39 protein-coding genes, 1 pseudogene and 1 riboswitch (1 of these 41 running past the window's edge) are annotated in these 57,671 nt (G+C 72.5%); of the genes and pseudogenes, 28 read left to right on the top strand and 12 right to left on the bottom strand.

Going from position 1 to position 57,671, the window contains the following annotated elements:
• The 6 genes from pglW to BUE45_RS09170 form a co-directional block, all read left to right on the top strand.
• A protein-coding gene (pglW, locus tag BUE45_RS09195; RefSeq protein ID WP_073377662.1) for a BREX system serine/threonine kinase PglW crosses the window boundary here: on the top strand, window positions 1-1,330 show its 3' end. 3,284 nt of this gene lie to the left of the window's left edge; only the last 1,330 of its 4,614 coding nucleotides appear in the window; the start codon falls outside the window, past its left edge; the stop codon is at window positions 1,328-1,330.
• A gap of 76 nt (window positions 1,331-1,406) precedes the next feature.
• Entirely contained in the window at window positions 1,407-5,012 is a 3,606-nt protein-coding gene (gene pglX / locus BUE45_RS09190; RefSeq protein WP_073377658.1) for a BREX-2 system adenine-specific DNA-methyltransferase PglX, read from the top strand.
• Window positions 5,013-5,065: 53 nt separating this feature from the next.
• The gene (gene pglY / locus BUE45_RS09185) at window positions 5,066-8,983 is read left to right on the top strand and encodes a BREX-2 system ATPase PglY (protein ID WP_073377653.1); all 3,918 of its coding nucleotides are present in this window, start codon (window positions 5,066-5,068) and stop codon (window positions 8,981-8,983) included.
• On the top strand, window positions 8,980-11,850 hold the full coding sequence (gene pglZ / locus BUE45_RS09180; protein WP_073377649.1) for a BREX-2 system phosphatase PglZ: 2,871 nt from the start codon (window positions 8,980-8,982) through the stop codon (window positions 11,848-11,850). Before pglY ends, pglZ begins: the two co-directional genes overlap by 4 nt.
• A gap of 22 nt (window positions 11,851-11,872) precedes the next feature.
• Window positions 11,873-13,195: a BREX system ATP-binding protein BrxD gene (brxD, locus tag BUE45_RS09175; protein WP_073378260.1), complete on the top strand. Its 1,323-nt coding sequence runs from the start codon at window positions 11,873-11,875 to the stop codon at window positions 13,193-13,195.
• Entirely contained in the window at window positions 13,196-15,325 is a 2,130-nt protein-coding gene (locus BUE45_RS09170) for a DEAD/DEAH box helicase (RefSeq protein WP_073377645.1), read from the top strand. It abuts the gene before it with no gap.
• 42 nt (window positions 15,326-15,367) lie between these two features.
• Here BUE45_RS09170 and BUE45_RS09165 read toward each other — a convergent pair whose 3' ends face one another.
• Window positions 15,368-16,570 carry an McrC family protein gene (locus BUE45_RS09165; RefSeq protein WP_073377641.1) on the bottom strand — a complete coding sequence of 401 codons (1,203 nt, stop codon included), beginning with the start codon at window positions 16,568-16,570 and terminating at the stop codon, window positions 15,368-15,370.
• On the bottom strand, window positions 16,567-18,651 hold the full coding sequence (locus BUE45_RS09160) for an McrB family protein (protein ID WP_143173308.1): 2,085 nt from the start codon (window positions 18,649-18,651) through the stop codon (window positions 16,567-16,569). Before BUE45_RS09160 ends, BUE45_RS09165 begins: the two co-directional genes overlap by 4 nt.
• Window positions 18,652-19,648: 997 nt before the next feature.
• Here BUE45_RS09160 and BUE45_RS34065 point away from each other — a divergent pair.
• A complete protein-coding gene (locus BUE45_RS34065; RefSeq protein ID WP_073377629.1) occupies window positions 19,649-20,074 on the top strand; it encodes a DUF4259 domain-containing protein in 426 nt (141 codons plus the stop codon).
• Here BUE45_RS34065 and BUE45_RS33780 read toward each other — a convergent pair.
• Entirely contained in the window at window positions 19,986-20,666 is a 681-nt protein-coding gene (locus tag BUE45_RS33780) for an SWIM zinc finger family protein (protein ID WP_073377626.1), read from the bottom strand. The genes BUE45_RS34065 and BUE45_RS33780 overlap by 89 nt on opposite strands.
• Window positions 20,667-20,856: 190 nt before the next feature.
• On the opposite strand from BUE45_RS33780, the gene BUE45_RS09140 reads away from it, so the two are divergent.
• From BUE45_RS09140 to BUE45_RS09125, 4 genes are all read left to right on the top strand, one after another.
• The gene (locus BUE45_RS09140) at window positions 20,857-21,252 is read left to right on the top strand and encodes a hypothetical protein (RefSeq protein WP_073377622.1); all 396 of its coding nucleotides are present in this window, start codon (window positions 20,857-20,859) and stop codon (window positions 21,250-21,252) included.
• Between the two features lie 198 nt (window positions 21,253-21,450).
• Window positions 21,451-21,903, top strand: a complete 453-nt coding sequence (locus tag BUE45_RS09135; RefSeq protein ID WP_073377619.1) for a movement TGBp3 family protein — start codon at window positions 21,451-21,453, stop codon at window positions 21,901-21,903.
• Window positions 21,900-25,628, top strand: a complete 3,729-nt coding sequence (locus tag BUE45_RS09130) for a caspase, EACC1-associated type (protein WP_073377616.1) — start codon at window positions 21,900-21,902, stop codon at window positions 25,626-25,628. Before BUE45_RS09135 ends, BUE45_RS09130 begins: the two co-directional genes overlap by 4 nt.
• Before the next feature lie 157 nt (window positions 25,629-25,785).
• Entirely contained in the window at window positions 25,786-26,166 is a 381-nt protein-coding gene (locus tag BUE45_RS09125; RefSeq protein ID WP_073377612.1) for an ankyrin repeat domain-containing protein, read from the top strand.
• 67 nt (window positions 26,167-26,233) lie between these two features.
• Here BUE45_RS09125 and BUE45_RS09120 read toward each other — a convergent pair whose 3' ends face one another.
• A complete protein-coding gene (locus BUE45_RS09120) occupies window positions 26,234-27,706 on the bottom strand; it encodes a catalase (RefSeq protein WP_073377608.1) in 1,473 nt (490 codons plus the stop codon).
• 41 nt (window positions 27,707-27,747) lie between these two features.
• A complete protein-coding gene (locus tag BUE45_RS09115; protein ID WP_073377604.1) occupies window positions 27,748-28,167 on the bottom strand; it encodes a Fur family transcriptional regulator in 420 nt (139 codons plus the stop codon).
• Between the two features lie 234 nt (window positions 28,168-28,401).
• Between BUE45_RS09115 and BUE45_RS09110 the strand changes: the two genes are divergently transcribed.
• The 5 genes from BUE45_RS09110 to idi all read left to right on the top strand — a co-directional run bounded on the left by BUE45_RS09110 (window position 28,402) and on the right by idi (window position 34,205).
• Window positions 28,402-29,244: a hypothetical protein gene (locus tag BUE45_RS09110; protein ID WP_245832924.1), complete on the top strand. Its 843-nt coding sequence runs from the start codon at window positions 28,402-28,404 to the stop codon at window positions 29,242-29,244.
• A 457-nt stretch (window positions 29,245-29,701) separates the two neighbouring features.
• The gene (locus BUE45_RS09105; RefSeq protein ID WP_073377600.1) at window positions 29,702-31,102 is read left to right on the top strand and encodes a family 2B encapsulin nanocompartment shell protein; all 1,401 of its coding nucleotides are present in this window, start codon (window positions 29,702-29,704) and stop codon (window positions 31,100-31,102) included.
• Window positions 31,103-31,194: 92 nt separating this feature from the next.
• Window positions 31,195-32,400, top strand: coding sequence for a family 2 encapsulin nanocompartment cargo protein terpene cyclase (locus BUE45_RS09100; protein WP_143173307.1), 1,206 nt, complete (start codon window positions 31,195-31,197; stop codon window positions 32,398-32,400).
• A 150-nt stretch (window positions 32,401-32,550) separates the two neighbouring features.
• Window positions 32,551-33,432 (top strand): geranyl diphosphate 2-C-methyltransferase, encoded by an 882-nt coding sequence (locus BUE45_RS09095; RefSeq protein WP_073377597.1) that lies wholly within the window; start codon window positions 32,551-32,553, stop codon window positions 33,430-33,432.
• 161 nt (window positions 33,433-33,593) lie between these two features.
• Window positions 33,594-34,205 (top strand): isopentenyl-diphosphate Delta-isomerase, encoded by a 612-nt coding sequence (idi, locus tag BUE45_RS09090; protein WP_073377593.1) that lies wholly within the window; start codon window positions 33,594-33,596, stop codon window positions 34,203-34,205.
• A gap of 169 nt (window positions 34,206-34,374) precedes the next feature.
• On the opposite strand, the gene BUE45_RS09085 is transcribed toward idi, so the two are convergent.
• From BUE45_RS09085 to BUE45_RS09060, 5 genes are all read right to left on the bottom strand, one after another.
• The gene (locus tag BUE45_RS09085; protein ID WP_073377589.1) at window positions 34,375-35,268 is read right to left on the bottom strand and encodes a GntR family transcriptional regulator; all 894 of its coding nucleotides are present in this window, start codon (window positions 35,266-35,268) and stop codon (window positions 34,375-34,377) included.
• A 208-nt stretch (window positions 35,269-35,476) separates the two neighbouring features.
• A complete protein-coding gene (pdxA, locus tag BUE45_RS09075; RefSeq protein WP_073377582.1) occupies window positions 35,477-36,508 on the bottom strand; it encodes a 4-hydroxythreonine-4-phosphate dehydrogenase PdxA in 1,032 nt (343 codons plus the stop codon).
• Window positions 36,505-37,716: a four-carbon acid sugar kinase family protein gene (locus BUE45_RS09070; RefSeq protein ID WP_073377579.1), complete on the bottom strand. Its 1,212-nt coding sequence runs from the start codon at window positions 37,714-37,716 to the stop codon at window positions 36,505-36,507. The genes pdxA and BUE45_RS09070 overlap by 4 nt, the downstream gene beginning before the upstream one ends.
• The gene (locus BUE45_RS09065) at window positions 37,713-38,768 is read right to left on the bottom strand and encodes a 2-keto-3-deoxygluconate permease (RefSeq protein WP_073377576.1); all 1,056 of its coding nucleotides are present in this window, start codon (window positions 38,766-38,768) and stop codon (window positions 37,713-37,715) included. Before BUE45_RS09065 ends, BUE45_RS09070 begins: the two co-directional genes overlap by 4 nt.
• Window positions 38,769-38,968: 200 nt before the next feature.
• Window positions 38,969-41,239, bottom strand: a complete 2,271-nt coding sequence (locus BUE45_RS09060) for a HelD family protein (RefSeq protein ID WP_245832922.1) — start codon at window positions 41,237-41,239, stop codon at window positions 38,969-38,971.
• 342 nt (window positions 41,240-41,581) lie between these two features.
• Here BUE45_RS09060 and BUE45_RS09055 point away from each other — a divergent pair, with 342 nt between their 5' ends.
• The 5 genes from BUE45_RS09055 to BUE45_RS09040 all read left to right on the top strand — a co-directional run bounded on the left by BUE45_RS09055 (window position 41,582) and on the right by BUE45_RS09040 (window position 47,204).
• Entirely contained in the window at window positions 41,582-43,783 is a 2,202-nt protein-coding gene (locus BUE45_RS09055; protein ID WP_073377568.1) for an anthranilate synthase component I, read from the top strand.
• Between the two features lie 141 nt (window positions 43,784-43,924).
• Complete coding sequence (locus tag BUE45_RS32455) at window positions 43,925-44,065, top strand: GPGG-motif small membrane protein (protein ID WP_178378493.1); 141 nt, start codon at window positions 43,925-43,927, stop codon at window positions 44,063-44,065.
• 342 nt (window positions 44,066-44,407) lie between these two features.
• Entirely contained in the window at window positions 44,408-45,205 is a 798-nt protein-coding gene (gene thyX / locus BUE45_RS09050) for an FAD-dependent thymidylate synthase (protein WP_073377565.1), read from the top strand.
• A 365-nt stretch (window positions 45,206-45,570) separates the two neighbouring features.
• Complete coding sequence (locus BUE45_RS09045) at window positions 45,571-46,476, top strand: DUF2382 domain-containing protein (protein ID WP_073378254.1); 906 nt, start codon at window positions 45,571-45,573, stop codon at window positions 46,474-46,476.
• Between the two features lie 227 nt (window positions 46,477-46,703).
• On the top strand, window positions 46,704-47,204 hold the full coding sequence (locus BUE45_RS09040; protein ID WP_245832964.1) for a DUF6309 family protein: 501 nt from the start codon (window positions 46,704-46,706) through the stop codon (window positions 47,202-47,204).
• Here the strand turns inward: BUE45_RS09040 and aroQ are convergent.
• On the bottom strand, window positions 47,189-47,767 hold the full coding sequence (gene aroQ, locus BUE45_RS09035) for a gamma subclass chorismate mutase AroQ (RefSeq protein WP_073377558.1): 579 nt from the start codon (window positions 47,765-47,767) through the stop codon (window positions 47,189-47,191). The genes BUE45_RS09040 and aroQ overlap by 16 nt on opposite strands.
• 191 nt (window positions 47,768-47,958) lie before the next feature.
• Between aroQ and BUE45_RS09030 the strand changes: the two genes are divergently transcribed.
• The gene (locus BUE45_RS09030) at window positions 47,959-49,347 is read left to right on the top strand and encodes a flavin monoamine oxidase family protein (protein WP_073377554.1); all 1,389 of its coding nucleotides are present in this window, start codon (window positions 47,959-47,961) and stop codon (window positions 49,345-49,347) included.
• A gap of 12 nt (window positions 49,348-49,359) precedes the next feature.
• Here BUE45_RS09030 and BUE45_RS09025 read toward each other — a convergent pair whose 3' ends face one another.
• Window positions 49,360-49,656 (bottom strand): MTH1187 family thiamine-binding protein, encoded by a 297-nt coding sequence (locus BUE45_RS09025; protein WP_073377551.1) that lies wholly within the window; start codon window positions 49,654-49,656, stop codon window positions 49,360-49,362.
• A gap of 305 nt (window positions 49,657-49,961) precedes the next feature.
• On the opposite strand from BUE45_RS09025, the gene BUE45_RS09020 reads away from it, so the two are divergent.
• From BUE45_RS09020 to BUE45_RS08995, 6 genes and pseudogenes are all read left to right on the top strand, one after another.
• On the top strand, window positions 49,962-50,714 hold the full coding sequence (locus BUE45_RS09020; RefSeq protein WP_073377548.1) for a cardiolipin synthase ClsA: 753 nt from the start codon (window positions 49,962-49,964) through the stop codon (window positions 50,712-50,714).
• 195 nt (window positions 50,715-50,909) lie between these two features.
• Entirely contained in the window at window positions 50,910-53,411 is a 2,502-nt protein-coding gene (locus BUE45_RS09015; RefSeq protein WP_073377544.1) for a mannose-1-phosphate guanyltransferase, read from the top strand.
• Between the two features lie 614 nt (window positions 53,412-54,025).
• On the top strand, window positions 54,026-54,568 hold the full coding sequence (locus BUE45_RS09010; protein ID WP_073377540.1) for an FHA domain-containing protein: 543 nt from the start codon (window positions 54,026-54,028) through the stop codon (window positions 54,566-54,568).
• A 186-nt stretch (window positions 54,569-54,754) separates the two neighbouring features.
• Window positions 54,755-55,228 (top strand): bifunctional nuclease family protein, encoded by a 474-nt coding sequence (locus BUE45_RS09005; RefSeq protein ID WP_073377538.1) that lies wholly within the window; start codon window positions 54,755-54,757, stop codon window positions 55,226-55,228.
• 416 nt (window positions 55,229-55,644) lie between these two features.
• Window positions 55,645-56,133, top strand: a complete 489-nt coding sequence (locus BUE45_RS09000; RefSeq protein WP_073377536.1) for a MerR family transcriptional regulator — start codon at window positions 55,645-55,647, stop codon at window positions 56,131-56,133.
• Between the two features lie 452 nt (window positions 56,134-56,585).
• Window positions 56,586-56,677: riboswitch (glycine riboswitch) on the top strand.
• A gap of 98 nt (window positions 56,678-56,775) precedes the next feature.
• Window positions 56,776-57,671, top strand: a pseudogene (locus tag BUE45_RS08995) (glycine dehydrogenase (aminomethyl-transferring)); the annotation flags it as partial.

Raw genomic sequence — 57,671 nt, 5'->3', positions numbered from 1 at the left:
GCTGGCACTCGCCGCCGTGCGTGCCGTGGTCGAGGTGGAACAGCTCGTACCGGAGGAGGCGGCCTTCCAGCACCAGGCCAACCGCAAGGCCGAGGACGCGGACATGAGCGCGGGCCTGCTGGCCCTGGAAGTCGGGGAGGACGAGGCCCCCGATACCCCGTCCGCGCCGGGGTTGCTCGACTACGCGATGCGTCTGGGACGGGCCGCCGACCGGCTGGGCAAACAGGACACCCTGCCCACCACGGCCACCGTGCTTGCGGAACTGGGCGCGGTGGAACCGCCCCCGGGCAGGGTGGAGTGGAACGAGCGACGCCTGGTGGAGATGGCCGCCGCCGCCTCCACCAACGCGGCGGTGACCCCGCGCCTGGAGATCTACCCGCGCGACCTGTCGCTGGTGAGGGCTCTGCGCCTGTCCCAGGCCGGTCTGGTGCGGGAGATCCACGGCCTGCCGTGGGCGGACCAGCCCGGCCTGCCCCCGGGCGAGATCCACGAGCGGGTGCGGGCCCGGTTCCCGGACCTGGTGGACGCCCGCGGGCACCGGGAGCTGCCCTTCGACGGGCCGCTCACCAAGGCGTTGAAGGACGCCGGGTTCGATCTGGTGCTGGCCACGCGCGAGAACACCGGAACCCGGCGCTACCTTCCGCCGAAGGAGTCGGCGGAGTCCAGCTACAGGAGCATGGGCGGTCGGCGCCGCAGCACGCGCGTCGGCGCGTTCACCCGCTACGCCGACGACCCGCAGATCGCGGACGCCGCCGCCGCGGAGGAACACCTGGCCGCCTCCGCACGGCGCGACGGGTTCCGGGTGCTGACCGTGCGCACCGGGCTGAGTCCGCTGGCGGTGGCGGAGCTGTCGGAGGCCGGCGGCCGGTTCGCGGCCGAGGAGGTCTCCGTCACGGGTCTGTTCCTTGAGGCTTTGCACGCGCTGGTGGACCCCAAGCCCAAGCCGAGCTGGGAGACGATCCTCAAGGCGGACGCCGCTCCGGCGGGCTCCAACGCGGCGCGCAGGTTCGCCGAGTACGCGACCACCGCGTGGGGCCGGGTCGAGCCGAGGCTGCGCGAGCTGTTGGATTCGGGGACGGGTGCGGCTGTGCCCCCGGTGTTGATGACCGACACCGGGGTGTTCGCCCGTTACGACGCGATGGACGCCCTGCACCGGTTGGCCGAGGTGTCCCGGCAGGGCGGACGAGGGCTGTGGATGCTCTGCCCGCAGGACGACCCCGCGCGCGAACCCCGCCTGGGCGGGGTCGCCGTGCCCTACCAGGCGGCGCTGGGCGAGTGGGTCCGGCTGTCGGACGCATGGGTGAACAACCTGCACCGCTCCGGCACATGATGACGGATGACGACTTCGGCCCCGGGGACCAGCGGACCCCGGGGCCTGGCGAAGCACACGATGGGGGAGAGGCCGCGTGGTCGACCACAAGGCGTTGCTGAACGATCTGAAGCGCCAGGTCAAAGAAGCCGAGGCCGACCTCGCAGCGCAGGTGAAGGCGTTGCCCAAGGTGAAGGACCGCTTGGACGAGGAGTACCGGCGGGCGTTCCGGCTCAAGCGGACTGCGGCCACCTGGAACTCCTGGTTGGACGAGCGCGTCACCCAGGCCGCGGCGGCGTGGGTGCTGGCCACGGTGTTCGTGCGGTTCGCCGAGGACAACCGGCTGATCCCGGAGCCGTACCTGGCGGCGCCCGACATCGAGCGCCGTGACCTGGCCGAGGCCCGGTACGGGGCCTATGTGGAGACCGACGACGACCCCACGTACCGGGGGTGGCTGGAGCGCGCCTTTGCGGAGTTGGGGGCGGGGCAGGTCGGCGGGCTGCTGTTCCACCCGGCTCACAATCCGCTGTACCAGATCCCCTTGTCACACGACGGTGCACGTGCCCTGGTGGAGTTCTGGCGTGAGCGGGACGCGGAGGGCGTGCTCGTCCACGACTTCACGGACCCGCTGAACGAGGACGGGACGAAGGGGTGGGACACCCGGTTCCTGGGAGACCTATACCAGGACCTGTCGGAGAACGCGCGCAAGACGTACGCCCTGCTCCAGACGCCGGAGTTCGTGGAGGAGTTCATCCTCGACCGGACGATGGACCCGGCGGTCCGGGAGTTCGGGTACCGGGAACTGAAGATGATCGACCCGACGTGCGGGTCGGGGCACTTCGTGCTGGGGGCTTTCCGGCGGCTGGTGAGGCTGTGGGCTGAGGGACAGCCGGGCATGGACGCGCACGAGCGGGTGCGGGCGGCGTTGGACTCGGTACACGGGGTGGACATCAATCCGTTCGCGGTGGCGATTGCTCGATTCCGGTTGCTGGTGGCGGCGATGGCTGCGGCGAATATCCGAACTTTCGCTGATGCGGGTAGGTACGACTGGCCGATTCATCTGGCGGTGGGTGACTCATTGATCCAGGATCGGCAACTCGAACTTGACCTGGAAACCGAAAAGTCGGGGGAATCGCTGGCATCGTTCGCGTATGCCACGGAGGACGTGCATGAGCACAAGGACATTTTGAAGCCAGGTCGCTACCACGTGGTAGTGGGAAACCCGCCGTACATTACTGTTAAGGACAAGGATCTTAATGCACTGTATCGAGAACTGTACAAGGCATGCTCGGGTAAATATGCTCTATCGGTTCCTTTTGCGCAGAGGTTCTTTGAGCTGGCCAAAAATGGAGAAGATGGCGGTCGTGGATACGGACTGGTCGGCCAGATCACCTCGAACTCATTCATGAAGCGTGAATTCGGTGCTAAATTGATTGAGGACTTCTTCGGCCGAAAGGTGGAGCTGACTGAGGTCATCGACACCTCTGGTGCCTACATTCCTGGCCATGGGACGCCGACGGTCATTCTTGTAGGCACACGCCGTAGCGGCAAGGGGCGCTCGGCAACGACTAGGACTGTTCGTAGTGTTCAGGGTGAGCCCTCCGCTCCGGAGGATGCGCAAGACGGGCTGGTGTGGACCGAGCTGGCAGCTCAGATTGACAATCCCGGGTTCGTTGGAAAATGGGTCTCGGTGGATGATCTTGACCGCGAACGTTACTTCAGCAAGCAGCCATGGATGCTAGAAGATGGTGGCTTGGAGGTGATTGATAAAATAAATGAAAGCGTAAGCATGAAGCTCGATTACCTTATTTCTAGAGAAATAGGATTTGCCAGTTTTCCTGGCCAGGACGATGCTTTTGTAGGGGCCAAGGAGGTTTTTGTTCGTCGGGGTGTTGAAGCTGAAGTCGTGAAGGCTCTGGTTTTTGGTGAGGTGGTGCGAGATTGGGAGTCTCGGTGCGTTGACTATGCGATTAGCCCATACGATGCATTCCATGATCTGCTGCCATTTGATGGCGAACTTGGATGGGCTCGATTCCTATGGCAATCGAAAAGTCATCTAAGGTCCACCATGGGATTCAATGGGAAAAATCAACAAGACCTAGGGAAAGCGTGGTGGGCCTGGTACCGATGGGTGCCGCAGCGATACCTAACGCCCTTGTCGATTTCTTTTGCGGAAGTAGCGACTCATAATAATTTTGCTTTGGATCGTGGTGGGAAAGTTTTCAAGCAGACTGCTCCAGTGATTAAGCTGCGAGAGGATGTGGGCGTAGGGGAACATCTGCGGCTTCTCGGTGTTCTCAATAGTTCTACCGCTGCCTTTTGGCTGAAGATGAATTGTCATAATAAGGGGGGGAGTGGACTTGGGCGAGGTTTTCAAGACGAAGAATGGGAAAACCGATATCAGTTCAATGGAAGTAATATTGAACGTTTCCCCTTGCCATCTGTATACCCCACCGAACTTGTAGCAGCCCTCGACTCCCTCGCGCAGGAGCTTTCCGCTACCTCTCCCTCTGCACTGGCCGCCGAGGCTGTCCCCACCGCCGCCGCACTTCGTGAGGCGCGAGTCCGTTGGGAGTCCCTTCGCAGGCAGATGATCTTCCTCCAGGAAGAACTTGACTGGCAGGTCTACTCTCTTTACAACCTCCATGACGAGGACCTGCGCATCCCCACTTCCGTCGACATCAATGAGATTTCCCTTGGTGAGCGCGCCTTCGAGATTGTGCTCGCCCGCAAGATCGAGGCTGGCGAAGTAACCAGTGAATGGTTCGCCCGCCACGGATCCACCCCCATCACCGAGATCCCCTCCTCCTGGCCCGAGGAGTACCGGCAGGTCGTCCAGAAGCGCATCGACGCCATGACCTCCTCCCGGGCCATCGGCATGGTCGAGCGCCCCGAGTACAAGCGCCGTTGGGCCACCGAGGGCTGGGACTCCCTTCAGGACAAGGCGCTGCGCTCCTGGCTCCTGGACCGCATGGAGGCCCGCGAACTCTGGTTCGACGACAACGACCTGCCCTCCCTCAGCACGCTCTCCCAGCTCGCCGACGTGCTCTCCCGCGACGAGGACTTCTCCTCCGTCGCCCGCATCTACGCCCCCCGCCAGGAGCTGGCCGATCTCGTCGCCGACCTCATCACCGACGAGCACGTCCCCTTCATCCCCGCACTGCGCTACAAGCCCTCCGGCCTGAAGAAGCGCGAGGACTGGGAACGGACCTGGGCGCAGCAGCGCGAGGAGGACGCCGCACCCGACGAGCCCGCCAAGCGCAGAATCCGGGACAAGATCAAGGTCCCGCCCAAGTACACCTCCGCCGACTTCCTGCGTCCTACCTACTGGAGGGCGCGGGGCAAGCTCGACGTGCCCAAGGAGCGGTTCATCTCCTACGGCTCGGCCAACACCGCCACCCCCCGCCTCTACGGCTGGGCGGGCTGGGACCACCGCGAGCAGGCCCACGCGCTGACCGCGTACATCGCCGCCCAGCCCCTGTCAGATGAGGAGATCGCGCCCTTCCTGGCAGGACTGCTGGAGCTCCAGCCCTGGCTGGAGCAGTGGCATGGCGAGTTCGAGCCGATGTTCAGCGGTTCCCCCGCCGGATACTTCGCCGCCTACCGGCAGCAGAAGCAGGGCGAGCACGGACTGACCGACGACGACCTGAGGGCATGGCGACCGGCCGCGGCCACCCGCGGCCGCCGAACGACGAAGAAGTAGCCGCGGCGGGCACGGCGGGTCCGGCGGAAGCGAAGGAGAGGTAGTACACCCCCATGGCACAGCAGCAGCCCCTGCTCCGGGATGTCATCGACATCAAGGAGTCCATCTCCACCTCGGACTTCGTCCTGAGCCTGGCCGAGGCCGTCACCTCCGAGGGCACCGAGGCCGCCCTCCGCGACTACGTGGTCACCGACAAGCTCCTGGACAACTTCGACGAGGCCCTGGGCCTGGTCCGGGCCGCGCTGGACGGGCGGACGTCGAAGGCCGCCTACCTGCACGGCTCCTTCGGTTCCGGTAAGTCGCACTTCATGGCGGTGCTGCACGCGCTGCTCACCAACCACGCCGCGGTCCGGTCCCGGGGCGACTTCGACCCGGTGCTGGGCAAGCACGAGTGGCTCGCCACCGACGGGCGCAAATTCCTGCTGGTGCCTTACCACATGCTCGGCGCCAAGGCGCTGGAGCAGCGGGTCCTGGGCGGCTACGTCGAGCACGTCCGCAAGCTGCACCCCGACGCCCCGACCCCGCAGGTGTACCGGACCGACGCCCTGTTCGACACCATCCGCTCCATGCGCAAGAGGATGGGGGACGCCGCTGTCATCGAGGGGCTCGGCGCCGCGGCCCCGGACGGAGCCGACGCAGCGGCCGACGACGATGACGACTGGGACACCTTCGCCTGGACGCCCGAACTGCTCGACACCGCCCTGAGCACCCCGGAGGCGGCCGAGGGCGTCGAGCTGAACCTGGTGGACCCCACCACCCCGGCCGAGCTGCGGGCCAAGCTCGTCAACGACGCCGGAACGAACCTGCTCACCGGGTTCACCAGCGGTGCGGCCGAGGACGAGCACGGGTTCATCTCCCTGGACGCCGGACTGTCCGTCATCGCCGAGCACGCCCGCGCGCTCGGCTACGACGGGCTGGTCCTGTTCCTGGACGAGCTGATCCTGTGGCTGGCCACCCTCATCCATGACCAGCGGTTCGTGGCCCGCGAGGCCAGCAAGATCACCAACTTCGTGGAGGGCGGCGACGCCCGGCGCGCCATCCCGATCGTCTCCTTCATCGCCCGCCAGCGTGACCTGCGCGAGCTGGTGGGCGAGGAGGTGTCCGGGGCCGCCGAGTCCTCCATCCAGGACACGCTCAACCTCGCCTCGGGTCGGTTCGACAAGATCACCCTGGAGGACCGCAACCTCCCGCAGATCGCGCACGCGCGCCTGCTCAAGCCCAAGGAGGGCAAGGCCCCGGACATCGACGCGGCCTTCGCGCACACCAAGCGCTCGGGCGGCCCGCAGGTGTGGGACGCCCTGCTCGGCTCGGACCACGGCGCCACCGGCGCCGACGAGGAGTCGTTCCGGCTCACCTACCCCTTCTCCCCGGCGTTCATGGACACGCTGGTGCACATCTCCTCCGCGCTCCAGCGCTCCCGCACCGGCCTGAAGCTCATGGGCCAGCTCCTTGCCGACCACCGCGACGACCTGAAGCTTGGGGACCTGGTACCGGTCGGCGACCTGTACCCGGTGATCGCCCAGGGCGGCGACAAGCCGTTCGTGGACAGCCTCAAGGTGGTCTTCGATGCCGCCGACAAGCTGTACCGCAACAAGCTGCGCCCCTACCTGCTCAACACCTACAACCTCTCCGAGGACGAGGTCGACCGGTACCTGCACCACCGCGACCGGGTCCAAGACCCGGGCCTGAAGGGGCGCTGCGCGGCCTTCGTCGGCGAGAACCGCCTGGTGTGCACCCTGCTGCTGTCGGCGCTGGCCCCGAGCACCCCCGCGCTCAGCGACCTGACCATCCGGCAACTGGGCGCGCTCAACCACGGTTCGGTGCAGGCGCCCATCCCGGGCACCGAGGTCGACATCATCAGGAACAAGGTCGCCGAGTGGGCGGCCCGGTTCCCCGAGATCAAGGAGACCGGCACCCCCGCCGCCCCCGGCGTCCGGCTGGAGCTCACCGGGATCGACGTCGACTCGGTCGTGCAGAACGCCGCCGTCAACGACAACGCGGGCAACCGCTCAGCCCTGGCCAAGCGGCTGCTGGCCGAGGAACTGGGGGTGGAGCGGGCCGACGGGCGCCTGGGCGCCGACGACCTGCACCTGGTCTGGCGGGGCTCCCAGCGGACCGCCGAGGTGGTCTTCGGCAACCTCGCTGACGAGGACGAGCTGCCCGACCACGACCTCCAACCGCAGTTGGAGGACCAGTGGAGGATCATCATCGACCTCCCCTTCGACGAGGACGACGACCGCACGCCGCGGGACGACGTGAACCGGATGACGGAGCTGCGCCAGCGCCAGGGGGAGGGACACCGGACCCGGACGGTGGCATGGATCCCTGCGCACCTGTCCGCGCAGCGGTGGTCGGACTTCCGCCGGCTAGTCATCATCGACCGGGCCCTGGCCGACGAGGGCCGGTTCGCCAATCAGTACGCGGCGCACCTGAACGCCGACAACAAGGACCGGGCCAAGGGGCTGCTCCAGTCCCAGCGCGAAGCCCTCCTCAAGCAGGTCAGGGCGGCTTTCAAGCAGGCCTACGGGCTGGCGGAGAAGAAGCCGGGCGACCTGGTGACCGGTTTCGACGAACACTTCCACCCCCTGCCCGACATCAGCGGACTGAAGGTCTCCATCGGCCAGTCCATGCGCGACGGGGTCCGGCATGTGGTGGGCAAGCTCCTGGCCCACCAGTTCCCCGACCACCCTGACCTCGACCCGGAGGGCACCGGCACCGCGGTCAAGCCCGCTGACGCCAGGACCGTGTTCACGCACGTGCGGGAGGCAGCCGAGAAAAGCGACCGGCGCACCGAGGTCCCGGCCAAGGACCGCGCCGTCATGCGGCGTGTGGCGCAGCCGCTCGGGCTCGGACAGCAGAAGGAGGCCTACTTCGAGCTGTCCACCCGGTGGGCCGAGCACTTCCACGCGCAGGCCCGCGCCGAGGGCGTCACCGGCGACCTGAGCCTGACCCACCTGGCCGACTGGACCGACCGGCCCGGACAGCGCGGCCTCGAACCGTTCCTGGCGGCACTCGTCGCGGCCTCGTTCGCCGAGATGACCGACCGGGTGTGGGTGCGCAACGGGGTCCCCCTGGACCCGGTCCCCGAGCTGACCAAGTTCAAGCCGGGCGACGCGCTGCGTGAGCAGCCCAGCCCTGCCCAGGACGACTGGGACCGCGCACGGGCGCGCTTCGAGGTGATCTTCGGGGAGAAGGCGCCCGCACTGCGCCGGGGTCGGATGGTCAACCACTTCGCCCGGCAGGTCACCCGGGCCGCCGGCGCCCACCGCGAGGACGCCGCGAACCTGGTTCGCGAACTGGAGGAGCACTCGGTGTTCCTCGGTCTGGACGAGACCGGTGAGACCGGCCGCCTGGCCCTGGCCCGCCGCTCCCACGAGCTGCTCAAGGAACTGGCCGAAGCCGGACAGGGTACGGCGGGCACGAGCGCGGCTAAGCGCACCATCGAGGCGCTGGCCCGGTTCGATCTGGGGCAGGCCAACCCCGAACGGTACGGGACCTCGATCAAGCAGGCGCACCGGGTGGTGCAGGCACTGGTGCGGGCCTCATGGGACACCCTGGACCTCGCCGAGGGCCAGGGCACCGAGGGCCGTGCGCTGCTGGAGTCGCTGCGCGGGGTGGCGCGAGCCGACCAGTTCACCGCCGACCTGGTGAAGGCGTTGGAGGACACCCGCAGCGAGGTGACCGCGCTGATCAGGCGGAACCAGAAGCGCGCCGAGCGCGATGACCGCCCCGCCCCCGGCCCGAAGCCGGATGACGTGTCCCTGGACAGCTGTTCCAGCGACCCTCGGATCGCCGCCGATCATGCGGAGGAGACCGGTGCCGAAACCGGTACGGGAACGGTGCGCCGCTCCCGTACCGCGCACACCACGGCACGGGAGGCCGCGAGCTGGTTGGAGGCGGAGCTGGCCGAACTGCGCAGCAACCGTCCCGACGCCACCGTCGAGATCACCTGGCGGGTGGTGGAGCAGTGAGCGCCACGACCACGGCCGTGCCGCGGCTGACCCTCGCCGCCCTGACCCAGCACCTGTCCTCACAGAAGTCCCTGAAGGACTCCCTCACCGGCGCCGACCGACGGCGCGCGGTTCTGCTGAGGTCCGCCCCGGAGTGGTCCGGCCCGGCCGAACACGCCTGGGACGGGGACAGGTGTGCCCGTGTCGCGGCGGCCCCCTCGCCGCTGGCCGTGCACGAACTGGTCATCGACCACCTCGCCCGCACCGACGGAGCCCGGGTCCTGGTCGTTCTCACCGACCGGGAACAGGACGAACTCGACCCGGCCGTCCTCGCCCGCGTGCACAAACAGCGCGTGGAGGACGTGGACGGCTGGGACGTGGTGCGGGAGGTGTTCGGCGCCGAGGCCGTCGACCCCCGGCTCAAGGACGAGGTGTGGGCCTCGGAGTCCCTGCTCGACGCCCTGCCGCCGGGAGGCTGGCCCCGCCTTCCCGGCGGAACCCTGGCCCGCCGCCATGCCCTGGCCGAACTGGCCCTGCGCCGCCTGCGCCTGGGCCGCTACGGCGACAACGGAGACCAGGCCACGGACGGGTCCGGAGGGCTCGACACCCCCACGCTGCTGCGCTGGGCGACCGTCCCCGGCAACACCGAACTCCTCCTCGCGCTGCGCGGCCCCGAGAGGTCGGGGCTGGAAGCCTTCCTCGGGGAACCGGAGCAGGCCGGACCGGCGGGCCGGGTCCTGGTTGCCCTGGTGGAGGCGGGGCACGGTCAGGACGCCCTCGCCTACGGTCTGGTGTGCTCGGCGCTGTGGAACGACCGCTACGACCCCGATGCCGCCGCCTACCGGGCCCGGGGACGGGCCGAGCGGTGGCTGGGCGAGGAACCCCCCGCCCAGGGGGAGGCCCTGGACGTGCTGCTCACCGTGTTCGGCCGTTCCTGCTTCGACTACGTGTCCACGCTGTTCACGGTCGGGCGCCAGGGCGGGGACGGGGCGCGTGCGGCGCTGCGGATCACCGCTCCCGCCCTGGACCGGGCCGCCCGCCTGGCCGACCAGTTCGGTGCGGGCACCGCCGCCGCGCACAGCCCTCTCCTCCGGGAGGGACTGGACACGCGCTTCGCCACCGCCGGGCGCGTGCTGGCCGACGGCCTACCCGAGGAGGCCGCCGCCGCCCTGGCACGGCTGGAGGCTCACGGACTCGCCCAGGACCGCGACACACGGGTGCGTGTCGAACGCGTCCGCATGGGATACCGGCTGGTCCGATGGCTGTCCACCGACCCCGCCACCGAGACCGAGACCGTCGCCTCGGGTGTGAACCGGCAGATCTCCGACACCGGATGGGTCGACCGGGCGCTGGACCACATCGAGGCGGGCGGGGACCCCGAGCCCGAGCTCAGAGCCGCCTACGCCCGCCTGGGCGCGCGGGTGCGGGACCGGCTGCACGAGATCGACCGGTCCTTCGCGCGGACCCTCGCCACCTGGACGGCGGCGGGCACCGGCCCCGGGTCGATGCTCACCGTGGAGACCTTCCTGGACCGCGTCGTGCGCCCCGTGGTCGCGGACAAGGCCGGCTACCGGGTCCTGCTGCTGGTCCTGGACGGGATGAGCGCGGCGATCGCCGCCGAGCTGGCCGAGGAACTGCGTCTGCGCTGGGCCGAGTACGACCCCCTGCCCGGCACCGCCGACTCCCCGCCGCGGCGGCGCGGGATGGCCGCCGCACTGCCCACCCTGACCGCGGTCTCCCGCACCTCGCTGTTCGCGGGGAAACTCATGAAGGGCTCCCAGGCCGACGAGCGCAGGCTCTTCCCGCAGCACCGGTTCTGGCGCGGGGCTCCCGCCGCCGCCTTCCACAAGGACGCGCTGCGGATCGAGCAGACCGGGGACCCCTTCGACGCCGCGCTGACCGAGGCCCTGACCGACGGGCGCACCCACGTCGCCGTCGTACTCAACACCATCGACGACCGGCTCGCCAAGGAGCAGAAGCTCGGGAACGGCGCGTGGGAGCTCAACGACGTCGGCAAACTCCCCGAACTGCTGACGGTGGCCGCCGAACAGGGGATGGCGGTCATCCTCACCAGCGACCACGGGCACGTCGTCGACCGGCACGGGAGCGCCGTCGCGGCCGATGCCGTCGGCTCCGCCCGCCACCGGGAGCCCGGAGGGTTCCTCCAGGACAACGAGATCGCCCTGTCAGGCCCCCGGGTGGTGTGGCCCGAACCGGGGGCGGAGATCGTCGCCCTGTGGGACGCCGACTCCCGTTACACCGCCCAGAAAGCGGGCTACCACGGCGGCGCCTCCCCGGCCGAGTTCACCATCCCTGTCCTGGCCTTCCTGCCCTTCGGCGCCGAGCCGCCCAAGGGCTGGCGCGAACTCGGCGACCAGCAGCCGCGGTGGTGGGGTACCGACGAGCCGACGGAGCCCTCGCGCCCTGCGGGTGCGGTGGCCCCCTCTCCGGTCAGGAAGCCCAAACCGGCCAGGCGCAGGGACGAACAGTACCGGGACCAGGGGGCGTTGTTCGAGGTGGCACCCACCGACTCGCCCGAACACACCGCCCCCGCGAGGGACGAGGCGGCGGCTCAGGACGGTCCGGTCGCGAAGCTGATGGAGAGCACGCTCTTCCAGGTCCAGGTCGACCTCCTCGCCCGCAGGCCCAACCCCGCGGCCCTGGACAGGATCAGGCGGGCGGTGGAGATCCTCCTGGACGCCGGGACCCTTTCCACCACGGCTCTGGCCCAACGGGTCGGCCACCCCCAGGGAAGGGCCGACGGGTTCGCTGCCGTGCTGCGCCAGCTCCTCAACTACGACGGGGTGCAGGTGCTGGAGACCCTGTCCGACGGACGGACCCTTCGGCTGAACCCGGCCCTGCTCCGCGAGCAGTTCGAGCTGGAGTAGGCCCCGTGGGAGAGTGGAGGGCGTGAACAACGCAGGATCATCCCGCCCCGTCCAGGTCAGTGCGGCCCGCCGCCGCGGCGTGATCGACGCGCTGCGGCGCGGCGCCGTGCCCGCGAGCGGCCTGGACCTCCTCGCGACCGGGCTGGGCCGGTTCGAGCAGGCCCTGGACGAGGAACTGGACGCGGTGGCCTCCGGCGAGGCCCGCTTCAAGGCCGTGCGCGGCGAGTACGGGTCCGGCAAGACCTTCTTCACCCGCTGGCTCGGTGAACGTGCCAAGCGCCGCAACTTCGCGGTCTGCGAGATCCAGGTCTCGGAGACCGAGACCCCCCTCCACAAGCTGGAGACCGTCTACCGCCGGATGACCGAGCGGCTGACCACCTCCAGCTTCCCGCCCAGCGCGCTGCGCCCGGTCGTGGACGCCTGGTTCTACGCGTTGGAGGAGGACGCCCTTGCCGACGGCGCCACCGAGGAGGAACTGCCCGAAGCGGTGGAGCGCCTGCTCACCGCCCGGCTGACCGAGGTGTCACGGCACGCCTCATCGTTCGCGACCGCGCTGCGTGGGTACCGCGCGGCGCTCGCCGAGGGCGACGAGGCCACCGCCGCCGCGGTGCTGGCCTGGCTCGGCGGCCAACCCCACGTGGCCGCCTCCGCCCGGCGCGCCGCCGGTGTGCGCGGCGACCTGGACCACTTCGGGGCGCTGGGCTCCGTCCAGGGGCTGTTGACCGTCCTGCGCGACAGCGGCCACCCCGGCCTGCTGGTGGTCCTGGACGAGGTGGAGACCCTGCAGCGGGTACGGTCCGACGCCCGGGACAAGGCCCTCAACGCGCTGCGCCAGCTCATCGACGAGGTGTACTCGGGGCGCTTCCCCGGGCTGTACCTGGTGATCACCGGAACCCCCGCTTTCTACGACGGCCAGCAGGGCGTGCAGCGGCTCGCTCCGCTCGCACAGCGCCTGGCCACCGACTTCACCACCGACCCGCGCTTCGACAGCCCGCGCGCTCCGCAGATCCGACTGCCCGGCTTCACCACCGACTCGCTGGTGGGCCTCGGGATCACCATCCGCGACCTGTACGCCGAGGGCTCACAGGACCCCGACCGGGTCAAGGGGGTCGCCGACGACGCCTACGTCGCCGACCTGGCCCGGGCCGTGGGCGGGGCGCTCGGGGGGAAGATCGGGGTGGCACCCCGGCTGTTCCTGAAGAAGCTGGTGGGCGACGTGCTGGACCGCGTCGACCAGTTCGAGGACTTCGACCCCCGGGAGCACTACCGGCTGACCGTCCGGGGTACCGAGCTGACCGAGACCGAGCGCAACCTCACCGCCGACGACGTCGAACTGGACCTGTAGGTGGGTGCCGACCCGGTGGACCGGCTCGACCCGGTCGTGCTGCACCACATCGTCAACACGCTGGGCTGGCCTGACCTGCGGCCGCTGCAACGGGACGCGATCGGCCCGTTGATGGACGGCGAGGACGCGATCCTTCTGGCGCCCACGGCGGGAGGCAAGACCGAGGCCGCGTGCTTCCCCCTGCTCTCGACGATGCGGGCGGGCGGGTGGGACGGGCTGTCCGTGCTGTATCTGTGCCCCCTCAAGGCGCTGCTCAACAACCTGGCCTCCCGGGTCGACGCCTACGCGAACTGGCTGGGGTTCCGCGCGGGGCTGTGGCACGGGGACACCAAGCAGTCCCAGCGGCGGCGCATGCGCACCGACCCGCCCCAGATCCTCCTCACCACCCCGGAGTCCCTGGAGTCGATGCTGCTGGGGACGACCACCGACCACGAGGTGTTCCTGGGCGGGGTCCGGGCCGTGGTCGTGGACGAGGTGCACGCCTTCGCCGGGGACGACCGCGGCTGGCATCTGCTGGCCGTCCTGGAGCGCTTGGAGCGGCTGACCGGACACCGGATCCAGCGGGTGGGCCTGTCGGCGACGGTCGGCAATCCCCAGGACCTCTTGACCTGGTTGCAGGGCGCCTCCGCAGCGGAACGACCGGGCAGGGTGGTCGCTCCAGGGGTCGACCTTCCCGGTGGGGCGGGAGCGCCGCCCGCGGGAGAGGTCGAGCTGGACTACGTCGGGTCCGTCACCAACGCGGCGAAGGTGATCGCGGCGCTGCACCGGGGTGAGAAACGTCTGGTGTTCTGCGACTCCCGGCGCCAGGTCGAGGAACTGGGGGCGGCCCTGCGGGCCCGGGACGTGCAGGTGTTCCTGTCCCACGCCTCCCTGTCGGTCGAGGAGCGCACCCGGTCGGAACAGGCGTTCGCCGAGGCCAGGGACTGCGTCATCGTCTCCACCTCCACACTGGAACTGGGGATCGACGTCGGTGACCTGGACCGGGTCATCCAGATCGACGCGCCCGACACGGTCGCCTCGTTCCTCCAGCGCATCGGCAGGACCGGGCGTCGGCAGGGGAGCGCCCGCAACTGCCTGTTCCTGGCCACGGACAAGGAGGCGCTGCTGCACGCGGCGGGCCTGCTGCTGCTGTGGAGCCGGGGCTGGGTGGAGCCGGTCGACCCGCCGCCCGAGCCGCGCCACCTGGTGGCACAGCAACTGCTCGCGTTGGTACTCCAGAAGCACCGGGTCGGCGACCGCCTGTGGCCGCAGGAGTGGAACGGCCTCGTCCCGTTCGACCGCTCGGCCGCGCCGATCCTGCGGAACATGGTCGAGCAGGGGTTCCTGGACTCCGACGAGGGGATGCTGTTCATCGGGCCGGAGGCCGAGCGGCGCTTCGGGAAGCGGCACTTCATCGAGCTGACGGCCTCCTTCACCGCGCCGCCGCAGTTCACCGTGCTGTCCGGGCGCAAAGAGATCGGATCGGCCGACACCTCCGTGCTGACGGAGGAACGCGAGGGGCCCAGGCTGCTGCTACTCGGCGGGAGGAGCTGGCGGGTCACCCACATCGACTGGAGCAGGCGACGGGCCTTCGTCGAACCCGCCGATGGCGGGGGAGTGGCCAAGTGGACCTCGGGCGCGGTCTCCGGGCTGTCCTTCGCCCTCACCCGGGCGATGCGCGAGGTCATGCTGGGGACCGACCCGCCGGTCCCCCTCACGTCGCGGGCGCGCACCGCTCTTTCGGAGTTGCGGGAAGGGCAGGCGCCGTCGACGGTTCACCCCGGCGGGACGCTGATCACCAGGGAGGGGGACGGCGTGCGCTGGTGGACCTGGGCGGGTTACCGGGCCAACGCCACGCTCACCGCGACCCTGTCGTCGGTCACCGACCCGGTGCAGCGTCCCACCGACTTCTCTGTGAGGCTCCGAGAGGATGTCACCACCGCGATGTGGGCGAAGGCCCGGGAAGGAATGCGCTCGGACGGGCCCCTGGTGCTTCCGGACGTCGACCCGCGGGCGGTCCGGGGGCTGAAGTTCGCGGCCGTACTGCCCGAGCGGCTTGCCTTCGCGACAGTGGCCGCGCGGCTGGCAGACTTCGACGGTGCACGGCGGGTGCTCAAGGAGCCGGTACGGCTACAGGCCCTCCACACATAGGGCTGCTGCTTCGAGAGGCATCCCGCAGGGACCGGATCGCGGTCAGTTCCGCACGGCCTCGGCGATGGTGTCGATCTGCGACAGCAGGGTCTCCGGGTCGGTATCCAGATCGAGGACGTGCTGGTGCACGGTCACGCCCGGACTGCCGTGCAGGCGGTGTTGTTGCGCCGTGGTCCCCGGGCCCGCGGCGTAGACCAGGTGCCCCTCAGCGAGGCCGAGCCGGGTGCAGTACGCCAGCATCTGGTACAGGTCGCCCGTGTGGCCGCCCTGGCCCCTGGCCCGCTTGTACTTGACGTCCACCACACCGGTCGGACCGGCGGCGTCCGGCGGCTCGTAGACGAGGTCGGGGCGCAGCTGGGCGGTGTGCGCGTGGTCCAGATGGAAGCGCCTGTCCTGGAGCAGGCACCTGCCTCCTCTGGCGCGCAGGGCGTCGGCGAGGGCATGGGTCACGAAGTCCTCGAACACCTGCCACATACGCAGGACCAGGCCCTCGGCGCGCAGGGCTCGATCCTCGGCGAACTCGTAGGAGCCCGACCTCAGGACGAGTTCGGCCAGACGTAGCGGGCCCTGGAAGCGGGTGTTCAGTCGACTGGGCCTCCAAACGGGCAACTCCTGGCCGGGCGGCAGATGCTCCACCCCTTCCAGGCGGATGAGGACCCGTCGCAGGAGAGCGCGTGTACCGGCCCGCGTTCCCGGGGTGCGAAGGAGTTTGCGTGTGGCCGTGAGCAGGATCCGGTTCTCGGCGATGTCCGTGGTGTGGTCGTCGTAGCGAATCTCCGCGGGCAGGGGCTGGCCGAAGCGGCGGCGGGCCTGGTCGGTGGTCCGCAGGCGGCCGCGGAGGACAGGCGCCGACTCCTCGACGGTCCGATACCCCTGGAGAACCCCCTGGCCGAGGGCCCGTTCGCACATGCGGGCGAAGGCATGGGCGACGACGGGAAGCAGGTCGTCGTTCTCGTGGACGTCCACCGCCTCCTGGTGCCAGCGCATGCCTCCCTGCGCGTAGCCGAGGAGGAAGAACAGGCGCCGGACCGGGAGCTTGGGTGTGATGACCAGGTCGATCACCTCCCCGCGGGAGGTGAGCCGCACGGACCCGACCATCTCGCGGTCGGCGCTGACGCACCAGTGCCCCTCGGGTTCCGGTGTCACCGTGACCAGTCGCGAGGCGGTGAGGAGGGCGGCCTGCGCGGCGGTGAGCCGGACGCCCCGCCGTGGCCTGTGCTCTGTCAGCCGCAGGGCGACCGTCACGACCGCTCGTCCAGTCGCAGGGCGGCGCTGCGCAGGGAGGCGAGTCCGTACCTGGCCTCCACGTCCGTTCCGTCGCCGTAGTGGTGCTCTTCGAGGAGGGGGAGGATCTGGTGGCGCCACACGCGGTCCAGGCCGGTGGGGGAGGAGTGGATCGACGTTCTCATCAGGTACGACGGGCCGATACGGAAGTCGCGGTCGTCGATCCGGTCGTTCAGTGTGTCCAGCAGGAGCGCCGGGGTCTCCGGCAGGTCGTGGTGTTCGAGCCATTCCCGCAGCACCGAGGACACGGGTGCGGAGCTCGGATGCAGCTCGGTGAACCAGAAGCGTCGGCGCATCGCGGTGTCGACGAGGGCGATCGAACGGTCCGCGGTGTTCATGGTTCCGATGATGATCAGGTTCCGCGGAAGGTCGAACCCGGCGTCTCCCTCGGACCCGTAGAGCAGCCGGACGGACCTGTTCCGGTACTCCAGCAGGAAGTAGAGCTCTCCGAAGACCTTGGCGAGGTTGCCCCGGTTGATCTCGTCGATGATCAGAACGAACGGCTCCGCCGGGTGTTTGCGCGCGGCGCTGGCGAGCGTGCGAAGAGGACCGGGGGTGAGGGTGAAACCCGCGGACCGCTCGGCGTCACCGGCGTGGGGCCGGTACCCCTCGAAGAAGTCCTCGTAGGAGTAGGACGGGTGGAACTGCACGAGCTGGCAGTTCTCCGGCCGGTCCCCGGTCAGGTGTCGGGCCAGCTCCTGGGCCAGGTGGGTCTTTCCGGTGCCCGGGGGTCCGTAGAGGACCAGTTGGGGTTTGTCGCGGAGCAGGTCGACGCACTCCGCGAGCCAGGCCCTGTCCATGAAAACGCTCCGTGCGAACTCCTCGGTGGGTTCGGGCAGGGCGAACTCCCGTTGCTTCGGCCGCCGGGGGCCGCCGACCAAGGCCTCCATCTCCTCGCGGAAACCGGTGAGTTCGAGCAGGTCGCTGTTGGGCGTGCCGACTCGGGAGGCCAGTTCGGCCGACAGGTCCTCGAACAGGTCGAGCGGTGCGGAGCGGGTGTGCCACACGACCTTGCGGACCAGCCTGTGCGGAGCCGAGGGAGCGTCGGTGCCCAACTCCTCGCCGGCCACCACGCCGAGGTGGACCTGTCGGCCGACATTGGTGAGGACGAGGTCCCCGGCTCGCATCTTGGAGACGAAGCTGTGCAGCGCGAAGACGAGACGTTCGCGCTCCTCCGCGGACCAGTGCTGGTGGAGGCGTTCGACGGTGTCACGGACCACTGTCTCGCCCACGCCCGGGCGCAGGGAGTCGGCTCCGTTCGCGGTCAGGGAGCACACGCCCCGTTCCACCCAGGATGTGTGGACGGAGTCGTCCCCGCCCGGGTCCGTGCCGCGGACCAGCCAGGCGCGGGCGGGGGGCGAAGCCTCGTCATCGGCCGTGTCATCGGCAGAGACCTGTTCGGTGAGCTGGGCCCAGGTCAGGCGGTGGCTGCTCAGGGTCCAGCCGCCGGGGCCGAGGATGCCGTCGGCGTCCAGCAGCGCGTTCGCCGCCGCCTGTTCCTCGTCCGTGAGGTGGGCGCACTCCGGTGTCCGGCCCTCCTCGTCCAGCACGCGGTGCCAGCCCTCGGTTCGTGTCGCCGACAGGTACTGCATCAGCGCCACGGGGTCCAGGCCGCTCACCTCGGCGAGGTCCTTCAGACCGACCCAGCGTCCCTCCGGGAGCGACTGGAGGACGTCGCCGGCCAGGTTGTAGCTTTCCTTGGCCCGTTTCCACTTGTGATAACGGAGTTTGATGAGCGGTTTGAGGTCGGCGTCCTCATCGAGTTCGGCCAGGGCGTGGCGTCCGGCGCCCGTCAGTTCCCAGGTTCCGTCACCGTCCTTGCGCATCCATCCGGCCTTGACCGCCTCCGCGGCCGTCCAGCCCATGTGGGTGAACGGGGTCGTATTGCCCGAAACAGCGTTCTTCCAGGCCTCCTCCAACCCGGGGTTCGCGCTCAGGACGAGGCTCCAGAGGGTGTTCTTGTGCAGACCTTCGGGATGCTTGTCCAGTACCTCGAAGAGTGTGCGGGTGATCCTGGCACTGAGTTCGCTGCGCGATGCCACGAAGGCTGCCTTCCGGGACGCGTGGGTCGGGGGAGAAATAATGAGCGTACTGGCAGGACCGCCCAGCTGTATTTCCTTTTAATGCCTTTGTGGGCTTTCGTGTCTGGAGTGGCCGAAAGCGGCCAGAGACGGAAAACCTCGAACGCGCGAGGGCTCCGGTCGGTACAACCTGCGCGGCGGGGTGTCGGCGGTCCGCGACCGAGCGGCCCCTCCCGCCGAGGGGAGCGTGTACGGGTGCCTCTTACGGATGGCCCGGTGGACAGGATCGACTTCCAGGACGACGTCACTGAGGAGGAGGCGGACCTGCACACCCGTGACCTGGTCCTCCTGCTCGAGGACTTGGAGGTCGACGAGGTCCACGTCGTGGAGGGGGACACGGTCCCTGGCACCCGGTCGGCCGACCCCGCGACTTTGGCCGGTGCCGTACTGGTCACCGGGATTACGACGACCTGGAGAACCTGCACTCACCGCACGCCGACGTCGCGGCCCTGTAGCGGGTCCTCAAGGACAACGGCCGCTCCGATCGGGTGGAGACCCTCCTCGACCCCACCGGAAACGGGGCCATGGAGGTAATGGAGGATGCCCTGTCCACGGGCTGCCCCGACGACTTGCTGCTCGTGTCCTTCTCCGTGCACGGCGCCAAGGACAAGAGGGGCCGTCTGCCACCTGGCGAAGGACACGCGTCGAACCGGCCCTGGGCCGGTTCGACCTCGTGGTGGTGGACGAGGCCACCCATTGCATCGTCGCCGACCCTCGTCCCGCTGCCGCCTGAGGAGGTCGCAGCCCTGGGCGCGGATTCGGCAGCCGTTCACACACAGGGGATCGTGCACCGCCACCCCAAGTCCACCAAGGCCCTGTCGCCCTGGGATGAGCCTGGTCGGTCGACTACGGGAGGGAAAAGGGTGAACGGGATCAACACCCTTTCTCAGGAGCGCGGGCAGGGCCGGACGGGACGCGCCGCGCGCCGTTGCCGGCCGGTTGCCGCGAAACGTTCGCGGTGACCGGCCGGCTACTCGCGTGCGGAGGACACGGGAAGGGACTGCGCACTTGGGACACCGGTCCGTTCGGCGATGACACCGCCACGGACTTCTGCGGGGATCTGGACGAGCCGGCAGAGCGCGAACGCGCGGGCATGATCCGCGATCGGCCGCCGCGTGCCGTCGAGGCCGAGGAACACCTTGGGGATCCGGAGGCAGGGGAGGCCGTCGCCGCGTCCGCCATGGTGGCGGCGCGGTGTCCTGGCGGTGACCCGCCGGACCCGCACTACGGGCCGGAACGCCCGCTCCCGGACCTGGCCGCCGTGCGCGACCTGGCCGCCGTGCCGGCACCCCGGGTCAGGGGCCGGTGGGGTCGCGGAGGTGTTCCAGGGCGGCGAGGACCTCGCCTTCGGGGTCCTCGACCATGTCCTCGGCGTCCTCGGTGAGGGTGTGCAGGAGGCCGGAGAGCTCCACCGCCTCCTCGGCGCGGTCGGAGGAGGCCAGCAGGCCGACGGCGTCGACGGCGCTGTGGACGGCGCGGGCGTAGTCGGCGGCCTGCTCCCAGGGGACGGGGGAGGTGAGGCGCAGGGCGCCTTCGAGGAGGGTGCGCAGGGCGGCGGTGTCCCCGGCGGAGGCGGCCGCCCGCACCTGGAGGTCCAGGGAGAGGGCGGGGGAGCGGTCGGCCTCGGCGAGCAGGAGGGCGAGGAGTTCGTCCCGGTCCAGCGAGCGCAGGTGCGCTTCGACGTCGGGGGCCGCGGGTGCGGTGGGCCCGTGCTCCTGCTCGTACAGGTGCACCAGGGCGACCGCGACCACGTGCTTGCAGCAGTTGCCCTCCTGCGCCCACGGGCAGTCGCAGTCCCAGGAGAAGCGCGTGCCGGTGTCCAGGCGCACGCGGTAGCGGCGGGTGCCGGAGACGGTGGCCGTCACGCTGTCGTCCCGGTGGAGGAGGCCGGTCACCCGGCCCAGGTAGTCGAGGCCGCGTTCGAAGGACTTGCGGCCGGCGAGGTCGTGGAGGGTCTCACGGGTCAGGGAGGTCATGGACCCATGACACCACGGTGCGTGGGCGCCCGACCCTCGGCGGTACGAGGGGCTCGGTCACGTGGGACGGGAGTTGTTCGCGGGATCGGTGTCGTGGTCCGGACTTTTGCCCCTGGGGGCGGCCCGGGGGCCCCGGTAGGGTCGCTCCACCGGTGCCGGGACGGCGGCGGCCGACTTTCCGGGAGGCAGCGTGTACGGCAGGGGCGACGACTGGGAGCGGCTGGTCGAGGAGACCACTCCCTTCCTGGAGGAACGGGCCGCGACGGACGCGTTCGTGACCTACGGGGAGCTGAACGGCGCGCTCGTGCAGCGGACCGGCCTGCCGCCCCTGGACTTCTCGCAGGACCGGGACCGCGCGGCGGTGGGCGCCCTGCTGTGGGAGGCCGTCGATCGCACGTTCGCCCAGGTCGGAGCGATGATCTCGGCGATCATGATCCGGCAGGAGGCCAACGACCCCGGGCCGGGCTTCTACGAACTCGCGGTGGAGAAGGGCCTGCTGGAGGCCGGGGCCTCCCCGGAGCGGAGGACGGAGTTCTGGCTGGAGCAGGCCGGGAAGGTGCGCGCCCACTACCGGCGGGCCCGCTGAGGACGCCCGACCGGCGCGGCCCTCCGCCGCCCGCCCCTCGCCGCGGTGGCCGCCCCGCACCCCGGCCCCCTCATTCGGTTGGCCGGTTCCGGTCAGTCGCACGAATCCGCTGCGATGCCGTCCCTCCCGTTGGTAGAACGTGCGGGTCGGGGGTCCGTGTTCTGTGAGGGCGCGGTCCCTTTCCGTGAGGAAGAGGGTGTGCGGGTGCCGCGGGACGAGTCGCTGGTCAGCATCGGTTTCGAAGAGGACACCACCGAGGAGGAGGCCGACCGGTACACGCGCGACCTGGTGCTCTTCCTGGAGCGCCTGGACGTCGAGGAGGTACGGGCGGCCGCGGGGGACGAGGTGCCGGGGACGCGGTCGGCCGATCCCGCGGCCCTGGCCGGGGCGGTGGTCGTGGCCGGGCTCCTGCTCAAGCCGGTCCTGTCCGCGCTGGTCTCGCTCGCCGGGACCTGGCTCGAACAGAGCGGGCAGAGGTCGGTCACCGTGGAGGTCGACGGGAACAGGGTGACGGTGCGGGGACGGGTCGACCCCGCCGACGTCGAGGCCTACGTGAAGGCGCTGCGCCCCGGTGGCGGTGCGCGTCCCGCCGGGGAGGGGCTCCCCGCCGGGGACACGCGGACCGCCGGGGCGGAGGGGACCGGAGCGTGAAGCGCACCGCCATCCTCATCGGCGTCAACCGCTACGAGGACCTCGACGACCTGCGCTCACCGCACGCCGACGTCCTGGCGCTCGAAAAGGTGCTCAACGCCAACGGCCACTACGACCGCGTCCAGGTCCTCCCGGACCCCTCGCGCAACGAGGCCATGGAGGCCCTGGAGGCGGCCCTCGCCGAGGCCGGGCCCCGGGACCATCTGCTGATCTCCTTCTCCGGGCACGGTCTCAAGGACAAGCGGGGGCGCCTGCACCTGGCCCTGCGCGACACGCGGCGCAAGCGGCTGGAGACCACGGCGATCTCGGCGGAGGTGTTCAAACGCCTCCTGGAGGACTCCAGGATGAGCAGCAGGGTCCTCCTGCTGGACTGCTGCTTCGGCGGCGCCTTCGCGGACGGGTTCGCCACGCGCGGCGCGCAGGACGAGGCGGAGCCCCTCGACCTGGAGCGCCAGCTCGGCGACGGCGCCGGAATCTACGTCATCGCCGCCTCCGGCGCGCTGGAACGGGCGCGCGAGGGCGACAACAGCAGGGGGGTCCGGCCCTCGCCCTTCACCGAGTCGGTCGTCCGGGGCCTGGCTGGCGCTGCCCCGGACGCCAACGGCGACGGGTGGATCGACGCGCTCGACCTCTACCAGCACGTCCACCGGGAGGTGGACGACGTGGACGGGCAGCGGGTCACGGTCTCGTCGCTGGGGGTCCGCGGATCGCTGGTCCTAGCGCGCCACACCGGGGCCGCCACGGCGACCGAACTGCCCGGACGCGCCGGCGGGCAGGGCCCTGCGGACGCCGCAGGACACGGCTCCGGGGCCGGGCGGGGAGCACCGGACACCGCCCGCGGCGGCGCCGCGCAGGGCCCGCCGCCCCCGGCGCCCGGCGCGTGGTCCTGGGCGCCCTACCTCGACTACCTGCGCGAGGGCCTGCTGCGCCAGACCCTCCTCCAGCAGCTGCCCGACGCCGGCGGCCCGGACGCCGCGGTCTGCGCCATGGGCTCGGAGTCCCTGCTCAGCCGCGCGCGGGAGAGGTGGGCCCCGACGGGGCGCGCCGACGACCTCGCCGCGGAGGCGGTCAAGGAGGGGCGGCCGCTGCGCTACGGCTACCCCGCGGTGCTGTTCGACCCGGTGCGCCGGGGCGGCGGCGCCAGGCGGACCAGGCCCAAGGTCGCCCCCCTCCTCGTCATGGACGTGGAGGTGGTGGAGGAGCCCGAGGGGCGCTTCCTCGTGCCGGTGGGCGAGCCGGAGCTCAACCGGGAGCTGCTGCTCTCGGCGGAGGCCGCGGGAGAGGAGGAGATCGAGGAGCTGGTCACCTGGTTCGAGTCGGACCGGCCCGGGGACGGTGTCGCGGCCCTGTCGGACAAGGCGCGCACCGTCTGCGGACGCCTGGGCCTGCCCGTGGTGGACCACCTGGTCGCGGGTGAGCTGCGGGAGGCCCTGGACCTGCGGGTCGGGGCGCGCCGCGGCGTGCACAACGCCGCTCTCCTGTACCGCGGGGACTCCGCCGCCACGGCGGTCAAGCAGCTCGTCGGCGACCTCGACCACCGGGAGGGCGGCAGCGGCATCAGGATCGGCTCCATCGCCGGGACGGCGCTGGGCGCGCTCGCGGAGCCCGCGCACGCCGTGCGCGAGCACGGCCCCGGCGTCCCCGCCGTGGTGACCGGGCACGGCAACTCCGCCCAGGAGGCGATCCTGGCCTCGGCGATGAACCGCACGCTCACCGTGGCCACCGGCGCCCCGGGCACGGGAAAGAGCGAGCTCATCACCTCCGTGGTCACCACGGCCGTCGCCGCGGGGCGGTCGGTCCTGGTGGCCTCGACCAACAACACGGCCGTCGACGAGGTGGTCGGCCGGGTGAACCGGATCGGTGACGGCGCGGCCGTCATGGTGCGCACCGGGAACAGGGAGCGGCGGGCGGCCGAACCGGAGATCCTCACCGCGCTGCTGGCCGCACCCCGGCCGCAGGCCGATCCGGCCACCGCCGGGGCCCGGTTGGCCGTCCACGGACGGGCTCTGGAGCAGGAGCGCCGACGGCTGGCCGACGCCGAGAACCGGGAGCGGCGCTCGGTCCTGGTCGCCGCGGCGCGCGCCCGCCTGCTCGACGGGCTGCCGACCGGGGTCTCCGCGGACTCCTTCGGGAGCGCGCCGGACCTGCGGGCGTGGCTGCACCGGGTGGGGTCGGCGCTGGAGTCCCGGTGGACCGGCCCGTGGCACCGGTGGCGGACCCGCCGCGCCCTGGGGATCGGGGGAACGCCGGAGGAGCTGGCCGCGGTCCTGTCGTTCCTGGAGGTCGAGCACGAGTGGCGCGGACTGCGCTCCTCCTCCGCGGCGGCGCCGGCCCCGGAGGACCTGGCCGCCCGCATCCGGGAGATCCGGGCGGAGCGGCGCGAGGTCTCCCGGGACTATCTGCGGGGCCGGGCGGCGGACACGCTCCACCGGGGCCGGGGCGTCATCGAGGGCCGCCTGCGCGACCTGGCCTCGAAGCAGAACTCCTGGAAGGGCATGCGCGCGCTGGTGCGCGCCGTCCCGGCCTGGGCCACCACGTCCCGGTCGGTGCGCGGCGTGTTCCCCCCGGACCCGGGCCTGTTCGACCTCGTGGTGGTGGACGAGGCCACCCAGGGCACCGTCGCCGACCTCGTCCCGCTGCTCTACCGGGCGCGGCGCGCCCTGGTCATCGGTGACCCCCACCAGCTCCAGCCGGTCGATCCGCTCGTCCCGGAGGACGACCGCCGCCTCCAGGCGGCGCACGGGCTGGACCGCACCGATCTGGGCGAGCGCTCGCTCGGGCTCACCGGCGCCTCGGCCTACCACGCCGCCGCGTCGGCGCTGGTGGCGGGCGGCGGGGAGGTGCTGTGGCTGGACGAGCACTACCGCTGCCATCCCGACATCATCGCCCCGGTCAACCGGCGGTTCTACGGCGACCGCCTGTCGGTGCGCACCGACACGGCGGCGCTGGCGGCGCCCGCGGATCCGGCCGTGCGCTGGATCGACGTGCGGGGGAGCTGCGAGCGCCCGGAGCGGGGCTCGTGCCTCAACCGGGTCGAGGGGGAGGCGGTGCTCGTGCTGCTGCGGGAGCTCTGGCGGACCCTGCCCGCGGACGCGGGCATCGGCGTCGTTTCGCCGTTCGCCGCCCAGGTCCGCTGGTTGGAGGAGAACCTGGGCGGGCAGGCGGCCGAGAGGATCCGGGTCGGGACGGCCCACCGGTTCCAGGGCGGCGAGCGGGACGTCGTCGTGATCTCGCCGACGGCGGCCGCGGGGGTGCACCGCAACGCGGGGCAGTGGGCCCTGAACAGCCAGAACCTGTGGAACGTCGCGGCGACACGGGCCCGCTCGCGGCTGTACGTCGTGGGCGACCTGCACTACTGGCGGGAGAAGGGCGGCCTGCTCGCCGACCTCGCCTCCCTCGGCACCGCCGGGCGCGGGTACGACCTGGGGGAGGCGGGGAGCCGCCTGTTCGAGGCGCTGCTGGAGCGGGGGCGGGACCCGCGGGTCGGGCACCGCGTCGGGGGCTACCTGTGCGACATCGTGGTGCCGGGACCGGACGGGGAGACGGCCGTGGTCCTCGACGGGGCGGAGCCGGACACCACCGGTTCGCCGGTCCCGGGCCGGGCGCTGGAGCGCACCCTGGACCGGGTCGGGCTGTTCGCCGCGGTCTCGGGGATGCGGACGGTGCGGGTGCCCGCGTGGCGGTGCCTGGCGGAACCGGACGCGGTGGCGGCCGAACTGGGGTGAGGCGGGGCCGGCGCGGACGACGGCCGGAGCGGGACGGGGACCGGCGGGGGAGGCGCGTCGCTCCCGACGCGACCGGGAAAGCGGCGGCCGCCCTCCCCGGCCCCGAGGCGTGCCGTGCCGGAACGGGGCGCGGGGCCGCGGTCCCTAGCATGGGGGGATGGACACACCACTCTCTCCGGAGCAGACCGAACGCGTCGTCGCGCTGGCCATGGACCTGGCCAGGGAGGGGCGGACGGGGGAGCTGCTGGAGTTCCTCGACCACGGGCTGCCCGTGGACGCCCGCGACGGGGACGGCAACACGCTGCTGATGCTGGCCGCCTACCACGGTCGGGAGGAGGCGGTCGCGGCGCTCGTCGGGCGCGGGGCCGACGTCGACCTGCGCAACGGCCGGGACCAGTCGCCGGTGGCCGGGGCGCTGTTCAAGGGGGAGGAGGGCGTGGTGCGGGCGCTCGTCGCGGCGGGGGCCGACCTCGACGCGGGGACCCCCTCCGCCCGGGACGCGGCCGCGATGTTCGGCCGCACCGACCTGCTGCCCTGAGGACCGGACGCGAGGGGGCCGGCGCGGTCGGGTGACCGCGCCGGCCCCCGCGGGCCGTTCAGGGCGTTCAGGCCCGCTTGGCGGCCTGGTGGGCCTCGATCGCCTTGCGCACGCCCTCACCGTAGGCCGGGTCGGCCTGGGTGCAGTTGGCGATGTGGCGCTCGACGGTGGCCCGGGAGGCGCCGTCGATCGCGCGCGCGGTGTTCTCGAACAGCACCTGCCGCTGCTCCGGGCCCATGCCGCGGAACAGGTCGCCGGGCTGCTCGAAGTAGTTGGCGTCGTCCTCGCGGTAGTCGAACCGGTCGGCCGTGCCGCCCACGCCCAGCGGCGGCTCGGCGTAGGCGGGCTGCTCCTGCCAGCGGCCGTAGGAGTTGGGCTCGATGCCCGGGACGCCGCCCTGGTTGCCGTCCACGCGCATGGCGCCGTCGCGGTGGTAGGTGTTGACCAGCCGGGCGCCGCGCGGGTGGTTGACCGGGATCTGGTGGTGGTTGACGCCCAGGCGGTAGCGGGCGGCGTCGCCGTAGGAGAACAGGCGGCCCTGGAGCATGCGGTCCGGGGAGACGCCCACGCCGGGGACCAGGTTGGCCGGGGTGAAGGCGGCCTGCTCCACGTCGGCGAAGTAGTTCTCGGGGTTGCGGTTCAGCTCGAACTCGCCGACCTCGATGAGCGGGTAGTCCTTCTTGGACCAGACCTTGGTCAGGTCGAAGGGGTGGAAGCGGTAGTCCGCGGCCTCGGCCTCGGGCATGACCTGGACGTAGAACGTCCACTTGGGGTTCTCGCCGCGCTCGATGGCCTCGAACAGGTCGCGCTGGGCCGACTCGCGGTCCTGCGCGATGACCTCGCCCGCCTCCTGGTCGGTGAGGTTCTCGATCCCCTGCTGTGTGCGGAAGTGGAACTTCACCCAGAAGCGCTCGTTCCCGGCGTTGACGAACGAGAAGGTGTGCGACCCGAAGCCGTGCATGTGGCGGTAGCTCGCGGGGATGCCGCGGTCCGACATGACGATGGTGACCTGGTGCAGGGCCTCGGGGAGGTTGGTCCAGAAGTCCCAGTTGTTCTCGGCCGAGCGCATGTTGGTGCGCGGGTCGCGCTTGACCGCGCGGTTGAGGTCGGGGAACTTCAGCGGGTCCCGGAAGAAGAACACCGGGGTGTTGTTGCCGACGATGTCCCAGTTGCCCTCTTCGGTGTAGAAGCGCAGGGCGAAGCCGCGGATGTCGCGCTCGGCGTCGGCGGCACCGCGCTCGCCGGCGACGGTGGAGAAGCGGGCGAACATCTCCGTCCGCTTGCCGACCTCGGAGAAGAGGGCGGCCCTGGTGTAGCGGGTGATGTCCTGTGTGACGGTGAAGGTGCCGAAGGCGCCGGAGCCCTTGGCGTGCATGCGGCGCTCGGGGATGACCTCGCGGTCGAAGTGCGCGAGCTTCTCCAGGAACCACAGGTCCTGGAGCAGCATGGGGCCGCGCGGTCCGGCCGTCAGGCTGTTCTGGTTGTCGGCCACCGGGGCGCCGTGGGCCGTGGTCAGGGGCTGGGTGTTGTCGTGCGACATGGGTTCCTTGATCTGTCGTCGTGAACCGCCCGGCGGGCGGTTCAGGCCTCGCGGCAACGGGGGCAGGTCCCCCAGTAGACGACCTCGACCTCGTCGATGGCGAAGCCGTGGTCGTCGGAGGCCCCGATGCAGGGGGCCGATCCGGTGGCGCAGTCCACGTCCTCGATCGCTCCGCAGGAGCGGCAGACCACGTGGTGGTGGTTGTCTCCCACGCGGCGCTCGTAGCGCGCGGGCGACCCCTCCGGTTCGATGCGCCGGACCAGGCCCGCCTCGGTCAGGGCCCGCAGGACGTCGTACACCGCCTGGGTGGACACGGCGCCGAGGCGTGCGCGGACCAGGCGGGCCACGGTGCCCGCGTCGGAGTGCGGGTGGTCTCCGACGGTGTCGAGCACGGCGAGCCTGGGTCCGGTCACGCGCAGCGAGGCTCCTCTCAGGGCCGCCTCCGTGTCGGTTCGGTGCATGGGGCCCAGTTAACCACTTTTCTGGAGTGATTCAAGTAAAAGAACGAAAAAAGTCCGATCGTCGGATGAAAGAGGGGGCGATGGGCCCGAACCGGTCGCCGTGGCCGGGCCGCCCCGCCCCGGCGGTCGTGCGGGAGGGGGCGGGTGGGGCGGTCGGGGCGGGAAGTGTCGTGGTGTTGCGATAAAACTGGGCGAAGTTCGCAAATCCCCCGACAACTGAAGACGGGAACCACCGTGCCCCTGACCCCCGTGCCCCCTGCCCCGCGCGTGGTGCTGATCGCGGCGCTGGCCGCCGCCCTCACCGGCTGCGCCCCCGCCGAGCGCCTGCTGGACGACGTCGTCCGCGATGTGACCGGCTACCCCCTCTCCTTCGACGAGGTCGACCGGGACGACCCGTTCGGCGGGACCGAGGCGCAGGACTACGGCGAGGGGTTCGCCGTCCCGGAGGCGGCCGGTCTCGGGGACTACCCCGCCGGCCGGGTCCAGCTCGCCTACGACATCACCGGCGACCTGCTGGAGGCCGTGTACCTGGACGAGGAGGCGGTGTTCGGGGGCGGGGACGGGCGGTTCCGGCAGCTGCTCGACCGCCGCAGCCGGGAGTGGTACGACGAGCACGCCGGGCACGAGGACCCCCTGATGGACAGCCGGAACCTGCTGTTCCACCTGACGCCCGGGACCGCCGAGCCGATCGGCGACGTGGTGAAGGTCGACGGCGGCATGCGGGCGGAGGTCGCCGAGGACGAGAACGGGTGGCGGTACCTGGCGGTCCACACCGAGTACACGATCGTGCACCCCGTCGCCCGGCCCGGGGAGAGGGTGTCGGTGCGGCTGGTCACCTCGCACTACGGCCAGGTGTCCTTCTACGGGGACGGCGAGGGCGGCTGGGAGGTGCTGCCCGCCTGGTGGCGCGCGGTCGGTCCGGTGCACTGCCTGGACGACCAGGTCACGTTCACCCCCGCCTACGCCGACGAGATGCCCGAGGGCGAGCGGCCCCGGGGGCTGATCGAGGACGACCCCTACGACCTGGACGCCGGCCGGGGGCTGGAGGGGGACTGCGGGGCGATCCGCGGTACCTGAGCACCGTCCCCCGGTGACCGGAATACCGGCTCGGGGGCCGACCGAGACCCGGGCGTGCGGCCGCGCCCCCCTGGCGGGGGCGCGGCTTTTGCGTGCGCCGGGGGTTTTTGCGGCCGGCGCGGGCGCGGGCCTTGGCCGGGGATGTTTCGTGATCTTTCGGTTGTGTCCGTGATGGAGGGAACGAAAAGAAATTCGAAGGTTTATTTTAAGGGTCTTCGTAGGTTTGGGTTATGGAATCCCGGAACGCCGTGATTCGCGGGGAAAATCCTGCGTTCGCTTGCGGGGTCCGTCGCGCCTCCTCTAGCGTGATCAGCGCTTTCATGGTCGGAGGTGCGCATTCGTGCGGCACTTCCTTTGTTGCCGTGATCGACCGAATCGAACCTTTTCCTCCTTGTTCCGGGGTCCCTTTTGTCGGGTGCGGAACGGGGACCCTCACACGACACAGGAGAGAGGGCCGATGACGACCGAAGCCCCCGAGGTGCGTACCGGTCAGCAGAAGAGCCTGAGCACCGCCGCCGCGCGGAATCTGGCCACCACCACCAAATCCGCCCCGCAGATGCAGGGCAAGAGCTCCCGCTGGGTGCTCAAGACCCTGCCCTGGGTGCAGACCGAGGGCGGCGTCTACCGGGTCAACCGGCGGTTGACCTACACCCTCGGCGACGGCCGCATCGAGTTCCACCAGACGGGTTCGCGCGTCCAGGTCATCCCCCGCGAGCTCGGCGAGCTGGCCCTGCTGCGCGGCTTCGACGACGAGGAGGTGCTCACCGACCTCGCCGGCCGCTTCGAGCAGCGGGAGTTCGAGCCGGGCCAGATCCTGGTCTCGGAGGGCGACACCGTCGACCGCCTGTACCTGATCGTGCACGGCCGGGTGAGCCGGATCGCGACCGGCCGCTACGGCAGCACCGACCGGCTCGACGTGCTCGCCGACGGCGACCAGTTCGGCGAGCAGTACCTGCTGGAGGACGCCCCGACCTGGGACTTCACCGCCCGGGCCGACACCGCCGGCATGGCGCTCACGCTGACCCGGCAGGAGTTCGCCCAGGCCCTGGACCGCTCCGAGTCGCTGCGCTTCCACGTGGAGCTGTTCGGCGCGCTGCCCCAGCACAGCCAGAACAAGTACGGCGAGGCCGAGATCGAGCTGTCCTCGGGCCACGACGGCGAGTACGAGCTGCCGCAGACGTTCGTGGACTACGAGCTCAACCCCCGCGAGTACGAGCTGAGCGTCGCCCAGACCGTGCTGCGCGTCCACAGCCGGGTCGCCGACCTCTACAACAAGCCGATGAACCAGACCGAGCACCAGCTCCGGCTGACCATCGAGGCGCTGCGCGAGCGCCAGGAGAACGAGCTGGTCAACAACCCGGACTTCGGCCTGCTCCACAACGCCGACTTCGGCCAGCGCATCCAGGCGCAGGAGGGCCCGCCCACCCCGGACGACCTCGACGACCTCATCACGATGCGCCGCAACACCCAGTACCTCTACGCCCACCCCAAGGCGATCGCGGCGTTCGCCAAGGAGTGCAACAAGCGCGGCCTGTCCCTGGACACCGCCGAGATCAACGGCAACCGGGTGCCCGCCTGGCGCGGGATCCCCCTGCTGCCCTGCGGCAAGATCCCGGTGACCGAGCACCGGACCTCCTCGATCATCGCGGTGCGCACCGGCGAGGACAACGAGGGCGTCGTCGGCCTGCACCAGACCGGGCTGCCCGACGAGGTCGAGCCCGGCCTCAACGCCCGGTTCATGGGCATCGACGACAAGGCGGTCATCGCCTACCTGGTCAGCACCTACTACTCCGCCGCGATCCTGGTCCCCGACGCCGTCGGGGTCCTGGAGAACATCGAGGTCAAGCCGCGTGCCTGACGCTCCGCCGACACTGCCGACGCGGTCGGCCCCGGCGATGCCGACCTCGCAGGCATCGCCGCGGACGACACCGACGAAGGAGGGGTGAGACGGTGTCCTCGCTGTCCAGGATGTTCGCGGCTCCCGCCGCGCCCGAGACGGCGGCGCTGGTGGACGCGCTGCTGCGCGACCCCAGACGCCCCGGCCCCGCCGAGCTGCCGGTGCGGGGCCGACCGGGAGCGGGAGCGCTCTCCCTGCCGGTCCACCCGCCGGGCCTGGTCCCGGCGGGCCCCGCCGCGGAACCCGCCGGACCCGGCTCCCGGGTCGCGGGCGGGGAGGCGGACCCCGTGCCCGTCCTGTACTGCCCCCCGGCGGTGCGCGACGACCCGGCCCTGGGGGACGAGGTGGACGACCGGCTCGTGGAGTGGGCCGCCGAGGTGGGCGTCTACCCCGGTCAGCTCGACCGGGTGCGGACCGCCGGGTTCGGGCGGCTCATCATGCTCGCCCACCCCGAGACCGACGACCCCGACCGCCTGCTGGCGGCGGCCAAGTGCGCCCTGGCCGAGTGGTCGGTGGACGACCACTACGTGGACGGGGAGGTCGAGGAGGCGCGGCACGACCTGCTCGGACAGCGCCTGGCCATCGCCCACTCGGTGATCGACCAGGCCCACCTGCCCCGGCGCTACGCACCGGTGCTGGAGGAGGTGGTGCAGGCCGACCCGGTGGCGGTGGCCCTGCGCTCCAGCATCGAGAACCTGGGCAGGTACGCCACCTGGCAGCAGGTGCGCAGGCTCCGCCACGAGCTGGCCATCATGTTCGTCGCCTACAACCAGGAAGGCGTCTGGTACACGAGCGGGCAGCGGCCGCCGGTGTGGGAGTTCCTCATGCACCGGCACGAGAACAGCTTCGTGCCCTGCATGGCCCTCATCGACCCGGTGGCCGGGTACGAGCTGCCCGCCGAGCAGTTCGGCCGCCCCGAGGTCCGGCGGGCGTTCACCCTGGCCGGGTCCGCCAGCGTCATCGTCAACGACCTCTACTCCATGGGCAAGGAGGACGTCGACGACTTCAGCCTGCCCCGCCTCATCGAGACCGAGGACGGCTGCTCGGCCCGGGAGGCGATGGTGCGCACCGTCGAGATCCACGACGAGCTCATGCACACCTTCGAGGCCGAGGCCGCCGGACTGGCCGCCACCGGTCCGCCCGAGCTGGGCCGGTTCCTGTGGGGCCTGTGGGCCTGGATGGGCGGCAGCCGCGAGTGGCACGCCAGCACCGCCCGGTACCACCGCCCCGAGCAGGCCGCCGCGGCCGGACACGCCTGAGGTTCCGGACCGCCCGGCCGGCCCCCGAGGGCCGGCCGGGCCGGGTCCGGCCGCCGTGCCCCAGGGCCGGCACCCGACTCCCCCCGCACACCATCCGCACGCACGCCGGGGCCCCGGCCCCCGCACCTGACGACCAAGGAGTTCCTCCCGATGACCGACACCATGCCCGCTCCGTCGAGCGCGCCCTCGACCCCCGAGAAGGTCCTGCGCACCGCCTACCAGGAGTCGGTGGCCGCCTACTGGAACGCCGAGCAGGACCCGGTCAACATCCGCCTCGGCGAGGTCGACGGCTTCTTCCACCACCACTACGGCGTGGGCGACTACGACCCCTCCGTCCTGGAGGGCCCGCAGGACACCCGTGACCGGCGCATCATCGAGGAGATGCACCGCCTGGAGACGGCCCAGGCCGACCTGCTCCTGGACCACCTGGGCCCGCTCGGCCCCCAGGACCGGATCATGGACACCGGCTCCGGCCGCGGCGGCACGAGCTTCATGGCCAACGCCCGGTTCGGGTGCAGCGTGGACGGCGTGAGCATCTCGCGCAAGCAGGTGGACTTCGCCAACGCCCAGGCCCGCGAGCGCGGGGTGGACGACAAGGTGAACTTCCACTTCCGCAACATGCTCGACACCGGGTTCGAGACCGGCTCGCTCAGCGCCAGCTGGAACAACGAGTCCACCATGTACGTGGACCTGTACGAGCTCTTCGCCGAGCACGCCCGCCTGCTCAAGCACGGCGGCCGCTACGTGACCATCACCGGCTGCTACAACGACGTGACCGGCGGGCGCTCCAAGGCGGTCAGCCGCATCGACGAGCACTACACCTGCAACATCCACCCGCGCAGCGCGTACTTCAAGGCCATGGCGGCCAACGGCCTGGTCCCCATCTCCGTGGTGGACCTGACCGACGCGACCATCCCCTACTGGGAGCTGCGGGAGCAGTCCTCGGTCGCCACCGGCGTCGAGGACCCCTTCCTGACGGCCTACCGCGAGCGCAGCTTCCACTACCTGCTGATCGCGGCCGACCGCATCTGAGGCGTCCGGGCCGGGGAACCGCCGACCCGCGGCCCGCACGCCCCCGCCTCCCGGCGGCGCCCGCCGCCCCGGGAGGACCGCGCCCCGGACCCCGGCGCACCGCCCGCCGTGCCCGCCCGGCGGGCACGGCCCCCGCATCCGCACCGAGCCCGAGGACGGCGATGTCCCACTCCCTGAGTACCGCAGCACCCGAGCACACGACCCCGTCCCCGGCCCCCGCCGGAGCGGCGCCGGACCCGATCCTGCTGGAACTGGTGGACCCGAACGGGGCCACCACCGGGGTCGCGGAGAAACTGTCGGCGCACCGCTCGCCGGGGATCCTGCACCGCGCCTTCTCCGTCTTCCTCGTGGACGGGGACGGCCGCCTGCTGCTCCAGCGCCGCGCCCTGGGCAAGTACCACTCGCCCGGGGTGTGGTCCAACACCTGCTGCGGCCACCCCTACCCGCAGGAGCGGCCGCTCATCGCCGCCCTGCGCCGGGTGGGGGAGGAGCTGGGCGCGGCGCCCGCCCTGCTGCGCGAGGCCGGGACGGTGACCTACCGCCACCCCGACCCGGCCTCGGGCCTGGTGGAGCACGAGTTCAACCACCTCTTCGTGGGCCGCCTCGACGTGCCGTCCGACCCCGATCCCGACGAGGTGGCGCAGGTCCGGGCGGTCGGCCCCGGCGAGCTGGAGGAGCTGCGCGCCGCGGAGCCGTTCTCGGTGTGGTTCACCACGGTCTGGGACGCCGCCCGCCCGCAGGTGCGGGACCTGGTCCCCGGGGCAGGCTGGTAGGGCGGGGCCGGCGGGCCGGAGCGGACTCCGCTCCGGCCCGCGCCGTTCGTTCCCACCCCGTTCGTTCCCGCCCCGTTCGTTCCCGCGCCGGGGGCCGCGACGTGCCCGGAGCCCCCGGCGGACGGGTCCGGTGCGGGACGCCCCTGCCGGGCCTGGGGTCCCGGCCGGCTCAGCCCGCGGCGCGGGCGCGCGCGAGTTCGGCGCGCAGTTCGTCGGCGAGCAGCAGCGCCCGCTCCAGGGCGCCGGCGCCCGGCGTGGGTGCGCCCGCGCCCCCGGCGGGCTGCGCGGCCGGCGGGGCCGCGGGGGACAGGCGCACCCGGTCCCGGTCCTCGGTGGCCTCGATGTCGAAGACCACCCGGTCCGACCGGTGCCAGCTCTCGAACCACTCCAGCGGGGCGCCGTGCTGGTCGAAGCCGCCGCCTTCGAGCAGGAGCAGCGGGGAGCCCGCCTCCACGCCCAGGTGCCCCGCGAAGTTCGCGTCCGCGGGGACCGCGCGGATCTGGCGCCGCCCCCCGCTGGGCACGGCCCGGAACCGGGTCTCCATGAGGCGGTGCAGGGAGGCGTCCTCCAGGGAGGCCGGGTCCAGCCCCGCGAAGCGCTCCGCCGGCAGCCACGTGCGCACGTACGAGAGCGGCTCGCCCTCCACCGACCGCAGCCGCTCCAGGCGGAGCAGGCCGCCCCGGGTGCCCAGGTGGGCGACGGCGTTGGGCGTCCCTGTCTCCACCGGTTCCAGGGACAGGACCCGGGTGGACAGGCGCAGGCCCTCGGAGGAGAACTGGTCGAAGAGCCCGGCCACCCGCTGGACCAGCCGGTGGTGCTCGGTGGGCACGGCCGCGACCGGGGCGCGCCCCGGGGTGCGGCGCACCGTGCCCTCGTCCTCCAGGGTGGCCAGCGCCTGGCGGACCACGCTGCGGGAGACGCCGAAGCGCTCGCACAGGGCCGCCTCGCTGGGCAGGGTCTCCCCGGGCGCGATCACGTGGTCGTCGATCTCGGCGCGCAGGGCCCCCGCCACCTGGGCGTGCAGGGGGCGGGTGTCGGTGCGGTCCACGGGCATGCCGGTCATTGTAGGGTCTGCGCGGCCGGGGCGCGGGGAGTCGCCGCGGGTGAGCCGGGGCCGCGGGCGGTCCGCACGCGGCCCGCCGCCCGGTACCCGCCGCCCGACGGCCGGGCGGTCCGGTGCGCCCGGGCGCGGGAGGGGCCGGCGAACGCCGACGGGCCGCCGCCCGGTCCCCGCGGGTCCGCCCGCGGGGACCCGGCGACGGCCGGGCGGGTCAGGACGCCGTCCCCCCGGTGGCCGCCCACACGTGCCCCCAGCCCGGGGCCAGCTCGGCGGCCCGGCGCAGCGCCAGGACCAGGCTGGCCTCGCGGGCGATGCCCCGGCCCGCGATGTCGAAGGCGGTGCCGTGGTCCACCGAGACGCGCACCACCGGCAGGCCCGCGGTGATGTTGACCCCGTCGTCGCCGTAGACCGCCTTGAAGGGCGCGTGCCCCTGGTCGTGGTAGCAGACCGCGACCAGCTTCCACTTGCCCCGCACCGCGGCGGGGATGAGCGCGTCGGCCGGCAGCGGCCCGTGGGCGTTGATCCCCTCGGCGCGGGCCCGTTCCACCGCGGGCGCGAGGATGTCGGCGTCCTCGTCGCCGAACAGGCGGTTCTCCCCGGCGTGCGGGTTGAGGCCAGCCACGCCGATCGGCTCGTCCTCGTCGCCCTGGGCGCGGGCGAAGGCGCGCATCAGCCGCAGGACCTGGAGGGTCCGCTCGGGGGTGATGTCCTCGATGGCCCGGCGCAGCGACACGTGCGTGGTCAGGTGGAAGAAGGACAGGCCCTCCGCCGACAGCACCAGGCTGTAGTCGCGCACCCCGAACTCGTGGGCCAGCAGCTCGGTGTGCCCGGGCCACCGGTGGCCGCCCAGGTGCATGGCGGCCTTGTTCAGCGGCGGGGTGACGATGCCCTGGACCAGGCCGCGCCTGGCCAGGTCCACGGCCTCGATCACGAACCGGGCCGCGCCGTCCCCGGCCTCGGCGCTCAGCTCGCCGGGCGGGACGTGGCCCAGGGAGGGGCCGGTCTGGACGATGTCGATGACCGCGGGGTCGTCGGCGGCGTCCGCGGGCGTGGCGACCACGTTGACGGCGGCCGGATCGGCGCCGACCGCCCGGACGGCGTTGCGCAGGGCGTCGGCGTCACCGACGACCACGGGCCGCGCGGCCTCGCGCACCCCGGGGTGGTGCAGCAGCGCCTTGGCGGTGATCTCGGGGCCGATGCCCGCGACGTCTCCCAGGGTCACCGCGAGGGTGGGGCGGGTCATACGGTCCTGCCTTTCATGGTGCGGACGGCCTCGGCGGCGTCCAGGAGCGCGGTGGGCGTGCCGAAGCCGCCCGCCTTGGTGACGATGGCCAGGCCCTCCCACGGGCCGCCCGACAGGGTGCCGAGCGGGATGCCGGGGGCGACCTCGCCGGTGAGCGCGACGGCGCGGGCGCCCAGCAGCCGGGTCAGCGCGCGGGCCCCGTCGCCGCCGGTGACGACGAAACCCGACAGCGTGTGCCGGGCCGCCGCCTCGGCGGAGGTCGCGGCGAACATGGACGCCACGGTGGCGGGGTCCAGGCCGGCGCCGCGGTCGTCGGGCGCGATCAGGGCGGTGTGCGGGACGGCCGGGTCGAACCGGTCCAGGAACGCCTCCGACCACGCCCGCCACGCGCCGTCGTCGGCGAGGTCGGCGGCCGAGGGCTGCTCGACGGCGGTGTCCGGGTCGGCCAGCAGGGTCTCCACCTGTCCGCGCGCGGACCGGTGCAGGGAGGTGACCACGACCAGGGCGGGCGCCGCGGCGGCGGTGGCCGCCCAGGCGCGCGCCAGGGCGACGGCCAGCCCGGCGGAGCCGACGGGCACCGCCCGGTCGCCCAGGGCGGCGACCGCCGCGGCCAGGCGTTCCAGGTCGGCGTCGGTGGCGGCGTCGGCGACCACGACCGGCCCGGCGGCGCTCAGCGCCTCGGCATCGCGGGCGGGGTCGGCGCCGTCGAGCCGGACGTGCGCGGCGTCCAGCAGGACGGGGATCCGGCTCTCGGTCACCGGGGTCACGGGGTCGCGGCCCACGGCGGTCTCGTGGACCGGCACGCCCTCGACGTACAGCACGCCGTCGCGCACGGTGCGCCCGGCGGCGGGGAAGGCGGGGCAGACGACGGCGACGGCGCCGGGCGCCCACTCCGCCAGCACGGCGTCGATCTCGGCCCGGATGGGGCCGCGCAGGGTGGAGTCGACCTTCTTGTACAGGTGGCCCACCCCCGCCGCGCGCAGGCGGCGGGTCGCCGCGCCGACCGCCCGGGCCGCCTCGGCGGCGGGCAGGGGGCGGGTGTCGGTGGTGACGGCGACGACCTGCGCGGCGGAGTCGGCCTCCTCCAGTTGGAGTTCGGTGCTCCACCCCGCGCGCAGGAACTGCACGGCGGTGTCGCCCGCCCCGGTCAGGTCGTCGGCCAGGACGGCGACGGCGGGCCGGTGTCCGGCGGTGTCGGTGCTGCTCACTCCGCGTCTCCTCTCGTGTTCCCCCGCTCCGCGGCGGGCGCGTCGGCCTGTGCGGCGGCGGCCTCCTCGGCCCGCTCGTCCTCGGCGGGGGAGGCCCCCGCCCGCTTGAGGACCCAGGTGGTGACCAGCGGCGTCAGGAGCGCGGTCACGAGCACGGCCGCCGCGATCTGCGTGGTGGCGGTCCCGACGTAGGAGGCGAAGGACGGGTCGGCGGCGGCGACCACGGCGGGGGTCGCCACGGCGTTGCCGGAGGCGGTGCCCGCGGCGAACCCGATGCCCGACTCCTTGCCGCGGCGCAGCAGCAGGCGGTAGCCGAGGTAGACGAGCCCGCCGGTGAACACGGTGACGAACACGCCGAGCAGGATCCCGCTCAGGCCGCCCCGGGCGACGTCGGCGAGGTTGATCCCGGTGCCCAGGGCGAAGGCGAAGAACGGGATGACGATGGAGGGCACCGGCTTGAGCACCTCGCGCCACTGGGCGTCGAGGTTGCCGACCAGGACTCCCAGGAGGAACGGCACGACGGCCGCGACCAGGGTGAGCACGGGGATCTGTCCCAGCCCCGAGGCCCCGATGAAGAGCAGGGCGAAGAAGGGGCCGTCGTTGATCGCGGCGGCGATGTAGGCGCCGCGGTCGCGGGCGCGCCCGTACTGGCCGGTGACGGCCAGCCACAGGCCGCCGTTGGCGTTGGTGGCGGCGGCCAGCAGCGCCAGGATCGACACGCCCAGGATGCCCTCGGGGCCGGTGAACGCGGCCAGGCCGATGATGAGCAGGCCGGGGATGACGCTCTTGCCCAGCAGCACCACGCCGGTGATGGCCAGGACGGGGCCGCCGGTGCGCAGCGTCACCTGGGTGCCGGTCGCGAAGATCAGCAGGGCGATGAGGGGCAGGGCGCTGTCCTTGAACAGGGCCGTGGTGAAGCTCCCGATATCCAGGGCCGCGGGCGCGAACGTGCCCAGCACGGACCCCAGGACGAGGGGGATCAGCATGGCCCCGCCCGGGATGCGGTTCATGGAGCGGTAGAGGGGGACGAGCGTCCCCTGTTCGTTACTCATGGGTGTCCGTTCGGTGTCGGCGCGCGCACGCTGGACCAACGCGGCGCAGTCTGTACGTACAGATTGTACGTACAGAAGTGACCGGGGCAACACCGCGCCGCTCCCCGGTCTTCGGCGGGCCCCACCGGCCCGCGCCCCGCGGCCCCGCCGGCCGCGTCCGCGCGCCGCTCCGGGCGGCCCGGGGGCGGGCCGGCCCCGGCTCACTCCTCCAGGCGGGACAGCACCGCCGGGAGCGGGGCGGCGTGCGCCACGGTGAGACCGCGGGTGGCGCGGGTCAGCGCGACGTACAGGTCGTTGGCCCCGCGCGGCGCGGCCAGCAGCGCGTCCGGGTCCACGACCACCACGGAGTCGAACTCCAGCCCCTTGGCCTCGGTGGCGGTCAGCGCCACCACGCCCTGCCCGAGGTCCCCGGCCCCGGCCGCGTCCGGCAGCACGGCCCGCACCGCGCCGATGCGGCCCTCGGAGGCGATCACCGCGACCTTGCCCCCGCCGGCCCGCGCGCGCTCGGCCTCCACCAGGGCGGGCAGGTCCGCCAGGCCCCCCGGTAGCGCGACGGCGCGCGGCGGGGCGCCGTCCTCGCGCACCGACTCCGGCGGCTCCTCCTCCGGGGCGGCGACGCGCAGCACGTCGGCGGCCACCGCCATGATCGGCGCCGGCGTGCGGTAGTTCACCCGCAGCCGCTCCACGTGCACCTTGCCGGGGGCGTACGGCTCCAGGGCACCGGTCCAGGAGGAAGCGCCCGCGGCGCTGCCGGTCTGCGCGAGGTCGCCCACGACGGTGAGGGAGCGGGTGGGCACCCGCCGCATCACCGTGCGCCACGCCATCGGGGACAGCTCCTGGGCCTCGTCGACGATGACGTGCCCGTAGGTCCACTCGCGGTCCGCCCCGGCCCGTTCGGCCGTGGTGGCGCCGGGACCGTCGTCGCGGTGGCGGGCGGCCAGCCCGGCGGCGCTCATCATCCCGTCCTCGAACAGGCCGGTGTACTCCAGGACGCCCTGGGCGTAGCGCTCCTCGTCGGCCCGCTCGGCGGCGGCGCGCCGCGCCGCCGCCCGGGACGCGGAGTCGTCCCGGCCCAGCAGCTCGGCGGCCTCGTCGAGCAGGGGCACGTCCTGGACCGTCCAGTCCCGCGGCCCGCCGCCGTCCCGGTGCAGCGGGGCGGTATCGCCGGGGGAGCGGCCGGCCCGCCGGCCCGCCCGGGCCAGCGCCTCCGGATCGGCGAACAGCTCCCGCAGCAGCCGCTCCGGGGTCAGGTGCGGCCACAGCGCGTCCAGCGCCTCACGCACCGGGTCCTCGGCCCACAGGCGCTCGCCGACGAACGGCACGTCCTCCTCCGCAAGCGGGCGGCCCAGCAGCGCGGACTCGGCGCGGGCCAGCTCCTCCAGGAGCGCGTTGACGGTGTACTTGCGGGCGACGTTGTGCGCCAGGCGCAGGCCGCGCGCCGTGCGCACGACGTGCTCGCACACCTGCCCGGGCACGGTGAGCACCCCGGCGTCGGTCTCCACCAGCAGGTCGCCGGTGCCGAACGCCTCGCGCGGGGTGCGCTGGCGGTCCCGTACGGCGGCGCGGAGCAGGTCGGCGATACGTGTCTCGCCCTTGAGGGCGGCGACCTCGTAGGGGTCGTGCCGGACCGCGGACACCCCGGGGAAGAGGCCGCCGACGGTGCGCATGACCGCCTCGGCCTCGCCCAGGGAGGGCAGGACGTCGCCGATGTAGCGCAGGAACGCGGGGTTGGGCCCCACGACCAGGACGCCGCGCCGCTCCAGGACGTCGCGGTGGGTGTAGAGCAGGTAGGCGGCGCGGTGCAGGGCCGCGACGGTCTTCCCGGTGCCGGGCCCGCCCTGGACCACGAGCACGCCGTCGAGCCGTGCCCGGATCACCCGGTCCTGCTCGGTCTGGATGGTGGCGACGATGTCGCCCATGCGCCCGGTGCGCGCGCCGCGCAGGGCCGTGAGCAGGGCGGCCTCGCCGACGAGCTGGCGGCGGTCGGTGTCGCTGAGCCGGTCGGCGTCGAACACCTCGTCGTCCAGGCCGGTCACGCGGCGCCGGCGCACCCGCAGGTGGCGGCGGCGGGTCACCCCGTTCGGGTCGCCGGGGGTGGCGGCGTAGAAGGGGCGGGCGGCCGGGGCCCGCCAGTCCACGAGGATGGTCTCGTACTCGCTGTCGCGCAGGCCGATGCGCCCGATGTAGCGGGCCTCGGGGCCGTCGTCGTGGGACAGGTCGATCCGGCCGAAGCACAGGCCCTCCTCGACGGCGCCCAGCCGGGCGCGTTCGCGGGCGTGCTCGAAGGCGCGGGTCTCGCGCTCCACCAGGGCGGCGTACCCGGTGCGGTCCTGGAGCCGGGCGTCGGAGAGCCGTGTCTCGGTGCGGGTGCGCAGTTCGTCCAACCGCCCGTACATCGCGGTGACCCTGGCCTGCTCGGCCGCCAGGGCCTCCTGTTCGGACGACCGTGCTTCGGGAGCGGATTGACTCACGAGGATCCTTCTGGTAAAATTGGCGTTGATATCAAGACTGATCTTGTTTCTCGCGTGCAGAGTCCTTCACCGTAGCACGCCGTGCCCGCGGGCCGCCGCCCGTTCCCGGACGCGACACGCCTCCCGCGGATTTCCCCCGGAGGCTCCTCACGGGTCCGCGCGCCCGCTACACTCGGCCCATGCGAAACACCTCCGTTCAGGCCCAGTGGTGGCGCCGCTCCTAGGCGGCGTCCACGTTTCGCGTATCTCTCGCAGCGACCGCCCCGGACCGGCGGTCGTTCTCCTTTCGCGGCCCCGGCCGGTGCAGCCCACCCCGACCGACCAGCGCCCGAAGGACCGGCCGTGACACCCAGCGACGCACAGACCACCACGTACCGCACCCGCGGCGGAGTGACCGTCCACCGCCAGGCCACCCCCTGCGACCCGGAGGTCCTCACCGACCTCGTCCGCGACGTCGAGACCCGCCGAGGCGGCGTGCTGTCCTCCGGGATGGAGTACCCGGGCCGCTACGACCGCTGGCACCTGGGGTACGTGGACCCGTGCCTGGAGCTGGCCGCCCGCGGGCGCCGGGTCACCGCCACCGCCCTCAACGCGCGCGGCCGCGTGCTGCTCCCGCTGGTGGCCGGGGTCCTGGAGCCCGCCGGGGTGGACTTCGACCACGGGCCCGGCCACGCCGCGGTCACCGTCCCCGAGCCCGACCCGGCCGTGTTCTTCACCGAGGAGGAGCGCAGCCGCCGCCCCAGCGTCTTCACCGCGCTGCGCGCCGTCGTCGACCTGCTGAGCGCCCCCGACGACCCCAACCTGGGCCTGTACGGCGCCTTCGGCTACGACCTCGCCTTCCAGTTCGAGCCGGTCGAGCGGCACATCGACCGCGACCCCGCCGACCGCGACCTCGTGCTGCACCTGCCCGACGCGGTTATCGTGCGCGACCGCAAGCGCGAGACGTGCGTGCGCTACACCTACGACTTCACCGTCCCTGCCGAGGGGGGCCGCCCCGGCGCCGGCACCGAGGGCCTGCCCCGCGAGACCGGCCCCACCCCAGCGGTGGTCGCCGCCGACGTGCCCGAGGGGCCCGAGCCCGGCTCCTACGCCGCCGTGGTGGCCCGCGCCAAGGAGAAGTTCCGCCGCGGCGACCTCTTCGAGGTCGTCCCGGGGCACCGCACCTACGCCCGCTGCTCCTCGCCCGCCCGCTTCTACGAGCAGCTGCGCGAGCGCAACCCCGCCCCCTACGAGTTCTTCTTCAACCTGGGCGAGGGGGAGTACCTCGTCGGCGCCTCGCCGGAGATGTTCGTGCGGGTCAGCGGCGAGCCCGGGACGGGCCAGCGGGTGGAGACCTGCCCCATCTCCGGCACCATCCGCCGCGGCGAGGACGCCCTGGGCGACGCCGAGAACATCCAGGAGCTGCTCTCCTCCGTCAAGGAGAAGTCCGAGCTCACCATGTGCACCGACGTCGACCGCAACGACAAGTCGCGGGTGTGCGAGCCGGGCAGTGTCCGGGTGATCGGCCGGCGCCAGATCGAGATGTACTCGCGCCTCATCCACACCGTCGACCACATCGAGGGCACGCTGCGCCCGGAGTTCGACGCCCTGGACGCCTTCCTCACCCACATGTGGGCGGTGACGGTGACCGGCGCCCCCAAGACCTGGGCGATGCGGTTCATCGAGCAGAACGAGTCCAGCCCCCGCCGCTGGTACGGCGGCGCCGTCGGGGTGGTCAACTTCAACGGTGCGATGAACACCGGCCTCACCCTGCGCACCGCGCACATCCGCGACGGCGTCGCGGCCGTGCGGGTCGGGGCGACCCTGCTCTACGACTCCGACCCCGAGGCGGAGGAGCGCGAGACCTTCCTCAAGGCGCGCGCCCTGATGGAGACCCTCGCCCTGAGCGAGGAGGCGTCGGGCCCCGCGGCGCCGGACGCCCCGGGAGAGGCCGCCGAGCGCGGGGGCGAGGGCATGCGGGTCCTGCTGGTCGACCACGAGGACTCGTTCGTCAACACCCTCGCCGACTACGTGCGCCGCCACGGCGCGGAGGTCACCACGGTCCGCTACGGGTTCGAGCCGGAGCTGCTGGACCGGCTGGCCCCGGACCTGGTGGTGCTCTCGCCCGGGCCGGGCCTGCCCGGGGACTTCGGGATGGCGGCCCTGCTCGACGAGCTCCACGCCCGCCGCCTGCCGGTGTTCGGGGTGTGCCTGGGGCTCCAGGGCATGGTGGAGCACGCGGGCGGGGAGCTGCGCACCCTGGACGAGCCCGTGCACGGCAAGCCGGGCCGCGTCCGGGTGCTGGGCGGGGAGCTGGTCGCGGGCCTGGGCGAGGACGGGGTGTTCCAGGCGGCCCGGTACCACTCCACCTACGCGCTGCCCGACCAGGTGAAGGGTTACGAGGTCACCGCCGTGCTCGACGCGCCGGGGGAGGAGCCGGTCGTGATGGCGGTGGAGGACCGGGAGAACCGGCGCTTCGCGGTGCAGTTCCACCCCGAGTCGATCCTCACCGCCTCGGTGGGCGAGGAGATCGTGGCGCGGGCGCTGCGCCTGGCCAGGGGATGAGAAAGAGGAGGTCCGGGGTGAATGTGACCCAGCTCATACGCACCCCGTCCCATCTGCGGAAAATATTGTCTTGCGACAACACTTGACCCTCCGCGGGGCGGCGTCCTGTTTGATCCGCCTCCTGCGGGTCAGTGATGGGGCATGGGTATTTTGCTTACGATCCTCGGAATCATCCTTCTCGTCGCCGGCGTCCTCGGAGTGGTCCGCGGACAGCTCCTGTGGGGCATCATCGCCATCGTGGTCGGGCTCTTCCTGACCCCGGGCTACTTCTTCGGCATCTGACGCCCGTGCGGGCGCGGGGGCGTCCGCACGAGCGGCGCGCCACCCGGTGCGCCCGCCCCTTCTACCGCGCGGTCCCGCGGTGCGATCCTTCCCCGGTCGCACGGCGGGGCCGCGCGGGCTTTGCCGGGGGCGGCGCCGGCCGCGGCGGCCCGGGTCGTCCGCGTTCGCCCCGGGACCTCCCGCACCTCCCGCCCGGGGCCCGCGCCCGGGGCGGACCGGGGCGTGTACCCTCGTGGAAGGCTGATCGGCCCCACCCCGTTCCACGTCCCGTCGCCGCGAACCCCCAGGCCGCGGCGCTCACGCATGCCCGGGGTCCGGGGCCACGACACGGGAGGCAGTGCAGTGAAGAGGGTCGAGCCGCAGGTCCGACTGATCTCGCGTCCGCAACTGGACTACGAGGCGATCACCGACTACCTCAAGGAGGTCGGCGGGGAGTCCTGGCTGGGGCGCTTCGACCGCGGTGAGCTGGACGACCACCTCAACGACCCGCAGAACCTCGCCGAGTTCGCCGGGCGGCTGTGCTACCGCTCCTGGGAGCCGGGCCTGAACCCCAACGTCACGCGGGTGCGCACCGACCAGGACGCCTACCTGGGCAACATCCTGTCCAGCCTGCACGGCTCCGTGCTGGAGCACGTGAACTTCGGGTTCGTGCTGCACAACGTCTCGCGCGTCCTGACCCACGAACTGATCCGTCACCGGCCGGGCGTGGCGGTCTCTCAGGAGTCGCTGCGGTTCGTGCGCCTGTCGGACCTGCCGTTCTGGTTCCCGGACTGGGCGCAGGACGACCCGGAGCTGATGGAGCGCGCCGAGGACATGCTCCAGAAGATGGAGGAGTTCCAGCTCTGGATGGCGGACCACTTCGGCCTCGACGACGAGGGTGTGAAGTTCGCGGAGAAGAAGCACAAGACCTCCTTCATGCGCCGCTTCGCCCCCGAGGGCGTGGCCACCGGGCTGGTGTGGACCGCCAACGTGCGCACCCTGCGCCACACCCTGGAGGCCCGCACCGCTCCCGGTGCGGAGGAGGAGATCCGCCTGCTCTTCCACCGGATCGGCGAAACCCTCCGGCAGGAGGCCCCGGCGCTGTTCGGCGACTACACCGTGGAGGACGGCGCCTGGGTGCCGCAGTGGCGCAAGGTCTGACCTCCTGAGGCCCTTCTGAGAAGGACTGGACCACCGCGGCGGCGCGGGGCCCCCGGCCCCGCGCCGCCGCCGTGTGCGCGGGCGGTGCCGTGCCGCCCGAACCCGGCGGGGCGGGTCGGCCGCCGCCCCGGATGAGGACGGTGCGCCTCCCGCGCCGCGACCCGCGCCGGCGTCCGGACCGAGTGCGGAGCGGCCCCGGGCATGGTCCCGGACAATGCCCGGTCGGTGCCCGGCCAACCACGGGCAAGACCTGTTCATGTCTTCTTCGGTGTCATGGAAAATCACGATTTTCCTGTTCATAAGGGGTACAGCAGGCCCAGGTGCAGGGCGGGCGGCCGCCCCGCCGACCGGTGAAGGGGGAGACCATGGCAGGCCACCGAGCGGAGAGGTTCGTGGGGCACCACGTGTTGGACGAGGAGGGCAACAACATCGGCAGGATCGCCCGGGTGTACCTGGACGACCGCACCGGTGACGCGACCTGGGCCTCCGTCCACACCGGGCTCTTCGGCATGCGGGAGACCCTGGTACCGCTCCAGGGGGCGCAGCCGGTCCAGGAGGACATCCAGGTCCCCTACGACAAGACCACCGTCAAGGACGCGCCGAACGTCGAGGCCAAGGACCACATCTCGCCCCAGGAGGAGCAGGAGGTCCGCGAGTACTACGAGGCGCACACGCCCACGGGGGCGGCGGGCCGCACACCGGGCACGCTCGACCCGGAGACGAGCGGGCGCTCCGACGCCCAAGGGGAGGGGTGGGCCGAGCCCACCGGGGTGCCGCCGCGTCCGGGCGGCGCGCCCGCCGCGGGCACCGATGAGTCCCTCGCCGGGGGCCGCCGGGCGGACGCCGACGGGCTCGCCGCGGACGCCGACGACTCCGCCCCGGGCACCGTCACCGACGACGAGGTCATCATCCGCTCGGAGGAGCGGATCGACGTCGGCGTCGAGCGCCGCGAGGCCGGGCAGACGAGGATGCACCGCCACGTCGACACGGAGCGGTTCGACGAGACCGTGCCGGTGGGCCACGAGGAGCTGGAGGTCGAGCGCCGCCCGATCACCGACCCCTCGCAGGTCACGGACCCGAGCTCCATGGAGGAGGGGGAGGAGACCTTCACCCTCTACGAGGAGCGCCCGGTCGTCACCAAGCACCAGGTGCCCGTGGAGGAGATCCACGTGCGCAAGCGCGAGGTGATGCACGAGGAGCACGTCGAGGGTGAGCGCCGCACCGAGCGGATCGAGTTCGAGGGCGACGACGGGACCCAGGAAGGCCGGTGAGGCAGGCCGAGGCGGCCGTCCGGGGCGGGCCCCGGACGGCCGCCGCCGTGTCGGTACGGCTCGTCCGGCTCCCGCAGCGGCCGTCGCGGCCCCGGGCCCGGGCCCGGGGCGGGGCCACGGCGCGGCACGGGCACTTCCGGTGTGCGGGGGCGGGCCCCCGCGGTACCGGGGGGAGCGGGGCTAGGGTGGGGGCCCGGCGATGAGACGAGGAACGCCCCGTGCGCACGATGGAGACCCTGGACACCGGCGAGGTGCTGCGGCGCTTCCGCGACGCCCACCCGGTGACCGGGGAGGAGTCCCGGGCCGGCAACGAGTACGTGGAGGGCGTCCTGCGGCTGGCCGCGGACCAGCGCGGCGGCCGGTGGCGCCGGGTCGCCCTGGACGGCGGCGAGATCGCCGGGATCCTGCTGCCCTGGCACACCGGCGAGAACGGCGGGCGCGAACCCGTGCCCCCGGCCGGGGCCACCGTCGCCGAGGCCGCGGCCACCCTGCGGGCCTGGGGCGGGGACTACCCCGACACCAACCCGGGCTGCTGGGGCAGGATCTCCTGGCTGGCCGGCGCCCCGCACGGCCCGCTGTTCCTGAGCGAGGGCGCCGTCGACCACCCCTTCTACGAGCGGATGGAGCGCCGGGACGGCCTCGTCCACCTCGACGGCCTGCACCGCATGCTGGCCTGGACCCTGTGGGACCGGGTCCCCGCCCGTGCCCAGGCCTACGTGGCCGGCTGAGCCCACCCGGCGCAGACGGACGCCAGGGACACGGCCAGCGCGGTGCGGCCGGACCCGTCCAGGCCGCGCTCGGCCGCGACGCGGTGTGCGGCGCCGGCCAGCTCCGCCTCGCAGCCCGGGGCTCCCGGCCCCGCGTCGGCCAGCGCCCCCACCAGGGCGGGCGTGAGCCGGTCCAGGTCGGCGCGGGCGCCCGCCAGGTCGGGGGCCCGCCGCGGCCTGCGCTCGGGATGGGCGTACCAGTCGGCGTGCCGCCCGCGCTGGATCACCTTGTTCGCCTCGATCTGGTCGCGCATGAAGGCCAGCGCGAACGCCGGGTCGCCGCCCAGCAGGCGGGCGGACCGCTCCGCCTGGGCCAGCACCTGGGCCTCCCGCTCGGGCGCCTCGACCGGCTCCCCGCTGTGCCACTTGGCCGCCGCGATCAGCTCCGCGGTGGCCAGCCGGTCCGCCGACAGCTCGACCACCGGCGCCAGGGCGGGCGAGACCGGTGGGCCGGTGCGCGCCGAGGCGGCGGTGGCACAGGCGAGGACGAGCGCCGAAGCGACGGCGGCGGCGAGGACGCGCACGGGGAACCTCTCGGAAGGCGGGAGGAGGACATCCGGAGTGTAACCACAAGAGCGCCGAACGTTACGGAAAGCGGCCGATCGGATTCCGATCGGACGGCGCCCGCCCGCCGTGTCCGCCGGGGTGTCCTCCCCGGGATCGACACGAAGGGCACATACAGTCGCACTGTCGGTCACCGACGGAGGGGAATGCCATGCAGGAGGACGTCGGCGCGGAGATCACCGAGGAGCCCGCCGGGGGCGGGGACGCACCCGCTCCCGCCCCCGAGCCCCGCGGCCGCGAGGCCGCCCCCGGGCGCGGGCACACCATCGTCATCGGGGCGGGCCTGGCCGGGCTGGCCGCCGCCGACCGCCTGGCCGGGGCCGGGGAGCGCGTCACCGTCCTGGAGGGGCGCGACCGCACCGGGGGGCGCGTCCACTCGGTCCGCGAGTGGGACGGCACCACCTTCGATGCGGGCGCCTCCTGGATGCGCGGGGAGGAGAACAACCCCCTGGCGGACCTGGTCCGCTCCCTGGGCCTGCGCACCGCCGTGTTCAACCGCTCCACGGAGACCGCCTACGACCCCAAGGGCAGGCGGCTGCTCTTCGACCGGCACCGCCGCAACATGGAGGACGTCAACCTCCTCCAGGAGCACATGTACTGGGCCAACATCGGCGCGGGCCCCCAGGACTCCATGGAGCAGGGCATCGACCAGGCCCTCTACGACGCCAACCTGGTGCGCGCCCGCGCCCGCGACGCCAAGGAGATCGTGTACCGCATGGTCGAGGCCGACCACGGCGCGGACGCCGAGGAGGTCTCCTTCGAGGCGGTGGGCGCCGTGCACGAGTTCAGCGGCGACGACGTGGTCTTCCCCGACGGCATGGGCCAGGTCACCGACCACCTCGCCCGCGGCCTGGACGTGCGCCTGGAGCACGTGGTCCTGGGCGTCGCGCACGGGGGTGACGGCGTGTCGGTCCGGGTGGACGCCCCCGGCGGGGAGGAGACCCTCACCGCCGACCGGGTCGTGGTCACGCTGCCGCTGGGCGTGCTCAAGGCGGACGGGGTGGACTTCCACCCGGAGCTGCCCGAGGACAAGAGGCTGGCGATCGAGCGCCTGGGCAGCGGGCGCCTGGAGAAGCTCTTCCTGCGCTTCGACGAGGTGTTCTGGGGCGACGCCGAGGTGCTCGTGCACCTGGGCACCGAGCAGGGGGCCTGGTTCCACTGGTACGCGGGCCAGCGGGTGCTGGGCGCGCCGGTGCTGGTGTCCCGCAACGGCGGCGCGCCGGCGCGCTTCCTGGCCGCGATGTCGGAGGGCGAGGTGGTGGAGCACGCCATGGCCTCCCTGCGCACCATGTTCCGCAAGGCGCCCGACCCGCTCGACCACCACCTCACCGCCTGGACCGATGACCCCTTCGCGCGGGGCGCGTTCTCCTACAGCGCGGTCGGCTCCGGGGACGGCGACCGGGTGGCGCTGCGCGCCTCGGTCGACGACCGGCTGTTCTTCGCCGGGGAGGCCACCGAGATCGAGCACATGGCCACGGTGCACGGCGCCCTGCTGTCGGGGCTGCGCGCCGCGGACATGGTGCTGGAGGCCCAGGACTGAGGCGGCCGGGCCTCAGAGGCCGCGCAGCTCGCGCTCCACGGCCTCGACCTTGCCCTCCAGCGCGCCGGTGACGCCGGGCCGGATGTCGGCCTTGAGGACCAGGGACACGCGCCCGGCGCCCTCGCCCGCGGCCTCGGTGGCGGCCTTGACCACGGCCATCACCTCGTCCCACTCGCCCTCGACGGTGGTGAACATGGCGTCGGTGCGGTGCGCCAGCCCGCTGTCGCGCACGACCTTGACGGCGCGGGCCACGGCCGGGGCGACGGATTCGCCGGTGCCCTGGGGGCTGACGGAGAAGGCGACGAGCATGGGTTCCTCCCGTGTTCGGTGTCGGTCCGCGCAGCGTACCCGCCGCGGCCCGGCCGGGCGGGGAACCGGCGCGGGCCGTGATTCGTTCGGCCTGGGGGAGGCGGGGCGGGGGAGCGCCCCGCGCCATGAAACCGACATATCGTCCAAACAGTGCGGAATGCCGCGGGGTACGATGGGCGGGCGACCGCCCGCCGGGCCACGGGGAGAGAGGGGGCCCGCGGTGTCGGGAAACGACACTTCGGACCGTTATCGTTGGCGGCATGGGGCGATCCGCGGAAGATGGAAGACGCGAGGCGGGAGGCGACGTGGCCGGTCCGGCGGTCGGTGACCGTATCTGGACGGTTCCCAATCTGCTGAGCATGCTCCGGCTGCTGGGCGTCCCGCTCTTCCTGTGGCTCGTGCTGGTGCCGCAGGCCGACTGGTGGGCGCTCGTCGTGCTCGCCTTCGCCGGCCTCAGCGACTGGCTCGACGGCAAGATCGCCCGGGCCTGGAACCAGACCTCCCGCCTGGGCACCGTGCTCGACCCGCTGGCCGACCGCCTCTACATCTTCGCCGCCCTGCTGGGGCTGGTCGTGCGCGACATCGTCCCGTGGTGGCTCATGGCCATCCTCGTCCTGCGCGACGTCCTCATCCTCGGAGCCCTGCCCCTGCTGCGGTATTTCGGCTACGGGCCCCTGCCGGTGAACTTCGCGGGCAAGGCCGCCACCCTGTGCCTCCTCTACGCCTTCCCGCTGCTGTTCATCGCGGGTTACACCAACCTCGTCGGAGATGTGGCGCGGATTATGGGTTGGGCCTTCGCGCTCTGGGGAACGGCTCTCTATTGGTGGGCCGGACTGCTGTACGCCGTTCAGGGACTGCGCCTGATGGCCCAGACCCGCCGCGACGAGCGCGCCGATCACGCCGGCGGCCACCGGGCCGCCGGGGACGGCGACCCCGTTCGCGGCCTCGAACCGGGTCGGTCCGATCCCGCCGCCCAGGCGACCGCCGACGGAGAACCCGGCGCGGGCGCCGACGGTCCCGGCCTCCCCGGCCGGGAACAGGGGCGGACCGGGTCCTGACCCGACGACGGACCGGCTCACCGCGAGTCCTGTCGGATCGAAAGGGAGTGTCGTCTCCGCCATGAGAACATGTCCCACCGCGCGATCGGCCGCGCGCTCCGAACACCTACCCTCAGCGGCGCCCCACGCCCCCGCCGGGCGGAGGTGCGCACGATGACCGACCGAGCAGAGGACGCACCGGAGCCCTCGCCGCCGATGAAGGCGGTCGTCATGGCCGGGGGCGAGGGCACCCGCCTGCGCCCCATGACGGCCAACCAGCCCAAACCCCTGCTGCCGGTGGTCAACAAACCCATCATGGAGCACGTGCTGCGGCTCCTGCGCAAGCACGGTTTCACCGAGACGGTGGTCACCGTCCAGTTCCTGGCCACCCTGATCCGCAACTACTTCGGCGACGGCGAAGAGCTGGGCATGAAGCTCCACTACGTCGCCGAGGAGGTCCCGCTCGGCACCGCCGGCAGCGTCAAGAACGCCGAGGACCACCTGCGCGGGGAGCCGTTCATCGTCATCTCCGGCGACGCGCTCACCGACATCGACCTCACCGACATGGTGCGCTTCCACCGGGAGAAGGGGGCCAAGGTCACCATCGCCCTCAAGCGGGTCCCCAACCCGCTGGAGTTCGGCATCATCATCGTCGACGAGCAGGGGCGCATCCAGCGCTTCCTGGAGAAGCCCACCTGGGGCCAGGTCTTCTCCGACACCGTCAACACCGGCATCTACATCATGGAGCCCGAGGTCCTGGAGCGGGTCGCCGCGGGCGTGTCCGTCGACTGGTCCGGCGACGTCTTCCCCGAGCTCCTGGAGGAGGGGGAGCCCCTCTACGGCTACATCGCGGACGGCTACTGGGAGGACGTGGGCACCCACGAGAGCTATCTCAGCGCCCAGGCCGACGTGCTCTCGGGCAAGGTCGACGTGGAGATCGACGGGTTCGAGGTCTCCCCGGGCGTGTGGGTCGGCGAGGGCGCCCAGGTCTCCGCCGAGGCCGTGCTCAAGGGCCCGCTCTACATCGGCGACTACGCCAAGGTGGAGGCCGGGGCCGAGCTGCGCGAGTACACCGTGGTGGGCAGCAACGCCGTGGTGCGCGCGGAGGCCTTCGCGCACCGCACCGTGCTCCACGACAACGTCTTCATCGGCCGCGGGGCCAACCTGCGCGGCGCGGTGATCGGCAAGAACACCGACGTCATGGCGGCGGCCCGGATCGAGGAGGGCGCGGTCGTGGGCGAGGACTGCGTCATCGAGTCCGAGGCCTACCTCCACAACGACGTCAAGGTCTACCCGTTCAAGACCATCGAGGCCGGCGCGGTCGTCAGCACCAACGTCATCTGGGAGTCGCGCGGGCAGCGGTCCCTGTTCGGCCCCCGCGGCGTCTCGGGCCTGATCAACGTGGAGATCACGCCCGAGCTCGCGGTCCGGCTGGCCAACGCCTACGCCACCACCCTCAAGAAGGGCGCGATCGTCACCACCTCGCGCGACGTCTCGCGCGCGGCCCGCACGCTCAAGCGGGCGATCATCAGCGCCCTGACGGCCGCCGCCATCGAGGTGCGCGACCTGGAGGTGGTGCCGCTGCCGGCGGCCCGCTTCCACACCTCCCAGGGCGGGGTCAGCGGCGGCATCACCGTGCGCACGACCCCGGGCGACCCGGAGTCGGTGGACATCCTGTTCCTGGACTCCGACGGCGCCGACCTGTCCCCGGCGGCCCAGCGCAAGCTCGACCGGGTGTTCTCCCGGGCCGAGTACCGGCGGGCCTTCCCCGGGGAGATCGGCGAGCTGACCTTCCCCTCGCGCAACGTGGAGAACTACGCCCACGACCTGCTGCGGGCGGTGGACACCTCCGGGGTCGCCGAGGCGGACCTGAAGGTCGTGGTGGACTGCGCGGGCGGTAGCGGCTCGCTCATCCTGCCCTCCCTGCTGGGCCGGATCGGCGTGGACGTGCTCACCGTCAACAACCGGCTGGACGAGGACTCGCCCACCGACACCGCGGCCAAGCGCAACCGGGACCTGCAGCGCCTGGGCGAGCTGGTCGCCAACTCGGGGGCCGACTTCGGGGTCCGCTTCGACCCGGTCGCCGAGCGGCTCTCCATCGTGGACGAGAAGGGCGAGCTGGTCGACGGCGAGCGCGCCCTGCTCACGGTCCTGGACCTGGTGTGCGCCGAGCGCAAGGGCGGCAGCGTGGCGCTGCCGGTGACCACGACCCGCGTGGCCGAGCAGGTGGCGCGGGCCCACGGGGTCGAGGTGCTGTGGACGGCCACGGCCACCAACGAGCTCACCAAGACCGTGCAGCAGGGCGAGGACGTGATCCTGGCCGGGGACGGCCGTGGCGTCTTCGTCATCCCCGAGTTCAGCCCCACCGGCGACGGCATCGCGGCCTTCGTCCGGCTGCTGGGGCTGGTGGCGCGCACCCGCAGCCCGCTCAGCCGCATCGAGGGGGCCATCCCGCGGGCGCACCTGCTGCGCCGGTCGGTGCCCACCCCCTGGGCGGTCAAGGGCAGCGTCATGCGGGCCGTGGTGGAGGCCGCGGGCGACCGGGAGCTGGACACGACCGACGGGGTGCGGGCCATCGAGCCCGACGGGAGCTGGGCGCTGGTGCTGCCGGATACCGCTGAGGCCGTCACCCATCTTTGGGCCGAAGGTCCCGACCCGGACACCGCGCACCGCCTGATCGGTGAGTGGGCGAACGTGGTGGAGCGCGCCGAGGGCTGACCTCGGCGTCCGAGCGGGGTGCGGGCCACGTGGCCCGCACCCCCCTCGCGCGTACGGGGCGGGCCGCGGCCCTGAGGGCCGCTGGCCAAGCCGCGCCTCCTGGCTAAACTGGACATAACGACAGGTCGTGGCGGTACGGCGGCGGCGAGGTGAATCCGTGGGGATCGGAAGCGAACCAAAACCCCCTCGCGGGCATCGGTATCAGAACAGGTGCCTCTTCTCGTCGGGGCCGTCCGGGGGTGGAGTCGGTGCTCAGGGCACCGGATCCGCCGTTCTCCCACCGCTCGCGCGGCGGGGTGTCCACGGCAGGCCGTCGGGGAGCGAAACCCTTCCCGGACAGGGATATGGTTTAAAGTCGAGTGTTCCCTGGGGTGCCGCGTCGCCTACCACACGGGCTTTTCCGCGAGGGCGGGCCCCGTCGGGGGTGACAAGGAGTACAACATGGGGGATGAGACCTAGCGACCGACCTTGCGGGGCGCGCCGCTGCCGCGACAGCGGACCGTCTCGCCGCGTTCCGGACACCGTGCGGGCCCCTCGCCCGTGCAGCGGCCGGAACGTGCCACCGATCAGCCGAATCAAGCACCGCCCCGTGCGGTAGGAGGCCGAGCCGACCTATGTCGAGCGTTTACTGCACGCAGTGCGGTCACGCCGTTGCGGATGATGCCCGTTTCTGCTCCCACTGTGGGACCCCCGTCCGCAGGGACGGACAGCCGGGTCCACGGCCCGCCGGGAGCGGGGAGTCCGCCGGAGACGTCACGTCCACCATTTCCATCTCCGGCATACAGGCCCTGGAGGAGGAGGACTCCGGTGATGACGCGGGCGGTGTCGACCCCACCAACGTCGACGCCCTGCCCGCCGGCACGGCTCTTCTGGTGGTGAAGCGCGGCCCCAACGCCGGCAGTCGTTTCCTGCTGGAGAACGACGTCACGACCGCCGGGCGCCACCCCAACAGCGACATCTTCCTCGACGACGTCACCGTTTCACGTCGTCACGTCGAGTTCTTCCGCCGCGGCAACGGTTTCGGCGTCCGCGACGTGGGCAGCCTCAACGGCACCTACGTCAACCGGGAGCCGGTGGACGAGGCCGAGCTGGGCGGCGGCGACGAGATCCAGATCGGCAAGTTCCGGATGGTGCTGATGACCAAGCCGCGCCGCTGAGGAGAGGTATCGGGCGTGCGCGCGCACAGTTGACGGCGGCGGCCGGGGCCGGGAAGGTTTGCGGCCCCCCGCCGCCGGACAGCTTTGTAACGAAGGGTGCCGATTTCGCCCTCGGGTCCTGATCCAACGGGGGATACAGGGACGAGCGCCCATATCCGGCATGACGACTCGTGGGACGGAGCCGCTGTGAAGCACATGGAGTTCGTCGGCGTCCGGGTTGAGATGCCCTCGAACCAACCGATAATCCTCCTCAAGGAATCCGACGGGGATCGCTACCTCACGATCTGGATCGGCGGGGTGGAGGCGACCGCGATCGCGCTCGCACAGCAGGGCGTGGTCCCGGCGCGCCCGCTCACCCACGACCTTTTCAGGGACGTCCTGGACGCCCTGGGGACCCAGCTCACCACGGTGAACATCACCGGGCTGAACGACGGCATCTTCTACGCCGAACTCGTGTTCAGCAACGGCACCGAGGTGAGCGCCCGGCCCTCGGACTCCATCGCGCTGGCGCTGCGGACCGGGACCCCGATCTACGCGCACGAGGACGTGATCGACGAGGCCGGGATGCCCATCCCGGACGAGCAGGAGGACCAGGTCGAGGCGTTCCGGGAATTCCTCGACAACATCTCGCCCGAGGACTTCGGGCGCCGTACGGAGTGAACCGGGGACGGGCGCTCGGGATCCGACCCGGAACACGGCTGCGACCTGCGGCTTCGTTCCGGGTCCACGGTGTTAGATTGGGGACGGGGAAGTGATCGTCGTGGTCGGGGCCGAAAAACGGCGTGCGCGCGCACCGCGCGGGCACCGCGGCTCCGCGACACCCGGGGGCTCGCACTTGGCGACGCGCCGAGGGGTGTCGTTGACGCTGCCCTCCGGTCGTCCTACGGTCGGTGCAGTGGAACCCGCGGCGCACCCGTTCCCTCTGTGGACATCCCCTGTCGAGACCGCCGCGGGACGAGAAGCCGGAGGTCGGCGTGGCGGTAGCGAGCGGCAAGCGGGAACCCCATGACAGGCGGTCCGCGCTGCGGCTAGCGGGGCAGCAGGGCCTACCGTGCGAAGAGGACGTGGCGCTGCCTATGGACGTCGGGTATCGCGGTCCCGCGGCCTGTACGGCCGCCGGGATCACCTATCGCCAGCTCGACTACTGGGCCAGGACGGGCCTGGTGGAGCCGAGCGTGCGCACCGGTGCCCACCGCGCCCCCCTGTACAGCCTCCCCGACGTCCTGCTGCTCAAGGTGGCCAAGCGGCTGCTGGACACGGGGATATCCCTCCAGCAGATCCGCACCGCCGTCGACCACCTGCGCGGCCGGCCCGCCCCCGAGCTGGCCCGCATCACCCTGATGAGCGACGGCGTCAGCGTCTACGAGTGCACCTCCCCCGAGGAGGTCGTCGACCTCATGCAGCGCGGCCAGGGCATGTTCGGGCTGGCGCTGGCCAACGTCTGGCGGGAGCTGGAGGAGGCCCTGGGCGTGGTCCCGGCCGAGGAGCGCGGCGACCTGCCCCCGGCGCCCCCCGCGGCCGCGGTGGACGAGCTGGCGCGGCGGCGCGAGCGACGCATCGGGTAGTCCGGCGCGCGACGGCGGTGCGGCCGCGGATCGTCCGAGAGGGATGAAAGAGTGAGGGACGAGGGGTTCGTGCGGAGGACGGCCGCGCGAACCCCTCCTCGAACCCTGTCCGAGAGGGAGGGGGGAGGGGTCCGTGCGGAGGACGGCCGCGCGGGCCCCGCCCCTTTCCACCCGCCCCGTCCGGGCCGCCCGCGGGCGAGTGTCCGAGAAGAGGGTGCGGGGCCGTGAAGGCCCGCGGGGACCGTCCGAGAGAGGACGGTGGAGGGCCCGTGCGGAGGGACGGCCGCACGGGCCCTCGCGCTGTCCGGGCCGGTGGCGGCGGACGGTGGCGCGCGCAACGCGCGGGGGGACTCGGCTCCGGGGCGCCTCATCGAGTACGGTCGTCATCACAACAGGGATGAAAAACGACATTCGCCCTGTCCGTACAAGTGAACACAGCGTCAGCAGGCCGCCGATACCGCGCGGGAGAGACCCCTGACCCAGGGGCGCCGACGGGGCAATACTCCCCAGTAACCTCTCAGGCACCACGGACCGCACGGAGAAGGCCGCTCTGAAGCCTGGGCATCCGCCTGCCCGGTGACAGAGGGGGAGACCGTGAGGAACACCGCCGATCCGCATCGGCCCTGTCACCAGGAGGTCTCCGTGTCCGACCAGCCCGTGAACGCCCCCGGCGCACCCGCCCGGGTGTTCGCCGACCGCCACGTCGGACCCGCGCCCGGCGCCGTCGAGGAGATGCTCAAGACCGTCGGCCACGGCTCCACCGCCGAGCTCATGGCCGCCGCCGTCCCCGGATCCATCCTCAGCGCCCCCGGCCGCAGCGCCCCGCTGGACCTGCCCGAGGCCGTCGGCGAGGCCGAGGCCCTCGCGGAACTGCGCGCCCTCGCCGACCGCAACACCGTCGTCAAGCCCCTGATCGGCCAGGGCTACCACGGCACCCTCACCCCGCCGGTCATCCTGCGCAACATCATGGAGAACCCCGCCTGGTACACGGCCTACACGCCCTACCAGCCGGAGATCTCCCAGGGCCGCCTGGAGGCCCTCCTCAACTTCCAGACCATGGTCTCCGACCTCACCGGTCTGCCCGTCACCGGCGCCTCCCTGCTGGACGAGGCCACCGCGGCGGCCGAGGCCATGACCCTGTCCCGCCGCGCCTCCAAGAGCAGGGCGGACGTCTTCGTCGTCGACTCCGACGTCCTGCCCCAGACCCTCCAGGTGCTGCGCACCCGCGCCGAACCGCTGGGCATCGAGGTCGTCGTCGCCGACCTGTCCCGGGGCCTGCCCGAGGGCGAGGCCTTCGGCGTGCTGGTCCAGTACCCGGCCTCCAGCGGCGCGGTCCGCGACCCGGGCCCGGTCATCGCCGCCGCCCACGAGCGCGGCGCGCTGGCGGTGGTCGCCGCCGACATCCTCGCGCTGACCCTGCTCCGCGACCCCGGCTCGCTGGGCGCGGACATCGCCGTCGGCTCCACCCAGCGCTTCGGCGTCCCGCTCGGCTTCGGCGGCCCGCACGCGGGCTACATGTCCGTCACCGAGAAGCTGCG

This window comes from Nocardiopsis flavescens, from assembly GCF_900141985.1.
Taxonomy (GTDB): Bacteria; Actinomycetota; Actinomycetes; order Streptosporangiales; family Streptosporangiaceae; genus Nocardiopsis; species Nocardiopsis flavescens.
Note: the sequence above shows the minus strand (reverse complement) of the source record. Positions and strands in the feature narration are given on the sequence as shown.

Bases quoted from the DNA above. Each gene is read 5' to 3' on its own strand.
- pglY (WP_073377653.1), top strand. From the start codon at position 5,066: ATGGCACAGCAGCAGCCCCTGCTCCGGGATGTCATCGACATCAAGGAG.
- BUE45_RS33780 (WP_073377626.1), bottom strand. From the start codon at position 20,666: ATGACCTCCCTGACCCGTGAGACCCTCCACGACCTCGCCGGCCGCAAG.
- BUE45_RS09125 (WP_073377612.1), top strand. From the start codon at position 25,786: ATGGACACACCACTCTCTCCGGAGCAGACCGAACGCGTCGTCGCGCTG.
- BUE45_RS09120 (WP_073377608.1), bottom strand. From the start codon at position 27,706: ATGTCGCACGACAACACCCAGCCCCTGACCACGGCCCACGGCGCCCCG.
- BUE45_RS09115 (WP_073377604.1), bottom strand. From the start codon at position 28,167: ATGCACCGAACCGACACGGAGGCGGCCCTGAGAGGAGCCTCGCTGCGC.
- BUE45_RS09105 (WP_073377600.1), top strand. From the start codon at position 29,702: ATGACGACCGAAGCCCCCGAGGTGCGTACCGGTCAGCAGAAGAGCCTG.
- BUE45_RS09095 (WP_073377597.1), top strand. From the start codon at position 32,551: ATGACCGACACCATGCCCGCTCCGTCGAGCGCGCCCTCGACCCCCGAG.
- idi (WP_073377593.1), top strand. From the start codon at position 33,594: ATGTCCCACTCCCTGAGTACCGCAGCACCCGAGCACACGACCCCGTCC.
- BUE45_RS09085 (WP_073377589.1), bottom strand. From the start codon at position 35,268: ATGACCGGCATGCCCGTGGACCGCACCGACACCCGCCCCCTGCACGCC.
- pdxA (WP_073377582.1), bottom strand. From the start codon at position 36,508: ATGACCCGCCCCACCCTCGCGGTGACCCTGGGAGACGTCGCGGGCATC.
- BUE45_RS09065 (WP_073377576.1), bottom strand. From the start codon at position 38,768: ATGAGTAACGAACAGGGGACGCTCGTCCCCCTCTACCGCTCCATGAAC.
- BUE45_RS32455 (WP_178378493.1), top strand. From the start codon at position 43,925: ATGGGTATTTTGCTTACGATCCTCGGAATCATCCTTCTCGTCGCCGGC.
- BUE45_RS09045 (WP_073378254.1), top strand. From the start codon at position 45,571: ATGGCAGGCCACCGAGCGGAGAGGTTCGTGGGGCACCACGTGTTGGAC.
- BUE45_RS09040 (WP_245832964.1), top strand. From the start codon at position 46,704: ATGGAGACCCTGGACACCGGCGAGGTGCTGCGGCGCTTCCGCGACGCC.
- BUE45_RS09030 (WP_073377554.1), top strand. From the start codon at position 47,959: ATGCAGGAGGACGTCGGCGCGGAGATCACCGAGGAGCCCGCCGGGGGC.
- BUE45_RS09025 (WP_073377551.1), bottom strand. From the start codon at position 49,656: ATGCTCGTCGCCTTCTCCGTCAGCCCCCAGGGCACCGGCGAATCCGTC.
- BUE45_RS09015 (WP_073377544.1), top strand. From the start codon at position 50,910: ATGAAGGCGGTCGTCATGGCCGGGGGCGAGGGCACCCGCCTGCGCCCC.
- BUE45_RS09010 (WP_073377540.1), top strand. From the start codon at position 54,026: ATGTCGAGCGTTTACTGCACGCAGTGCGGTCACGCCGTTGCGGATGAT.
- BUE45_RS09000 (WP_073377536.1), top strand. From the start codon at position 55,645: ATGGACGTCGGGTATCGCGGTCCCGCGGCCTGTACGGCCGCCGGGATC.